The 56132-nt window shown below is 70.7% G+C and carries 54 protein-coding genes, 3 tRNA genes and 1 pseudogene (1 of these 58 running past the window's edge); 24 read left to right on the forward strand and 34 right to left on the reverse strand.

Annotation, left to right across the window (positions count from 1 at the left end):
* The 4 genes in view from BJ981_RS11085 to BJ981_RS11100 are tightly spaced (at most 17 nt apart) and all read right to left on the reverse strand, a layout consistent with a single transcriptional unit that may run on beyond the window.
* Positions 1 to 423, reverse strand: the 5' portion of a protein-coding gene (locus BJ981_RS11085; RefSeq protein WP_372436939.1) for an FtsW/RodA/SpoVE family cell cycle protein. Its footprint begins 954 nt before the window's first position; 423 of the gene's 1377 nt are visible here — the first part of the coding sequence; it begins with the start codon at positions 421 to 423; its stop codon lies off the left edge, out of view.
* Positions 424 to 1713 (reverse strand): Stp1/IreP family PP2C-type Ser/Thr phosphatase, encoded by a 1290-nt coding sequence (locus BJ981_RS11090; protein WP_184610520.1) that lies wholly within the window; start codon positions 1711 to 1713, stop codon positions 424 to 426.
* Positions 1710 to 2177, reverse strand: coding sequence for an FHA domain-containing protein FhaB/FipA (locus BJ981_RS11095; RefSeq protein ID WP_184610522.1), 468 nt, complete (start codon positions 2175 to 2177; stop codon positions 1710 to 1712). Before BJ981_RS11095 ends, BJ981_RS11090 begins: the two co-directional genes overlap by 4 nt.
* 17 nt (positions 2178 to 2194) lie before the next feature.
* Positions 2195 to 2935 carry an FHA domain-containing protein gene (locus BJ981_RS11100; RefSeq protein WP_184610524.1) on the reverse strand — a complete coding sequence of 247 codons (741 nt, stop codon included), beginning with the start codon at positions 2933 to 2935 and terminating at the stop codon, positions 2195 to 2197.
* 92 nt (positions 2936 to 3027) lie between these two features.
* Here BJ981_RS11100 and BJ981_RS11105 point away from each other — a divergent pair.
* Positions 3028 to 3110: transfer RNA gene (locus BJ981_RS11105), tRNA-Leu, on the forward strand.
* A 521-nt stretch (positions 3111 to 3631) separates the two neighbouring features.
* Here the strand turns inward: BJ981_RS11105 and BJ981_RS11110 are convergent.
* Positions 3632 to 4711: a hemolysin family protein gene (locus BJ981_RS11110; protein ID WP_184610526.1), complete on the reverse strand. Its 1080-nt coding sequence runs from the start codon at positions 4709 to 4711 to the stop codon at positions 3632 to 3634.
* Positions 4708 to 6072 (reverse strand): hemolysin family protein, encoded by a 1365-nt coding sequence (locus BJ981_RS11115; protein ID WP_184610527.1) that lies wholly within the window; start codon positions 6070 to 6072, stop codon positions 4708 to 4710. The genes BJ981_RS11110 and BJ981_RS11115 overlap by 4 nt, the downstream gene beginning before the upstream one ends.
* Positions 6073 to 6598: 526 nt before the next feature.
* On the opposite strand from BJ981_RS11115, the gene BJ981_RS11120 reads away from it, so the two are divergent.
* On the forward strand, positions 6599 to 7642 hold the full coding sequence (locus BJ981_RS11120; protein WP_239139365.1) for an LCP family protein: 1044 nt from the start codon (positions 6599 to 6601) through the stop codon (positions 7640 to 7642).
* A 38-nt stretch (positions 7643 to 7680) separates the two neighbouring features.
* On the opposite strand, the gene BJ981_RS11125 is transcribed toward BJ981_RS11120, so the two are convergent.
* Entirely contained in the window at positions 7681 to 8337 is a 657-nt protein-coding gene (locus BJ981_RS11125; RefSeq protein WP_184610530.1) for a GOLPH3/VPS74 family protein, read from the reverse strand.
* A 166-nt stretch (positions 8338 to 8503) separates the two neighbouring features.
* On the opposite strand from BJ981_RS11125, the gene BJ981_RS11130 reads away from it, so the two are divergent.
* The 3 genes from BJ981_RS11130 (at position 8504) to BJ981_RS11140 (ending at position 11357) form a co-directional block, all read left to right on the forward strand.
* Positions 8504 to 9382: an Fpg/Nei family DNA glycosylase gene (locus BJ981_RS11130; protein ID WP_184610532.1), complete on the forward strand. Its 879-nt coding sequence runs from the start codon at positions 8504 to 8506 to the stop codon at positions 9380 to 9382.
* 109 nt (positions 9383 to 9491) lie between these two features.
* Positions 9492 to 9815, forward strand: coding sequence for a rhodanese-like domain-containing protein (locus tag BJ981_RS11135; RefSeq protein ID WP_184610534.1), 324 nt, complete (start codon positions 9492 to 9494; stop codon positions 9813 to 9815).
* Between the two features lie 240 nt (positions 9816 to 10055).
* Entirely contained in the window at positions 10056 to 11357 is a 1302-nt protein-coding gene (locus BJ981_RS11140; protein ID WP_239139366.1) for a purine-cytosine permease family protein, read from the forward strand.
* Here the strand turns inward: BJ981_RS11140 and BJ981_RS39090 are convergent.
* Positions 11317 to 11895, reverse strand: a pseudogene (locus BJ981_RS39090) (methylated-DNA--[protein]-cysteine S-methyltransferase); the annotation flags it as partial. The gene BJ981_RS11140 and the pseudogene BJ981_RS39090 sit on opposite strands and share 41 nt — an antisense overlap.
* A gap of 171 nt (positions 11896 to 12066) precedes the next feature.
* Here BJ981_RS39090 and BJ981_RS11150 point away from each other — a divergent pair.
* Complete coding sequence (locus BJ981_RS11150; protein WP_184610537.1) at positions 12067 to 13953, forward strand: sensor histidine kinase; 1887 nt, start codon at positions 12067 to 12069, stop codon at positions 13951 to 13953.
* 152 nt (positions 13954 to 14105) lie between these two features.
* The gene (locus BJ981_RS11155; RefSeq protein ID WP_307837833.1) at positions 14106 to 14540 is read left to right on the forward strand and encodes an ATP-binding protein; all 435 of its coding nucleotides are present in this window, start codon (positions 14106 to 14108) and stop codon (positions 14538 to 14540) included.
* Here BJ981_RS11155 and BJ981_RS11160 read toward each other — a convergent pair.
* From BJ981_RS11160 to BJ981_RS11175, 4 genes are all read right to left on the reverse strand, one after another.
* A complete protein-coding gene (locus BJ981_RS11160; protein ID WP_184610539.1) occupies positions 14523 to 15722 on the reverse strand; it encodes an arginine deiminase in 1200 nt (399 codons plus the stop codon). The two genes, BJ981_RS11155 and BJ981_RS11160, sit on opposite strands and share 18 nt — an antisense overlap.
* Before the next feature lie 84 nt (positions 15723 to 15806).
* Positions 15807 to 16481, reverse strand: a complete 675-nt coding sequence (locus tag BJ981_RS11165; RefSeq protein WP_184610541.1) for a YidC/Oxa1 family membrane protein insertase — start codon at positions 16479 to 16481, stop codon at positions 15807 to 15809.
* A gap of 87 nt (positions 16482 to 16568) precedes the next feature.
* The gene (locus tag BJ981_RS11170) at positions 16569 to 16838 is read right to left on the reverse strand and encodes a DUF6412 domain-containing protein (protein ID WP_184610543.1); all 270 of its coding nucleotides are present in this window, start codon (positions 16836 to 16838) and stop codon (positions 16569 to 16571) included.
* A gap of 1 nt (position 16839) precedes the next feature.
* On the reverse strand, positions 16840 to 17007 hold the full coding sequence (locus tag BJ981_RS11175; protein ID WP_184610545.1) for a hypothetical protein: 168 nt from the start codon (positions 17005 to 17007) through the stop codon (positions 16840 to 16842).
* Positions 17008 to 17282: 275 nt separating this feature from the next.
* Here BJ981_RS11175 and BJ981_RS11180 point away from each other — a divergent pair, with 275 nt between their 5' ends.
* From BJ981_RS11180 to mptB, 5 genes are all read left to right on the forward strand, one after another.
* Complete coding sequence (locus BJ981_RS11180) at positions 17283 to 17990, forward strand: response regulator transcription factor (RefSeq protein WP_184610547.1); 708 nt, start codon at positions 17283 to 17285, stop codon at positions 17988 to 17990.
* Entirely contained in the window at positions 17987 to 19126 is a 1140-nt protein-coding gene (locus BJ981_RS11185) for a sensor histidine kinase (RefSeq protein ID WP_239139370.1), read from the forward strand. The genes BJ981_RS11180 and BJ981_RS11185 overlap by 4 nt, the downstream gene beginning before the upstream one ends.
* Positions 19127 to 19785: 659 nt before the next feature.
* Complete coding sequence (locus BJ981_RS11190) at positions 19786 to 20136, forward strand: STAS domain-containing protein (RefSeq protein WP_184610549.1); 351 nt, start codon at positions 19786 to 19788, stop codon at positions 20134 to 20136.
* A gap of 41 nt (positions 20137 to 20177) precedes the next feature.
* Positions 20178 to 21131 (forward strand): glycosyltransferase family 2 protein, encoded by a 954-nt coding sequence (locus BJ981_RS37940; protein WP_239139371.1) that lies wholly within the window; start codon positions 20178 to 20180, stop codon positions 21129 to 21131.
* A gap of 107 nt (positions 21132 to 21238) precedes the next feature.
* Positions 21239 to 23824: a polyprenol phosphomannose-dependent alpha 1,6 mannosyltransferase MptB gene (gene mptB, locus BJ981_RS37945; protein ID WP_239139372.1), complete on the forward strand. Its 2586-nt coding sequence runs from the start codon at positions 21239 to 21241 to the stop codon at positions 23822 to 23824.
* On the opposite strand, the gene BJ981_RS11215 is transcribed toward mptB, so the two are convergent.
* A complete protein-coding gene (locus BJ981_RS11215; RefSeq protein ID WP_184610551.1) occupies positions 23810 to 26206 on the reverse strand; it encodes a hypothetical protein in 2397 nt (798 codons plus the stop codon). The two genes, mptB and BJ981_RS11215, sit on opposite strands and share 15 nt — an antisense overlap.
* Before the next feature lie 180 nt (positions 26207 to 26386).
* On the opposite strand from BJ981_RS11215, the gene BJ981_RS11220 reads away from it, so the two are divergent.
* The 3 genes from BJ981_RS11220 to serS are packed head-to-tail and all read left to right on the forward strand — an operon-like array spanning position 26387 to position 30076.
* On the forward strand, positions 26387 to 27829 hold the full coding sequence (locus BJ981_RS11220; protein ID WP_239139373.1) for a glycosyltransferase 87 family protein: 1443 nt from the start codon (positions 26387 to 26389) through the stop codon (positions 27827 to 27829).
* Between the two features lie 9 nt (positions 27830 to 27838).
* Positions 27839 to 28759: a prephenate dehydratase gene (gene pheA, locus BJ981_RS11225; protein ID WP_184610553.1), complete on the forward strand. Its 921-nt coding sequence runs from the start codon at positions 27839 to 27841 to the stop codon at positions 28757 to 28759.
* Between the two features lie 54 nt (positions 28760 to 28813).
* Entirely contained in the window at positions 28814 to 30076 is a 1263-nt protein-coding gene (gene serS, locus BJ981_RS11230) for a serine--tRNA ligase (protein ID WP_184610555.1), read from the forward strand.
* Positions 30077 to 30221: 145 nt separating this feature from the next.
* Here serS and BJ981_RS11235 read toward each other — a convergent pair whose 3' ends face one another.
* Positions 30222 to 30425 (reverse strand): cold-shock protein, encoded by a 204-nt coding sequence (locus BJ981_RS11235; RefSeq protein ID WP_184610557.1) that lies wholly within the window; start codon positions 30423 to 30425, stop codon positions 30222 to 30224.
* A 235-nt stretch (positions 30426 to 30660) separates the two neighbouring features.
* Between BJ981_RS11235 and BJ981_RS11240 the strand changes: the two genes are divergently transcribed.
* The gene (locus BJ981_RS11240; RefSeq protein ID WP_184610559.1) at positions 30661 to 31470 is read left to right on the forward strand and encodes an HAD family hydrolase; all 810 of its coding nucleotides are present in this window, start codon (positions 30661 to 30663) and stop codon (positions 31468 to 31470) included.
* Between the two features lie 127 nt (positions 31471 to 31597).
* Here BJ981_RS11240 and BJ981_RS11245 read toward each other — a convergent pair whose 3' ends face one another.
* Both BJ981_RS11245 and BJ981_RS11250 read right to left on the reverse strand, forming a co-directional pair.
* A complete protein-coding gene (locus BJ981_RS11245) occupies positions 31598 to 32110 on the reverse strand; it encodes a bacterial proteasome activator family protein (protein ID WP_184610561.1) in 513 nt (170 codons plus the stop codon).
* 15 nt (positions 32111 to 32125) lie between these two features.
* A complete protein-coding gene (locus BJ981_RS11250; RefSeq protein ID WP_184610563.1) occupies positions 32126 to 33082 on the reverse strand; it encodes an NAD(P)H-quinone oxidoreductase in 957 nt (318 codons plus the stop codon).
* Between the two features lie 114 nt (positions 33083 to 33196).
* Here BJ981_RS11250 and BJ981_RS39095 point away from each other — a divergent pair, with 114 nt between their 5' ends.
* Complete coding sequence (locus BJ981_RS39095; RefSeq protein WP_275422309.1) at positions 33197 to 35326, forward strand: MinD/ParA family ATP-binding protein; 2130 nt, start codon at positions 33197 to 33199, stop codon at positions 35324 to 35326.
* 13 nt (positions 35327 to 35339) lie between these two features.
* On the opposite strand, the gene BJ981_RS11260 is transcribed toward BJ981_RS39095, so the two are convergent.
* The 4 genes from BJ981_RS11260 to BJ981_RS11275 form a co-directional block, all read right to left on the reverse strand.
* A tRNA-Ser gene (locus tag BJ981_RS11260) sits at positions 35340 to 35429 on the reverse strand.
* A gap of 102 nt (positions 35430 to 35531) precedes the next feature.
* A complete protein-coding gene (locus BJ981_RS11265) occupies positions 35532 to 36239 on the reverse strand; it encodes a TIGR03943 family putative permease subunit (protein ID WP_239139381.1) in 708 nt (235 codons plus the stop codon).
* Positions 36240 to 36244: 5 nt separating this feature from the next.
* Complete coding sequence (locus BJ981_RS11270; protein WP_184610566.1) at positions 36245 to 37273, reverse strand: permease; 1029 nt, start codon at positions 37271 to 37273, stop codon at positions 36245 to 36247.
* A gap of 87 nt (positions 37274 to 37360) precedes the next feature.
* Positions 37361 to 38248, reverse strand: coding sequence for an NUDIX hydrolase (locus BJ981_RS11275; RefSeq protein ID WP_184610568.1), 888 nt, complete (start codon positions 38246 to 38248; stop codon positions 37361 to 37363).
* Between the two features lie 140 nt (positions 38249 to 38388).
* On the opposite strand from BJ981_RS11275, the gene BJ981_RS11280 reads away from it, so the two are divergent.
* Complete coding sequence (locus BJ981_RS11280; RefSeq protein ID WP_184610569.1) at positions 38389 to 38775, forward strand: peptidase inhibitor family I36 protein; 387 nt, start codon at positions 38389 to 38391, stop codon at positions 38773 to 38775.
* 117 nt (positions 38776 to 38892) lie between these two features.
* On the opposite strand, the gene BJ981_RS39100 is transcribed toward BJ981_RS11280, so the two are convergent.
* Positions 38893 to 39441, reverse strand: a complete 549-nt coding sequence (locus tag BJ981_RS39100; RefSeq protein WP_239139374.1) for a M15 family metallopeptidase — start codon at positions 39439 to 39441, stop codon at positions 38893 to 38895.
* On the opposite strand from BJ981_RS39100, the gene BJ981_RS37960 reads away from it, so the two are divergent.
* A complete protein-coding gene (locus tag BJ981_RS37960; protein ID WP_239139375.1) occupies positions 39428 to 39706 on the forward strand; it encodes a hypothetical protein in 279 nt (92 codons plus the stop codon). The genes BJ981_RS39100 and BJ981_RS37960 overlap by 14 nt on opposite strands.
* Before the next feature lie 302 nt (positions 39707 to 40008).
* On the forward strand, positions 40009 to 41190 hold the full coding sequence (locus tag BJ981_RS11290; RefSeq protein ID WP_184610572.1) for an ATP-binding protein: 1182 nt from the start codon (positions 40009 to 40011) through the stop codon (positions 41188 to 41190).
* A gap of 161 nt (positions 41191 to 41351) precedes the next feature.
* Here BJ981_RS11290 and BJ981_RS11295 read toward each other — a convergent pair whose 3' ends face one another.
* Together BJ981_RS11295 and BJ981_RS11300 are read right to left on the reverse strand one after the other, a co-directional pair.
* Positions 41352 to 42182: a MauE/DoxX family redox-associated membrane protein gene (locus BJ981_RS11295; protein ID WP_184610574.1), complete on the reverse strand. Its 831-nt coding sequence runs from the start codon at positions 42180 to 42182 to the stop codon at positions 41352 to 41354.
* A 3-nt stretch (positions 42183 to 42185) separates the two neighbouring features.
* On the reverse strand, positions 42186 to 43124 hold the full coding sequence (locus BJ981_RS11300) for a hypothetical protein (RefSeq protein ID WP_184610576.1): 939 nt from the start codon (positions 43122 to 43124) through the stop codon (positions 42186 to 42188).
* A 295-nt stretch (positions 43125 to 43419) separates the two neighbouring features.
* Between BJ981_RS11300 and BJ981_RS11305 the strand changes: the two genes are divergently transcribed.
* Positions 43420 to 43950, forward strand: a complete 531-nt coding sequence (locus BJ981_RS11305) for a SigE family RNA polymerase sigma factor (protein ID WP_184610577.1) — start codon at positions 43420 to 43422, stop codon at positions 43948 to 43950.
* 58 nt (positions 43951 to 44008) lie between these two features.
* The gene (locus BJ981_RS11310; RefSeq protein WP_184610579.1) at positions 44009 to 45604 is read left to right on the forward strand and encodes a long-chain fatty acid--CoA ligase; all 1596 of its coding nucleotides are present in this window, start codon (positions 44009 to 44011) and stop codon (positions 45602 to 45604) included.
* Here the strand turns inward: BJ981_RS11310 and BJ981_RS11315 are convergent.
* Entirely contained in the window at positions 45585 to 46079 is a 495-nt protein-coding gene (locus BJ981_RS11315) for a MarR family winged helix-turn-helix transcriptional regulator (RefSeq protein ID WP_239139376.1), read from the reverse strand. The genes BJ981_RS11310 and BJ981_RS11315 overlap by 20 nt on opposite strands.
* A gap of 102 nt (positions 46080 to 46181) precedes the next feature.
* Here BJ981_RS11315 and BJ981_RS11320 point away from each other — a divergent pair, with 102 nt between their 5' ends.
* Together BJ981_RS11320 and BJ981_RS11325 are read left to right on the forward strand one after the other, a co-directional pair.
* Entirely contained in the window at positions 46182 to 46745 is a 564-nt protein-coding gene (locus BJ981_RS11320; RefSeq protein ID WP_184610581.1) for a YceI family protein, read from the forward strand.
* Between the two features lie 386 nt (positions 46746 to 47131).
* Positions 47132 to 47221 (forward strand) — tRNA-Ser (locus BJ981_RS11325).
* 96 nt (positions 47222 to 47317) lie between these two features.
* Here the strand turns inward: BJ981_RS11325 and BJ981_RS11330 are convergent.
* The 10 genes from BJ981_RS11330 to BJ981_RS11375 all read right to left on the reverse strand — a co-directional run bounded on the left by BJ981_RS11330 (position 47318) and on the right by BJ981_RS11375 (position 56107).
* Entirely contained in the window at positions 47318 to 48667 is a 1350-nt protein-coding gene (locus tag BJ981_RS11330; RefSeq protein WP_204070377.1) for a tyrosine-type recombinase/integrase, read from the reverse strand.
* The gene (locus tag BJ981_RS11335; protein ID WP_184610583.1) at positions 48667 to 48873 is read right to left on the reverse strand and encodes a helix-turn-helix domain-containing protein; all 207 of its coding nucleotides are present in this window, start codon (positions 48871 to 48873) and stop codon (positions 48667 to 48669) included. The genes BJ981_RS11330 and BJ981_RS11335 overlap by 1 nt, the downstream gene beginning before the upstream one ends.
* On the reverse strand, positions 48870 to 50555 hold the full coding sequence (locus BJ981_RS11340) for a replication initiator (protein WP_184610586.1): 1686 nt from the start codon (positions 50553 to 50555) through the stop codon (positions 48870 to 48872). The genes BJ981_RS11335 and BJ981_RS11340 overlap by 4 nt, the downstream gene beginning before the upstream one ends.
* Positions 50552 to 51976, reverse strand: a complete 1425-nt coding sequence (locus BJ981_RS11345) for an FtsK/SpoIIIE domain-containing protein (RefSeq protein ID WP_184610589.1) — start codon at positions 51974 to 51976, stop codon at positions 50552 to 50554. Before BJ981_RS11345 ends, BJ981_RS11340 begins: the two co-directional genes overlap by 4 nt.
* A gap of 98 nt (positions 51977 to 52074) precedes the next feature.
* A complete protein-coding gene (locus tag BJ981_RS11350) occupies positions 52075 to 52413 on the reverse strand; it encodes a hypothetical protein (RefSeq protein ID WP_184610591.1) in 339 nt (112 codons plus the stop codon).
* Entirely contained in the window at positions 52410 to 52700 is a 291-nt protein-coding gene (locus tag BJ981_RS11355; RefSeq protein ID WP_184610593.1) for a hypothetical protein, read from the reverse strand. The genes BJ981_RS11350 and BJ981_RS11355 overlap by 4 nt, the downstream gene beginning before the upstream one ends.
* Positions 52700 to 53128, reverse strand: a complete 429-nt coding sequence (locus BJ981_RS11360; RefSeq protein ID WP_239139377.1) for a plasmid replication, integration and excision activator — start codon at positions 53126 to 53128, stop codon at positions 52700 to 52702. The genes BJ981_RS11355 and BJ981_RS11360 overlap by 1 nt, the downstream gene beginning before the upstream one ends.
* Positions 53129 to 53288: 160 nt before the next feature.
* Positions 53289 to 54104 (reverse strand): GntR family transcriptional regulator, encoded by an 816-nt coding sequence (locus tag BJ981_RS11365; protein ID WP_239139378.1) that lies wholly within the window; start codon positions 54102 to 54104, stop codon positions 53289 to 53291.
* Positions 54105 to 54720: 616 nt separating this feature from the next.
* The gene (locus tag BJ981_RS11370; RefSeq protein WP_204070378.1) at positions 54721 to 54933 is read right to left on the reverse strand and encodes a hypothetical protein; all 213 of its coding nucleotides are present in this window, start codon (positions 54931 to 54933) and stop codon (positions 54721 to 54723) included.
* 388 nt (positions 54934 to 55321) lie between these two features.
* Positions 55322 to 56107, reverse strand: a complete 786-nt coding sequence (locus BJ981_RS11375; protein ID WP_204070379.1) for a GntR family transcriptional regulator — start codon at positions 56105 to 56107, stop codon at positions 55322 to 55324.
* Between the last annotated feature and the right edge of the window lie 25 nt (positions 56108 to 56132).

Here is a 56132-nt window from a genome sequence, read left to right on the forward strand (position 1 = left end):
GCCGGCCGTGTACGTCAGGCGCTGGAGAACGCGGTGGTCGCGCAGGACGAGCAGCGTCACGGAGAACATGACGATGCCGAGCCCGGTCCAGAAGAGCTGGGTGCTCGCGGAGGCCAGCTTGGGCGCGGACTGCTCGATGCGGTAGATCATCACCAGGCCCAGGCCGTTGACCAGGGTCACCAGTGGAAGCAGAAGGGGATCGGCCCAGGGGGCGAACTTCGCCAGCACGAGATAGGCGGCGAGCATCAGGACGCCCAGGCCGAGGCCGTAGGTGAGCATGCCCGCGGGCACCTGGTCGTTCAGACCCAGCCCGACATTGGCGTAGGCCACCATGACGATCGCCACGGCGAAGGCGAGCATGACAAGCTGTGCCCCCCGCCGTTTGGCGGTCGTGGGGACGGCCGCGACGTCGACGGCACTCACTTAAGAGGACTCCGTGCTGGGGGAGGCGGTCGGCTGGGTGGTCTTCTTGTCACCACCGGAACTGGCCTTCAAGTCGTCGATCTTCGTCCTGCCTGCCTGGAGATCTGTGACCGAGATGCCGGCCCGTACCTGGTCGCGCAGCGGCTGGGGGATGGAGGACACCGAGAGCCCGGTGCGCTGCTCGACATGGTTCAGTTGGATCGGTCCTATCGTGGTGCCCACCCCGCGGAACAACACTAGCTCGTCTCCCTGAGCGCCGACATAAAACTGATCTTGGGTCCACCGGTACCCGAAGTACGCGCCGCCTCCCAGCACGACCACCAGCAGCACCACGACGGTCACCGTGGTCGGCCACATGCGCCGCCGCCTGACACGCCGCGGGGCGGCCACGGCGCTCGCCGCCGGGCCGCCCACGGGTTCGTCGTCCAGGTCGTCGTCCACGATCACGGGTTGCGGAGCGGTGATCGTGGACGCGCGTCCTGCCGGGGTGTCGGGAGGTTGTGATCTCAGCCGGCTCGACCCGGCGGCCCCCACCACGGCGGCATCACCCGCCACGACCTGGCCCTCCTCGATCTCGACGACGTCCGCGACGATGCACGTGATGTTGTCGGGGCCGCCCCCGCGGTTGGCGAGGTCGATGAGCTGGCGCACGACGGCGTCCGGCTCGTCCACGGTGGTCAGGGTGTGATGGAGGGTCTCGGCGCTGACGACGCTGGACAGGCCGTCGGAACAGAGCAGGTAGCGGTCGTTGACCTGCGCCTCGCGCAGCGACAGGTCGGGATCGACCTCGCCGCTGCCGTCCAGGGCGCGCAACAGGATCGAACGCTGGGGATGGCTGGCGGCCTCCTCCTGGGTGATCCTCCCGTCGTCCACCAGCGACTGCACCAAGGTGTGATCATGGGTGATCTGGTACAGCTCGCCGTTCCTGAGCAGGTAGGCGCGGGAGTCGCCGACATGGACGAGGGCCACCCGGGTGCCCGACCACAACATGGCCGTGAGCGTGGTGCCCATGCCCTTGAGACTGGGATCGCGGCCGACCATCTCGTGGAGCCTGCGGTTGGCCTCCCGCACCGCGGCCTCGATGGCGCCGAGCAGGTCGCCCCCGGCCGTGTCCCGGTCGAGGGACGACATGGCGGATATGGCGACCGAACTGGCCACCTCACCGTGAGCGTGGCCGCCCATGCCGTCGGCGACGGCGAGCAGGCGCGGGCTCGCGTACGCCGAGTCCTCGTTCCCTTCGCGGAGGAGGCCGACGTCCGAGCGGGCGGCGTAGCGGAGTGCGATTGTCATTTGCGCAATTCGATGACGGTTTTGCCGATGCGGATCGGAACGCCGAGGTGCACCGGAGTCGGGCGGGTCACTTTAGAGCGGTCAAGATAGGTTCCGTTGGTCGAGCCGAGGTCTTCCACGATCCACTGACCGTCCTGGGGGAACAGCCGGGCGTGCCGGCTGGAAGCGTAATCGTCGCTGAGAACCAGCGTGGCGTCATTCGCCCGACCGATAGTGATTGGCGTCTCCGTGAGGTCGATGATGGTTCCTTGCAGTGGGCCACCGGTCACGATCAACTGCCTCGGCTCTCCCTTCTTCGGCTTGGTCGGCTGACGTGCGGGTTTCGCCGGTTTACGTGCAGGGGCCTGGGCCGTCGCCCGTGATCCGAACAAGTCTGTCCGGATCACTCCCACCGCGGCAATCACAAAGAACCACAGCACCGCGAGGAACGCGAGCCGGATCAGCAGCAGAGTGAGCTCGGACATGGACCGTCTGTCTACCCTTAATCGCGCCGGAACACCAGAGTTGTGCGCCCCAAGGTCACACGGGTGCCGTCGTTGAGTTCGATCCGGCGAACCGGCTGGCCGTTGACGAAAGTGCCGTTCGTGGAACCGAGGTCGACCAAAGCGACGGTCGGGCCCTCGACCCTGAGCTCGGCATGATGCCGGGAGACGCCCGGATCCACCAACCGCAGATCGCAGTCGGTGCCCCTTCCGAGGAGCGTCACAGGAGTCGTCAGCTCGTACGACCGCTGGCCCTGCGGGTCGTCCTGGGTGGAGACCAGCAGACGCGGACGGCCGCCGAACGCGCTCGGCCTTCCCGGAGGAAGGTCGCTCACCGGGTGCCTGATCTCGTCCTGCTCCACCGTCGCGCCGCGGATCACGCCCGAGCGGATGCGGAAGAGGCCGACCGCCAGATCGTCGGCGGTCTCGAAGCGAACCCGGACGGGCCCCACGAACGAGTACCCCTGTTCCTTGGCGTACTCCCTGGCGAGGTTGGCGAGCTCGTGGCTGATGCTGTCGGCGTACACCTCCAGCCGCTCGGCGTCGGTCGTGGACAGCTCGACCACGAAGTCGTTGGGCACGAGAGTGCGGCCCTGCGCCACGATCGCGGCGCGTTCGTCCATCTCTCGCTGCACCGCGCTGGCGACCTCGACCGGCTGAAGGTCAGACTTGAACGCCCGCGCAAAGGCCCCCTCAACCAAGCCTTCGAGCCTGCGCTCGAAGCGCTGAAGGACTCCCACCGGGTACCTCCCTTCCTCCATCGTCTAGGAGGATCGTATCCGGGTTCGGTGGCATGCACGGATCCGTGCTAGCCTTTCCACGCACTCAAAGAGGGCGAGTGGCGGAACGGCAGACGCGCACGGTTCAGGTCCGTGTGTCCGAAAGGATGTGAGGGTTCAAATCCCTCCTCGCCCACGTAGGGCCCCGTGTTTGAAGCTCTTCGAGCTTCTACCCGGGGCCTTTGTGTTTTCCTGGAGGGCGAGCCCCCAGACCCCCACGTCACCGCGCCGGGCTCGAAGCCTGGCGGCTTCGTCGCCTGCGGATACGTCGGCCGCGAGGACCTTGTGGCCTGTCCTGTCAGGCTCGCCGCACTCGCGCGGAGAGCGTCGAACAGGCGCGTCCGGCCTTGGTTCAGCCGTTCGCTCGGGGACCTGTGGGCTTCGCGGCTTTCGATCACGGCGGGGGACTGCCCGGAAAGATTGGGAAGATTCCTCGGCGGCCGGGGGCCCTCGGCGTGGCGCGCCGGGGGCGTGACGGGGCTCAGAGGGGTCTGGGCGGGGCTGTGTGATCGTTCTGAAGGGTTTCCCTCGGGGGGGCGGGCTTTCCCGAGGGAAACGATCTTCAGAGCCTCTCCGGGCCGGACAGCGGCGCCGGCCGTGTTTCGGGGGGTGTGTCGGGGCACTCCGGATGTGTAGCCGAACGCGGTTTCAGATCGCTTACGGGTTGCTTGCACCCGTCGTCTGCCGCGCGGCGGGCCTGCGCGCCGCCGCGTCGGGGTGGGTGCGCGTGTTGAGCAGCTCTCCCACCAGGTCCGTCAGGCTCACGAGACCGACCACGGCGCCGGACGGGTCGGTGACCAGGCCGACGTGCGCGCGGGCCTCCTGCAGGCGCGCCACCGCCTCCGGGAGCGTCGTCGCCGACTCCAGGCGCGGCGGCTGGGTGATCAGCTTCTCCGGCGGGACGCCCGGGTGGATCAGCGTGTCGCGGACGTGCAGCACACCGAGGACCTCCTCGGGGGACCCGTCGTTGACGAGCAGGCGGACGTGGCCGCTCGCCACCGCGACGTCGCGCACCAGGTCGCCAGAGGCGCCCGCGGGCACGGCCGTGGCCTCGCCGATCGGGACCATGAGCCGTTCGATCGGCTGGGACTGCACGCGCAGGGCGCGGGTCAGCAGGTCGTGCTCCTCACGGTCGAGCAGCCCCATCCTGCCCGACTCGCCGACGAGCATCGCGAGCTGCGGAGGGGTCCTGGTGGTGCCGAGCTCGTCGCGCGGGTGGACGCCGAACGCGCGCAGCAGCCCGTTGGCCATGCCGTTGAGCCCCGCGATGATCGGCCTGGCGATCCAGGTGAACGCGCGGAACGGCAGGGCGAGGCCCATGGCGGCGCGCTCGGGGTGGGTGAGGGCCCACGACTTGGGCGCCATCTCGCCCACCACCATGTGCAGGAACGTGATGATCGCGAGCGCGATGACGTAGGACACGGCCACGCGCATGGAGGGCGGAAGGCCGACCAGGCCGAACACCGGCTCCAGCAGGTGCTCGATCGCCGGCTCGGTGACCATGGCGAGGCCCAGCGAGCACAGGGTGATGCCGAGCTGGGCGCCCGCGAGCATCAGCGAGAGCTGGCGGGCGTTGCGCAGCGCGGCGCGCCCGGCCGTCCTGGCGAGGCTTCCCCCGGTGGCGGCCTCCTCCAGGCGGTGGCGCCGCGAGGACACCACGGCGAACTCGGCCGCGACGAACAGGCCGTTGCCGATCAGCAGCAGGACGCCCAGCAGCAGCGCGGTGACGGTGCTCATCGGGCCTCACCGCTCACGGCGGCCGCGTTGCGCAGGCCCGGCGCCAGCCGCACCCGGTCGGGGATCCTGCGCTGCACGCCGAGGACGGTCAGCAGCACGTCCTCGCCGTCCCGCTCCTCGTCGAACAGGTCGCGCTCCGTCACCAGGGGGACGACCACCTCGTCGCCGGGCTCGGCCAGGCGGCCGAGGCGCGCCATGATCAGGCCGGCCACGGTCTCGTAGTCCTCGCTCTCGGGCAGGCGCAGCCCGGTGGCGCGCTCCACCTCGTCGAGCCGCAGCGTGCCCGGCACCTCCCAGGTGCCGTCGCCCTTGGCCACGGCCTCGGCCGCGTCGGCGTCGTTCTCGTCCATGAGCTCGCCGACGAGCTCCTCGGCCAGGTCCTCCATGGTGACGACGCCGGCGAGGCCGCCGTACTCGTCGATCACGCACGCCAGCTCGCCGCCTCCGGCCCGCATGCGGTCCAGCAGGGCGGGCAGCGGCAGCGTCGTCGGGACGAGCAGGGGCGCGGTGGCGATGCGCTCGACCGGCGTCTCGCCCGACTCGGCGCGCAGCAGCTCGCGCAGCCCGGCCACGCCGACCACGTCGCCGTCCTCGGCGCCGAGCACGGGGTAGCGGGAGTGGCCGGAGGACTTCAGGGCGCGCAGCACGTCGGACACGGGACGGCCCGCGCGGACGGACACGACGCGCGGCCGGGGGACCATGACGTCCTCAGCGGTGCGGTCGCCGAACTCCAGCGCGCGCTCCAGCAGGTCCGACAGGCGCTCGGACAGGTCGCCCGCCGCCTCGGACTCGGCGATGATGCGGGAGAGCTCCTCGGGCGTGGCGCCGTGCTCGATCTCCTCGACCGGCTCGATCCCGAACAGGCGCAGCAGGCGGGTGGCCGCGGCGTCGAACAGCCGGATCACGGGCCCGGCGACGGCCATGTAGATCAGCGTGGAACGGGAGAGCCACTTGGCCACCACTTCGGGACGCGCGATCCCGAGGTTCTTGGGCACCAGCTCGCCGAGCACCATCTGCACGACCGTGGCGACCACCAGGCCGAGGGCCACCGCGATGCCGGGCACGACGGCGCCCGGCACGCCCGCGGCCGTCAGTCCGGGCCGGATCAGCGGCGTGAGGGCGGGCTCGGTGACGAAGCCGACAAGCAGCGTGGTGACGGTGATGCCGAGCTGGGCGCCCGACAGCATGAAGGAGAGCCTGCCGGTGACCTCCAGAGCCCGCCGTGCGGGCGCGTCGCCGGACGATGCCTGCTCACGGAGGGTGGCACGGTCGACGGCGACGAACGCGAACTCCTGCGCGACGAAGTAGCCCGTCGCGAGAGTGAGAAGTAGTACGGCCGACAGACCGAGGAACACGCTCACTGGTCTGCCTTCCCCGATTCAATGGGTCCCGTGCCGAGGCACGGGCAGGTACTCCACGGGTCGGGAGTGGACACGACTGTCCTTTCGATAGTGGTCTTCGTTAACGCTAACGGCCCAGGCCCGGCCGATGTTTCCCGGGGATCCCCATTGGTGACCTACTGTGACTCTGCGTACTTTTACATGAGAAAACCTTGGGCCAGGGAACGCGTCGAGGGCTCGCGACGGCGTACTTTCGAAGCAGACCTGGTTCCAGCCTCAGGACGGGGACGACGACGTGGGTGATTGGCCTGGTGAGCGGGCCGGGGGGTCCGACGGAAGCGAGGGGCCTACCCGCGCGATGCGGCGGCCCGGCGAGAACGCGCGGTACGCCCCGCCCGGAGGCGGAGGCGACCATTCGGCGGGCCAGCCCGCCCATCGCCTGCCCCGGGGTTCCGGGGGGAGAGGCGGCGAGGACGACGAGGCGACACGGCTGGAGGCTGCTCCGGCGGGCGCCCCGGCGGAGCCGTCCCAGGGGAGGTCGTCGCGCGTGTACGGGAAGCCCAGGTCCGGGCAGTCGCCGGTCCGGCCCCTGTCGTCGGGCGGCGGGTCCAGGGACGACGGCCCTCCCCGGGAGCGCCGGCCGCGCCGCACCGGCCGCATCGTGCTGCGCGTCGCGGTGATCGTGCTGGCACTGCTGCTCGTGCTGGTGGTGGCCGGATACTTCTGGATCAACTCCCGTATCAACACCATCGAGTCGCTCACCGACTACGACGGCCGCCCGGCGGCCACGCCCGGCGAGGACTGGCTGCTGGTGGGCTCCGACAGCCGGGCCGGGTTGTCGGCGGCGCAGCGCAAGAAGCTCGCCACCGGCCGTGCGGTCGGCAAGCGCACCGACACGATGATGCTGCTGCACATCCCCGAGAGCGGGCGCCCGACGCTCGTCAGCCTTCCCCGCGACTCCTACGTGCCGATCGAGGGCCACGGCAGCGACAAGCTCAACGCGGCGTACGCCTACGGCGGCCCCAAGCTGCTCGCCAAGACGATCGAGAAGGTCACCGACATCCGGATCGACCACTACATGGAGATCGGCTTCAGCGGGTTCGTCGGCATCGTGGACGCGGTCGGCGGCGTGAACATCTGCGTCAAGCAGAACATCGAGGACCACAAGGCCGGGATCAACCTGAAGAAGGGCTGCCAGGACATGGACGGCGGCACCGCGCTCGGGTACGTCCGCACCCGCAAGACCGGCGCGCTGCCCGACTTCGACCGCACCCAGCGCCAGCGCCAGTTCTTCGCGGCGGTGGTCAAGAAGGCGGCGGCGCCGGGCGTGCTGATCAACCCGTTCCGGTCGATCCCGCTGGCGATGAGCGCCACCGACTCGGTGGCCGTGGACCCGGGGACGGGGGCCTTCGACCTGCTGTCGCTGGGCCTGGCGATGAGCGGCGACCCGATCGCCACGGCCGTCCCGGTCGGCTCACTGCCGACGATCAACGGAGCCTCCGTCGTCAAGTGGGACACCGAGAAGGCGCTGCGCCTCTTCAAGGCCCTCGCCGAGGACAAGCCGGTGCCCAAGGACGTCCTCGCCAAGTAGCCGCGCCCAGCGCCCTCATCGACCGGGTCAGGGCCCGGTCAGGTCGCGGCGATGCTGCTGGAGGCGATGGTGGCCGCGGTCACGCCCGCCATCACGGCGGCGTTGACCGCGGCGATCGCCTTGGCGACCGCGGGGCCGGCCCAGTCGCCCTCGATGATCTCTTTGACGCGCGCCCTGTCCGCGTCCGGGAAGATCTTGGGGAGGAGCCGGCAGGCGTGCAGGAGGCCGATGAGGACGGCGGAACGCTCGTCGGGCTCGGCGCCCGCCAGCACCTCGCCGAGCCGGCCGCGACTGGCGAGCTCCACGCTGGGGTCGGCCTCGGGGTAGCTGCGCGTGGTGAACAGGCCCAGCACCTTCGTGGTGCGCTCGCTCAGCACCCCGCGCCCGGCCAGACGGCGCAGCACGCGGTCGCGCAGGTCGGCCGAGCGCAGCCTGGTGACCCACGCGTCCGGCTTGCGCTCCCTGGCGTCGCCGGCGATGCGGGCGAGCGCGGCGTCCAGCTCCTCGTCGCCGAGCGGCGTGGGGTCGAGGACGACGAGCCTCTTCGCTTCGAGTCCGATGCGCCCGGCGACGAACAGGTCGGCCAGCAGCGCGCCCGCGAGCCCGGCGTCCAGCGCGGTCGTGGGCACCAGAGGCTTGCCCGTGTCCTCACGGTAGGCGAGCAGCAGGAGCTCCTCGGCGATCGTCACGTCCACGCTGACCTCCCGGCGGTATTGGCAGTCCCTGACACCGTAACCACGCCCGGACGGGCCTGCGTGCCGGTAACGGCGTTGTCCACAAGGGGAGATGGATATCCACAGGAGGACGGCCACGGGGCGCCGCTGCCGGTTTCGTGGTCCGGTGGCCGGTTAGTGTGAGGGCATGCCCGAGCTACCCGAGGTGGAGTCGCTGGTGGAGTTCCTCCGCGAGCGGGCCGTCGGCCGCCCGATCGCGGCCGTCGACGTCGTCGCCTTCCAGGCGCTGAAGACCGTCGACCCGCCCGTCACCTCGCTGCCCGGCCTGACCGTGACCGGCGTGGGTCGGCACGGCAAGTTCCTCGACCTCGACTGCGACGGCGTCCACCTCGTCGTCCACCTGTCCCGGGCGGGCTGGCTGCGCTGGCGCGACGATCTCTCGGGCGCCAGGCCGGTGCGCCGCGGCAAGGGGCCGCTCGCCGTGCGGGTGCGGTTCGCCCCCGAGGACGACGGCGCGCAGCCGGGCTTCGAGCTGACCGAGGCCGGCACCCAGAAACGCCTGGCGGTGTACGTCGTGCGCGACCCGGCCGAGGTGCCCGGCATCGCGGCGCTCGGCCCCGACCCGCTGGCCACGGAGTTCACCCGCGAGACCCTGAAGGGGATCGTCAACGGCAGCCGCGCGCAGATCAAGGGGCTGCTGCGCGACCAGAAGGTGATCGCGGGCATCGGCAACGCCTACTCCGACGAGGTCCTGCACGCGGCCAGGATGTCGCCCTTCAAGATCGCGGGCACGCTCACGGACGAGGCCGTCTCCGACCTGTACGACGCCATCGTGGACACGCTGCGCGCGGCCGTGGAGCGCGCGCACGGCATCGCCGCCAAAGATCTCAAGAGCGAGAAGAAGTCCGGTCTGCGGGTGCACGGCCGTACCGGTGAGCCGTGCCAGGTGTGCGGGGACACCATCAGGGAGGTCTCCTTCGCCGACTCCTCCCTGCAGTACTGCCCGACCTGCCAGACGGGCGGCAAGCCCCTCGCGGACCGTCGATTGTCTCGCCTGCTCAAGTAGGGTGCGATCCGCCGCGGATCCCGCCTTCCAGGGACAAGGCATGGCTCCGTCACCGACGGCAACTGACCGTTAGCAGGCGGAACGGTCGCGTAACGGGGAGAATGGACGCATGAACGTCCCAGAGATCGAAGCCAAGGCCGTGCCGGACGGCGTCTTCCTGCTCGACGTGCGCGAGCCCGACGAATGGCAGGCGGGCCACGCCCCCACCGCCGTGCACATCCCGCTCGGCGCGTTGCAGCAGCGCCTCGACGAGGTCCCCGCCGACGTCCCCGTCTATGTCGTCTGCCGCGTCGGCGGCAGGTCCGCCCAGGCCACCGCCTGGCTGAACCACGTCGGCCGCGAGGCCGTGAACGTCGGGGGCGGCATGCAGTCCTGGGCCGCCGCGGGCCGCCCGATGGTGGCCGAGAACGGGTCCCAGCCCTACGTCGCGTGACCCATCAGTGTAATAATCCAGTAAAACTGCACACCGCGGGAGCTCGGACGCAACCGGGCTGAGAGGGCGGCTCCCACCGACACGGGGCGCGCCGCCGACCGCATGAACCTGTCCGGGTAATGCCGGCGTAGGGAGCGCGCGATGTCGTCCGCCGTCGATGAAGCACCTCTGACTCTCGACCAGGCGCCGCCGAAGACGTTGGGAGCCCTCGATCAGGGGGCGTTCTGGGCGAATCTGGGGGTGAGCCTTCTCGGGTTCTCCGGGGCGCTGTATCTGATCAAGCCGTCGGGCGACAGGCCGCTGAGCCTGGTGGCGGCGGTGCTCGCCGCCGTGGTCGGGAGCCTCATCGGCACGGTGATGGTGGGGCTCGCGGCCGTGCCGGGGGCGCGCACCGGCGCTCCGGCCATGGTGCTGCTGCGCGGGCTGTTCGGGGTGCGCCTGTCGTACGTCCCCACGGTGCTGAACATCGTCCAGATGCTCGGCTGGGGCGCCTTCGAGCTGTGGGTGATCGCCACCGGCGCCCAGGCCATCTTCGGGGACGCGGTCCCGTACCAGGTCTGGGTGCTGGGGGCGGGCGTGCTCACCATCGCGCTGACCATACGCCCGCTCGGGGCGATCCGGCTGCTGCGTCGCTTCGTGACGGCGGGCGTGATCGTCGCGATGGCGTGGCTGGCCGTGGCGCTGCTGCGTGAGGGGCCCGAGCTGGGGCCCGGCGACTGGCACGCGTTCGCGCCCGCGGTCGACTATGTGATCGCTCTGTCGGTGTCGTGGGTGCCGGTGGCCGCCGACTACGCGCGGCACTCCCGATCCGGCCGGGCGGCGTTCGCCGGCGTGGTCGGCGGTTACACGGTCGCGCAGGTCGCGTGCCTGGCGATGGGCGTGCTCGCGCTGGCGCTGGTGGGCAACGACGCCGGCCGGGTGTGGGATCCGTTCGTCGCCGTCCCTCTGGGCGGCCTGTTCTTCGGCATCCTGGTGCTGCGCGAGGCCGACCAGTCGTTCGCGAACGTGTACTCCACGGCGATGTCCCTGCAGAACCTGCTGCCCCGGGTGGACCGCCGCGCCTTCTCCGTGGGCGTGGGAGTGCTCACCACGGTGGTCGCGCTGTTCGTCAACGTCGAGTCCTATGGGGCGTTCCTCGGGGTGATCGGCGCGGTGTTCGTCCCGATGTTCGCCGTCCTGGCCGTCGACTACTTCCTGCTCGGCGGGGCCGGCCGCTGGAACACCTCGCAGGACGCCCCGTCCCGCGGGCTCATGATCGTGCCGTGGATGCTGGGGTTCGCGGCCTACTGGCTCGTCACCGCCACGCCGACGGTGGCCTGGTGGGACGACGTCTGGGGGTGGGCGCGCGAGGCGGTCGGCTTCGAGCGGCAGCCGTGGATGAACGCGGCGCTGGCCTCGGCGATCGTCGCCGCGCTGGTCACGCTGGCGCTGGGCCGGGTGACGCGCCCTCGAGGCGGAGCAGGTGTTCCTTGGCGGCGGGGCCCCCGGCGTAGCCCCCGAGAAGCCCTGGCGCCTCGATCGCTCGATGACACGGCACGATGACGCAGACCGGGTCGGCGGTGAGCGCGTTGCCGATGGCGCGCAGCGCGTGCGGCCGCCCGATCCGCTCGGCGATCTCCTGATATGTCGTGACACTGCCGTAGGGGACGGCCATCGTCATCTGCAGCACCGTGCGGGCGAACGGCGTCGCCAGCCGCAGGTCCACCGGCACCGTGAACGCCCGCAGCCGGCCTGAGAAGTAGGCGTCCAGCTCGCGGCGGATGGGGTCCAGGCGCCGGGGGTCGTTGCCGATGAACGTGCCGATCTCGCGTGAGACGCGCGCGAAGACGACGTGTTCGTCCTCGAAGCTGCACGCGGCCACCCCGCGCGCGGTGACGGCGAGCGCGAGGCGCCCCACCGGGGTGTCGGTGATGCCGAAGGCGATGTCGGGCGGGGTCTCGCCCACGTAGTCGGGGGAGGTCACCCGCACCAGGGCGTCGAGATCGCCTGCCGTCATCGCCCGCACCCCTCCCGGTCCCGCTATCCGCAGCGTAGCGGAGTGCGGCCTCCTACCGGCCACGACGCAGTCGCCGAAGTCCATGTCGCCCCGATTAGGGATGCTTTACCCGGGCCGGGAGCGGGGAAGAATCCCCCCTCGTCGGGTCCTCCGGGTCCTCCGGTGGCGCATGGGACGGTACGGGGCTGGCGAATGCGACTATTCGCACATCGAAAGTGCCAAGACGCGGCGGAGAAAACAGGCACGATGGGGGGCATGAGTGACGACAGGGTAGAGATCGCCGATGAAGGCTTTGCTCACGCTGTCCTCGCGAGCGCGGCGAACGCCGTCGTGGCCCTCGACCGTGATCTCAACGTCCTGATGTGGAACCCCGCCGCGGAGCGCCTGTTCGGCTTCGCCGCGGCCGACGTCACCGGGCGCAGGGTGCCGCTGGTGCCGGACGAGCTGACGGCCGAGCACCACGCCGTCCTGGAGCGCGTCCGCACCGGCGGCCCGGTGTCGCTGCGCACCAAGCGCCGCCACCGCGACGGCTCGCTGGTGGACGTCGGCGTCGACATGAGCGCGCTCCGCTCCGAGAGCGGCGCGCTGCTGGGATACGTCAGCGTCTACCACCTGATCGCCGACGACGCGGACGCGCGCGATCGGGGAGCGCGCCGGGCGCGGCTGGTCCGCAGGCTCACCGACGTCGTCGCCGACATCAACGCCGAGCTGGAGCTGCCGGCCGTCCTGGACCGCATCGCTGCGAGCCTCACCGAGCTCACCGGGGCGGACGCCGGCGGCTTCGTGCTGATCGAGGACGAGCGCCTGCGCCTGGTCAGCGCGCACGGGCTGCCGGGCAGGCTCAAGGGCGCCACCGCCGACCTGCGCAGCAGCCTGGTCGGCAAGCTGCTGCGCACGGGCAAGACCGTCCTGCTGGAGACCAACGACCGCACCGCCCTCGACGAGCTGATCTGGTCGGAGCTGCCCGGCCTGCACACCATCGCGCTCGGTGTCGCCGCCGTGGGCGGACGGCCGTACGGGGCGTTGTACGCGCTGTTCGCCGAGGGGACGGCCGGGCACATCGAGCTGGAACTGCTCGAACTGCTCGCCGGGCACGCCGGCATCGCCCTCGGCAACGCGATGGCCTACCAGGACGCCGTACGGCAGCGCGCCCACGAGCGCGCCGTCGTGGACGCGAGCGCCGACGGCATCGCGGTGCTCGACGACCTCGGCCTCGTCCGGCAGTGGAACCCGGCCGCCGAGGAGCTGACCGGCGTGCGCGCCCGCGACGTGATCGGCGGGCGCCCGCCGTTCCCGCTGCCCGCGCCGGGGCAGAAGCTGACCACCCAGCTCGCCACCGGACGCTGGCTGGACGTGGTCAGCGCGGAGATCGTCGAGACCGGCGAGATCGTCGTGGACTTCCGCGACGTCACCCGCGCCAAGGAGCTGGAGGAGGCCAAGGATCTCTTCCTGGCCACCACCAGCCACGAGCTGCGCACGCCGATCACCGTGGTGCAGGGGTTCGCCCACACCCTGGACGCCCGCTGGGACAAGTTGTCGGACGCCGAACGCCGCTCGGCCGTGCGGACGATCGCCGAACGGTCGCGGGCGCTCGGCCAGCTCATGGACCACCTGCTGCTCGGCGCCCGCGCCGGTGCCGAGGAGCTGAAGGTGCGTGTGGAGAGCTTCGACCTCGGCGAACGGGCGCGGGCGGCCACGCTGGGGCTGCCGGTGCTCTCCGACCGGCACCGCGTGGAGGTCGAGATCCCCGCCGACCTGCCGTGGGTGGACGGCGACGCGCTGGCCACCGACATCCTGCTCGGGCAGTTGCTGGAGAACGCGTTCAAGTACTCGCCGGACGGCGGGCTGATCCGGGTGGTCGCCTGGCGGGAGACCGACCTCGTCGTCCTGGTCGTGGACGACGAGGGGGTGGGCATCCCGCCGGACGACCGCGAGCGGGTGTTCGAGCGGTTCGTCCAGGCCGACAGCGGGGACCGGCGCCGGTTCGGCGGCGTCGGCCTCGGGCTCTACATCGCCAGGAGCCTGGCGCGGGCCCAGGGCGGCGAACTGACCGCGCATTCCCGCCTTGGTGGAGGGACCCGAATGAGATTCGTCCTACGTACCGCTCCCGCCTATATCGGATCCGACACACCGAACCGGTAACGGGCCGGTCACGGATGAACGTGTGTAATGCCGTTTCTGCACAAGCAATGATCGCCATGCGGTTTCCCCAAGCTTCGATCGGGGCATTTCGGTCGTACTGGGATGTGTTTTCCTCAGGGGGAAATGCAGGAGAACGGGGAAGTGAGGGCGTCGTGCTGTTGCCGTATGCGCCGACCAGCGTCGCCGTCGCACGCCAGTGTCTCAGCGCCGATCTCGAGGAGTGCGGGGTGTTCGCCACCGCCATAGAGGACGCCGTCCTCGTGGTGAGCGAACTGCTGAGCAATGCGCTCCGTCACGCCCATCCCCTCCCGTCCGGCCAGATCAAGGCCACATGGGACTGGGCGGACGACCACCTCGAGGTCACGGTGAGTGACGGAGGGGCGACCACGGAGCCGCGCGCGGCGCGGCCGGCGCTCTCCTCGCTCGGCGGGCGCGGGCTCGGCATCGTCGAGTTCCTCGCGGAGCGCTGGGGCGTGCGCCACGACGAAGAGATGACCACTGTTTGGGCGGTTCTCCACGCTCCAGTGGGAGTCCTTAATTCACAAGTGAGAACGCCCGAAATAGGGGCACTACACGAGTGCGGCTAGCCGTTCTCTGCTGATAGGGCAGGACATACAGCGCGGACCGCCCCGGCCGCTGCCGAGTTCGCTCCCGGCAATTCGGATCACTCGCACACCGGCGGCCTCAAGACGGGCGTTCGTCTCCACATTGCGCTCGTAGGCGACCGCCACGCGCGGCGCGAGGGCGAGCGTGTTGTTCCCGTCGTCCCACTGCTCCCGCTCCGCCGTCACCGGGTCCAGCCCGGTGTCGATCACCTTGACCCGCTCGACCCCCATCGCCTGCGCCGCCGCCTCCAGGAACGGGCGCGGCTCGAAGACCCGGAGCTCCCCGTCCCCCATCGACGTGATCGTGTACGCCTGCAGCGAGTACGCGACCGGCGGGTACATGACCACCGTGTCCACGTCCACCATCGTGCAGATCGTGTCGAGGTGCATCGTGGCCCGCTGCTGGGCGATCGGCACGGCCAGCACGGTGTGCGCGAGACCCGCCGCGAAGACCCTGCGGCACAGCCGCTCCACCCCGGCCGGCGTCGTGCGCTCCCCGGTGCCCACCGCGATCACGCCCGGCCCCATCAGCAGCACGTCGCCGCCCTCCACGTGTTCGAGCCACGGCTCGTACAGGTGCTCGGTGCCGGCGAAGCGCGGGTGGTGGGTGTAGATCAGGCGGGTGAGGTTGCTCTCACGCGCACGGGCGGGCATGGCGAGGCTGGTCACGGCCACCTTGTCGCCGATCCACACGCTGGAGTCGCGGGTGAACAGCAGGTTGGGCAGCGGGTCGATCACGAAGTCGTGCCGGTCGAGCAGGCCGTACACCAGGCCCCTGCCGGTCTTCAGCTCCTCGTGGGCGATGCCGGCGATCAGAGCGTGGGCGAGCCTCTCGGGGTCCAGGTCGGCGAGGTACTGCCGGGTCAGGGCGGCGAGGGTGTCCCCGAGCTGCCGCTCCTGGAGCACGGCGGGAATGATCTCCTCCCGCGCGGACTCGTACTCCAGGGTGTCCTGCAGCAGCTCGGCGACGTAGAGCACTTCGACGCCGTGCGTGCGCAGCGCCTCGGCGAACGCGTCGTGCTCCTCCTGGGCCCGGCCCACCCAGGGGATGGAGTCGAAGAGCAGCTTGTCGTTGTTGCGAGGGGTCAGCCGCTTGAGCTCGGCGCCGGGGCGGTGCAGGAGCACCGTCGCCAGGCGTCCGACCTCGCTGTCGGCACCGTTCATCGCCCTGCCCCCGTTCCTCGGCTCGCCGGAGCGCTCACGCCATCCAACCGTAACGGCGGACAAGACCGGCGAACGCGCGGGGCGTCAGGCCGGTTTCGGGTACAGGATCGCGCGCTCCGCCGCGGTCCACGCCGTGCTCACCACCAGGTACAGACCCGCCGCCAAGGGCAGGAAGGCGGCGAACAGCACGGTGCCGAACGGCATGAACCGCAGGGCCCGCGGCCGTACGTCGCCCATGCGCCGCGACGTCACGTAGGCGAGCACCGTGAGCAGGGCGAACAGCCCCAGGAAGACCAGCGCGGGCGGGCCGAAGAGGCCGCCGCCCGCGACCGCCGCGGCGAAGTGGTCGCCCAGCGGCACGCCGAGGGCGCTCTGGGCGAGCAGCAGGTTCGGGTGCCCGGCGATCGTGGCGGACACGAACACGCGGTAGATCACCATGACGAACGGGGTCTGCGCCAGCGCCGGGCCGATTCCCGCGAACATGGACGTGCCCTCGGCCGCGTACAGCTTCCTGGTCTCAAGGATCATGCGCTCGGGGTCGCGCGCGTACCGCTGCCGCAGCGCCTCGACCTTCGGCGCCACCCGCAGGCGGGCCTTGTGCGCCTTCGCCTGCCGGATGCTCAGCGGCAGCAGGAGCAGGCGGACGGCGAGGGTGACCAGGATGATCGCGAACGCCGCTCCGGTGAGGGAGCCGAGGGCGTCGATGAGGCGGTAGGCGGCGTCGAGGACGGCATCGAAAAGTGTGGATATACCGGACATGAGGTGGCGAAGCCCTTCGTCTGTGTGGTCATGAAGACGACGAAAGCGCACGTCGTCGCCCCGTACGGCGTGAGGCGTACGGGGAGATCAGACGAGCGCGGGACCTGCCGATGGTGCTCTGGGCCTCGGACGGCCGGGAGCGGCCGGATGGCGCAGCCGGACGAACACGGCGTGCGCGGCGCGGGGGCGGCCACGGCCGCCGATCGTGACGGCCGGGACGTGGGCCGGCCGCCCGAGGGCCCAGGCGAGGACGAGAAGCGTGACTCCCACGAGACCGACGGCCGTGAGCGCCGCCGGGCCTGTCTGCCCGGCGAGAAGCTGCGCGACCAGCGCGACGGTGGTGTGGAAGGCGCTCATGTCACCTGGAGAGCTTGCTCACCAGAGTGATGACCACGAAGACCGCGACGCCGATGAGGCCGACGACCAGAAGGATCTTGAAAATCCCGAAGATGGTCGGGATGAGGAGCCCGAACACTACGTAGAGTGCGAGCAGGACTCCGAGAATGGTAAGCACGATGCGGGCCATATCCAGAAGGTACGTCCCACGGGGCGCGGCTGCGAGCGAATACCCGATCATTGCCGGAAGTCGTGACCTTTCCCCCTGATCTCCCCCGGCGTCCCCTCCGCGACGCCGCGAGTCCTGGTGGAGGCGACCTTACGAAGTGGTGACGCCTCGCGTGGACGGAGCCGGTCCGGCCCTACCGTGGGAGCCGGGCCGCCGCGGCCGACCGGTCGCCGTAAACCCCGATAAAGGCGATAAGTTCTGACAAATCGGGTGGCAGGGAGAAGGGAACGAGGCGCATGGCACACCGTTCCCGCATCCTCGTGGTCGACGACGACCCGACCGTCGCCGAGGTCGTCGTCAAGTACCTCGAACGCGACGGCCACGCCGTCGAGAGCGTCGGCGACGGCGCCGAGGCGCTGCGCAGGGCCCTGGCCAACCCGCCCGACCTGCTGGTCCTCGACCTGATGCTCCCCGGCATGGACGGCCTGCAGGTCTGCAAGAAGCTCAGGGAACGCTGGCCGGTCCCGGTGATCATGCTCACCGCGCTCGGCGAGGAGATCGACCGCGTCGTCGGCCTGGAGACCGGGGCCGACGACTACGTCACCAAGCCCTTCAGCCCGCGCGAGCTGGCGCTGCGCGTCCAGTCCGTCCTGCGCCGCGCCCGCGGCACCCTGGTCGCCGGCGGCACCGGCGTCCTGCGCGACCTCGACCTGACCGTGGACGTGGGCGCCCACGAGGTGCGGCTGCGCGGCGAGGAGATCACGCTCACCGCCCGCGAGTTCGACCTGCTCGCCCACCTCATGCGCAACCCCCGGCAGGCGTTCAGCCGGGCCGCCCTGCTCGACCAGGTGTGGGGATGGTCCTTCGGCGACACCTCCACCGTCACCGTCCACGTCCGCCGGCTCCGCGAGAAGATCGAGGCCGACCCGACCACGCCACGCAGGATCGTCACGGTCTGGGGGGTCGGATACCGCTACGAGCCCCTCGACGGCACACCCCGGTGATCCTCCAGATCGTCGCCGTCACCGGCGGCCTCGGGCTGGTCATCGCCGCGCTCGGCCTGGCGCTGCTGTGGGTCCTGCGCGGGCGCTCCATCGGCATCACCCTCGCCGTCGTCGCGGTCGTGACCGTCGCCGCCACGCTCGCCGGGGTCGTCGCCATCACCATCGAGATGGTCATCGACGGCCACCCCAAGGACGTCGTCCTCACCGTCGTCGCCATCGCCGGGCTCGTCGGGCTCGGCGTCGCGCTGGTCGTGGCCCGGCGGCTGGTCGCCGTCAGCCGCGGGCTCGTCGCCGCCGTGGAGGCCGTCTCCCCGTCCCGGGACTTCGTCCCGCCCCCCGGCAGGCTCCCCGCGGAGCTCCAGACCATCTCCGAGGCCCTGGACCAGGCCTACCGGCGCCTGCGCGAGGGCCGTGAGCGGGAAAGGGCCCTGGAGGGCGCACGGCGCGAGCTCGTCGCCTGGGTCAGCCACGACCTGCGCACCCCGCTCGCCGGCATGCGCGCCATGGTCGAGGCCCTGGAGGACGGCGTCGTGCGCGACCCGCGCACCGTCAGCCGCTACCACGAGCAGATCCGGCTGGAGGTCGACCGCCTGTCCCACATGGTGGACGATCTGTTCGAGCTCTCCCGCATCCACGCCGGCGCCCTGCGGCTCGCCCCGCGGCGCGTCGGCCTCGGCGACCTCGTGGCCGACGTGCTCGCCGGCGTGGAGGCCCTGGCCGGCGCCAGGAAGGTGCGCCTGGCCGCGGAGGCGGGCCCGGCGCTCCCGATCCGCGCCGACGCCGAGGAACTCGGCCGCGCGCTGCGCAACCTGGTCGTCAACGCGATCCGGCACACCCCCGAGGACGGCACCGTGGTCGTCCGTGCCGTGGCCGACGACGAGGTGGTACGCCTGTCGGTCGCCGACTGCTGCGGCGGGATCCCCGAGGCCGACCTACCACGCGTCTTCGACGTGGCCTTCCGAGGGGAGACCGCGAGGTCCCCTGGCCGCGATCGGGGTGCGGGGCTCGGCCTGGCCATCGCGCGCGGCATCGTCGAGGCGCACGAAGGCGCCATCGCGGTCGTCAACGAGGGGCCGGGATGCCGCTTCGAGATCAGCCTGCCCCTCTCCGGCGGCCCGCTCGCCGGGCCCGTCTGACGGCGGCGCGGGGCACGCCCGCTCCCGGGCCGTCCCGCCGGAGGGCTCGTGCGCGGGAAGCGCCGCCAGGGCCTCCGACATCGCGCGGAACGTCGGGCAGGGCCAGCGCCACATGCAACTCCTGCACCGCAGGATCGGATGGGCGGCGTCGCTGGTGATGCCGCCCGCGTCGCGCGGCTGGTGCAGGTCGAGCAGCCGCAGGCCGAGCTCGGAGAAGCACAGCAACTCGGTGCGCGCCTCGGTGAGCATGTCCAGGTCGTGGACGGAGAGGCGTGTCTTGATGGGGACGTAGCCGTCCTTGTTGACCAGCGGCCGGAGCGGCAGCGCCGCGTCCCCCCAGGCCCGTGCCCGCTCGGTGCGGGAGAGGATGCCTTCCAGGCGTACGCGCATGCTCTGGCGTTGCGGATCCTCGGAGATCTCACTGTTCATTGGCGATGTCGGGCCCGTCGAACTCTCCGCCCGCCCCTCCTCCGTGACGTGACGACCGGACGCGGAGGTTCCGGGCCTCCCCCTCTTCCGGCCGAGCCGGTGTCGCATAGCGTCAAGCTTTGCGTACTCAGCGTTTCCGTGCGGCGGAAACGGGGAACAAAGGGCGGACGACTCTTCGGGTATGGCGGTAGAACGTGACCCGGAGCCGATGCGGCGCTAGTGTGCCCGCTGTGGAGCTCAAGGTCTCGACTCGATCACATGCCGGACACGCCATCCTGACGGTTGTCGGCGAAATCGACCTATATACGGCGCCGCGCCTGCAGGCGGAGTTCACCCGCCTGCTGGAGACCGGCCCCGATCTGGTCGTCATAGACATGTCCGGCGTGGAGTTCTGCGACTCGACGGGCATGAACGTCCTGCTGTCCGCGCTCAAGCGCATGCGCGAGCGCGGCGGCGCCCTGGAGGTCGCCTCGCCGCGCCCCGCGGTCCGGAAGATCCTCCAGGTCACGGGGCTCGACTCGGTGTTCACCGTGCACGACACGATTCCCGCCGAGTTGCTGCCCGCCGAGCATCCCGGCTAGCGTCGTCCGGTCGCCACAGGCAGCGAACCGGACGAGGAACGATGAGCGACCCATCCGTACGGCCCGACACCGCGGTCATCATCCCCGCCAAGGATGAGGCCGACCGCATCGCCGCGACGGTCACCGCCGCGCTCGCCATACCCGGGGTCGATCTCGTCGTGGTCGTGGACGACGGCTCGTTCGACGCCACCGGCAGGGTCGCCAAGGCCGCCGGCGCCCGCGTCGTGCGCCACAGCCGCAACCGCGGCAAGGCCGCCGCCATGGAAACCGGCGCCGAGGCCGTCCGTCTCCTGGACAACGACCCTCCCCGCCCCGCCCGGAGAGCCGCCTCCGGCGAGAGCGACCAGTCGGGTCCCGCCCCGGAGTCCGTCCTCCGCGGCGGCGACCAGACCACCCCTGGCTCAGGGGCCGTACCCGGTGAGGCCGTCGTCGCGGGCGGCGAGCCGGACGCCGTCGTGGGGTCTGCCTCCGGCGAGGCCGCCACCTCCTCGGACGCTCGGAAGGCCGCGGGACGACCGCCCCGGCACCTGCTCTTCCTCGACGCCGATCTCGGTGACACGGCCCGTGCCGCGGCCCCGCTGATCGAACCCGTCCGTGCCGGCGTCGCGGACATGACCATCGCCACGTTCGTCACCCGCGTCAAGCTCGGCGGCCACGGCATGGTCGTCCGCCTCGCCCGCGAGGGGATCCGGCGCGCCTGCGGCTGGGAGGCCACCCAGCCGCTCAACGGCCAGCGCTGCCTCACCAGGGCCGCCTTCGAGGCCGCGCGCCCGCTGGCGTACGGCTTCGGCGTCGAGACCGGGCTCACCATCGACCTCATCCGCAAGGGTTTCCGCGTCCAGGAGGTCGGGGTCGACATGGCCCACCGCGCCACCGGCACCGACTGGCGCGCCCAGTTCCACCGAGCCCGCCAACTCCGCGACGTGGCCCTGGCCCTGACGACCCGCGACCCCCTCATAACCCCCCTGAAACCCCCACGCCGTCACGCCGGCTGATCTCACCTTGTCGCTGCGGCCGTGACCCGGGGGTTCGCGCTGCCTCATGTCCCTTCCGGTGTGTGGGGGTGGCGTGGGTGGGGGTCGGGGTGTGCTGGAATCGAGCCGTGAACGGGGACGTGAGGCGGGGGGGCGGCCGGTGGCCGTGGGCCGCCGTCGGGGGCATCGCGCTGAGCGTCGTCGCCACCATGGTGATCGGCCTGCTCGGGCCGTCCGTTGTGGTGCCGCCGCTGCCGGGACCCGCGTGGCAGCCGCCGTATTCGCTGGACGCGCATCCCAGCGGCCATTTCGTCGTCGCTCTCGAAGCGGTGGCCGTCGTCCTCGGGGCCCTCGGCCTGACGGCCGGGCTGATCGCCCTCCGGCGCGGCTGGCGGCCCGATCCGCGGATCCTGCTCCTCGCCGGGTGCGCCGCCGCTGTCGTCCTCGCCTTCCTGCCTCCCTCGGGTTCGGCCGACCACCTCAACTACGCCGCGTACGGCCGCATGGTGACGCTGGGCCACGATCCCTACGCCACGGGCGCCGTGGCACTGCCGGGTGATCCGATCGCGGACTCGGTGGAGATCCCCTGGCGCGAGGAGCCGAGCGTCTACGGACCGGTCGCGACCGCGTCGCAGGCGCTGGCGAGCCTGGTCGGCGGCGAGTCGGTACGGCTGACGGTCTTCGTGCTGGCCGTACTCAACGCGATCGCGTTCGCCGTGACCGGGCTGCTGCTCCACCGCTTCACTCGCAAGGACCCCGCGTGGCAGGCGCGCGCGGCCCTGCTGTGGACGGCGAACCCCTTGGTGATCTACCAGCTGCTCGCCGGCCTGCATGTCGACACGCTGGCCGTCGTCTTCGTGGTCGGAGCCTTGGCCGCCGGTGCCCGTACGAGCAGGAACGCTCTGGCGGCCCTGACCCGCAGAAGGACGGACACGCCGGCAACCGAGCCCCCTACGGGAACGGACACCTCGGCGGCCGAGCCTCCCACGGGAACAACCGGCACGGCGGCCGGCGGTCGCGGGGACACGGACGGCACGGCGGTCGGTGGTCGTGCGGAAACGGTCGGCCCGGCGGTCGGCGGTCGGACGGAAACGGCTGACACAGTGGTTGGTGGTCGTGCGGAAACGGATGGCACGGCGGTCGGCGGTCGGACGGATATGGACGGCGGGGTGGCCGGGTCTCCTACGGGAACGGATGGCACGGCGGCCGGCGGTCGGACGGATACGGATGGCGGGGTGGCCGGGTCTCCTACGGGAACGGATGGCACGGCGGTCGGCGGTCGGACGGGGGCGGGCGGCTTGATGGGCCGGGGCCGTGTGGGATGGGTCTCCGGGGTGCTGCTGGGGCTCGGCATCGCGGTCAAGGTCAACGCCGGGCTCGTGTCCCTCGGGCCCGCCTGGGCTCTGCGGCGGTCGCCGAAGAAGCTCGCCGTGGTGGCGGGCACGGCCACGGTCACCGTGCTGGTGGCCTACTTCCTCGCGGGGCCGCACGCCCTCGACCAGGTGCTGAACGCCAGCAAGTCGCTCTCGTTGGCCACCCCCTGGCGGCTGGTACAGCACGGCCTCCAGGGCCTCGTCGGCGAGGGATCCGCCTACCGGGGATGGATCCAGGCCGGGTCCCTCCTGGTGCTGCTCCTCCTCGCCCTGGCCTTCACCCGCGCCCTGTCGTCCCTCTCGCTGCGCCCCCGCAGACTCCCGCACAGGCGTCGCTCCCACAGAGCCCAGACCCCGGACGCCCTCGACACCCCCACGGCACCGGAAACCCCCTCGTCTGCCCCCACGGCCGATTCCTTCAACCCTCCGTGGAAAACGCCCCCCGCCGAAGACCTCGCCGCCCCCGCAGGCGAACCCGCCCTGGAGCACACCGCCCTTCCGTCCGGCGAACCCGCCCCCGAGCGCACCGCTGTTCCTCCTGGCAGATCGCTCTCCAAGCAGATCCTCCCTCCCTCTGACGAGACCCGTCCTGAGCACACCGGCCCCCTCTCCAGCGACCGCCTGAGTGGCCACGTCACCCTTCCTCTCGGCGAGCCGGTCGCCGGGCAGACCGGATCTCCCGGTGAAGCCGGTCCGAGGGATCACGATGCGTCGTTCGCCGAGGAGGTTCTACGCAGGAATGCCGCTCTTCCTTCCGGTGAGTCGCTCTTCGGGCGAGTTGGGGCTCCCACTGGGGAGGTCCGGGTTCGGGAGTCTGCGGCGCCTTCCGGTGAGAGCCTTCCCACGGAGTCCGTGGCTCCCTCCAGGGAGACCTCGCCCGGGCACACCACGGGGTCCTCTGGTGACGGCCTTCCCGGGCGCGCGGCTACCCCGGTCCGTGAGACCCGCACTGGGCGCGCCACGGTCTCGGCTCGCGTCGCCACGTCCGGAGCGGATGGGGTGCTCGAAGGTCGGGATGAGGCGGCGCGGGTCGCGGTGGCGGTGGTGGTGGCGTGGCTGTTCGCCACCCCGTACGCGCTGCCCTGGTACGACGGGCTCGGATTCGCCCTGCTCGCGATGGTCATGGCCACCCCGCTGGACGGTTTCATGACCGCTCGCCTCGCCATCCTCTCCCTGGCCTACGTCCCCGCGCGCCAGAAGGAGATGCCCGACGACCTCCAGTGGCTGGTCACCACCTGGCGCGGCCAGATCGTTCCCTGGCTCCTGCTGGCCCTGACGATCACGGTCGGCTGGTGGGCGCTTCGCGCGGGCCGGCGCAGGGCCGGGTCACGCCGAAGGTGAGGGCTTCGGGCCGTCCGGCGCGGGGCGGGACTCCAGGTGGGCCGCGGCGCTCGCGGGTGTCGAGGGCTGTGGCGCGGGAGTGGCGGTGGAGAGCAGGACCGCGCGCATCGCGGCGGCCAGGGTCAGCGGGACCGCGACGGTGAGGGCCATGGCCGGGATGGCGATGCCGGAGTCGTTGAGCAGGAACCCGGCCAACGCGGTGGTGAGCGAGCCGAACAGCCCCGCGCGCAGCGTGAAGGCCCGCTCGTAGGCCAGGCTCAGCGCGGAGGCGCCCCACCGGGACGGACGCGCGAGGACGAAGTACAGGAACGCCAGCGCCACCAGCGACAGCAGGCTGAGCTGCCAGTTCCCGATCGTGATCCCGAGCATCGCGCCGAGCTTCCGCCCGACCACGGGCAGCGCCTCGCCGTCGATCACCTGCTGGGCGAACGCGCCGAGATGAGTGCGCTGCTCGGCCGGTCGCATACGGTCGGCGAACGCGATCGCCCCGATCAGGAGCAGCCCGGCGCCGCCGACCACCGCCAGCCTGCCGACGGTGATCCTTCGGCCGGCGAGCAGCATCATGAAGACCGCGAAGCCGAGGACGAACCCGGGCACGCCGCCGAAGTCGGCGCCCCAGCCCGGCCACCCGTCCGCGAAGATCGCCAGCAGCCCGTACGCCAGGCAGACGACGAGCGCGAGCCCGCGCCGCCCTCGGGCGATCAGCGCCTGCGCCACCCCTGCCAGCGCGAGGATCGTGCCCGTCGCGTACACGGCGAACGCGATGTTGCTGAAGCCGTAGAACCGGCCACCGGTCACCGGCTCGTACCCGGTGACGGCGTTGACCTGGAGGCGTGAACCGGTCATCACGTCGGCCAGCAGGGCGAGCGAGGTGACGCCCGCGACGACGGTGAGGGGGCCGAGGACGTGCCCACGCCACGGCCCGGCGAACGCCAGGGCCGTGAGCAGCGCGGCGACGCACATGATCGTGCCGATGAGCGCCGCCATCGGGTGGGAGAAGCTCCACCAGGGGACGAGCTGGGCCAGGAACGTCGACACGGCGACGGCGCCGCCGGCCACGCCCATGACCTGGGTGGCCACGAGCACGCGCGGCCCGCCCTTGCGTCGGCGGACCGCGAAGGCGGCCACACCGTAGAAGAGCACCTGGACGGCGACGAACACGGCGAAGAACGGCCCGCGCACCTCGACCAGCACGCGGCTGGCCAGGTCGGCGTCGGCGAGATCGCGCACGGTGTCGGAGACGGTGTCCGGGGCGTCGCCGCCGGGCCGCCAGGGACGCCCCACGGTGCCGGGGGGCGCGCTCACCTTCAGGGTGTCCAGGACGGTCGTGGTCACGTCGGTGACGGTGACCAAGGCGTCCTGGCGGGTCGAGTTCGCGGTGAGGTGCCCTTTCCCGTACGGGCGCTCACCGGGAGAGGGCCCGGCCGCGACGGCGACGTGCAGATGCGCGGAGGACGAGGCGTCGGACAGCCCCGCCACCAGCACCGTCGCCCCGGACGGGACCTTACCGAGGACCTCTCCGACCCGCCGGTCGGCCTCTTCGACGCCCGCCCGCCACGCTTCATCGCCGGGAGCGCCCGGCGTCGCCGCGGGCTGCGGGTGAGGGGTCGAGCTGGGCGGTGCCGCTGTGGTGGAGCCGGTGGCGGTGTCCGTGATCGACGCCCGGGCGAGGGAGTCGATGTCGGCGATGACGAGGGTGTACGGCGTGAGGTCGCCGAGGGCGGTGATGCTGTCCGCGTATCGGTCGACTTTTCCTGACTTGTCGGCGGCGGCGAGGGCGGCGCCGGGACCGGCCGCCGCGACCGTGCCTCCGGCGTCGCGCACGGCCTGCCCGAGCGTGCCGATCGCGGCGCCGTAGGACGTGGCGGTGTTGAAGGACGCCAGCTCGGCCCACCCGGGCACGGTGGCCGTCCGGCCGTCACCCCCCGCGACCGGAGCGGGCGGAAGCACGCATTCGGCCTCGGCCGAACCGGCCCGCTGCCCCGCGGAGACCGTCAGCCAGCCCGCGACAGGGCAGGTGCTGGCATGGTCCGGCCGGGGATAGGCCCGGGTCGACATGGACGCCGACGAGCCCTTGCCGACCAGCGCCCACAGATTGGGAGTGCCACTCGCACTGAGATCGGCCCACCGCAGCCCCGGCACACCGATGAGAACGACCTGCCCCGACGGACCGGACGACATCATCGGGCCGCCGGGCGCCACTTGGCCGGACGAGAGCATGGGCCCGGAGGAGATGGAGGGCACCACGGGCCCGGACGCGCCGAGCGCCTGCGCGTGGGCCGGCGCGGGTCCGAGCATGGCGGTTCCGAGGACGTACCCCAGCGCGCCGATCACTCCCAGCACGAGGGCCAGGACACCCCGCGCGACGCCTCGCAGCCCCACCGGAACCCCCCTTCCAGCTCTGACGCTTCGCTCCTGGCAACCCTAGCCACACCCCGGAGAGCCCGATCCATCTCGCGACGCTTCTGTGGACGACCGCCGGCCGTCCACCCGTGGTCCTGATGGGCACAAGCCGGTCGGAGGGAAGCCGGTGGCACGGGGCAGGCGGTAGCCTGCCAGGTCGTGAGCACTGGTGAGATGCCCGAGGACGGCGTGCCCCGCCGTGCCCGCCCTGCCGCCGGACGCGGCTCCGCGCCCGCCGCCGGATCCGAGGGTGTCGCCGGCGCGGACCGTGAGGCGTCCGGCGCGCGCCGGCCGTGGTGGGCCTGGGTGGTGGCGGCGGTGGTCGTCGGGGTGGCGGCCGTGCCGTTGGTGCGTTATTGGATGACGAATCCGGCGGATCAGCGGCTGGTGGATCTGGACGTCTACCGCAGCGGGGGCGAGAGCGTCCTGCGTGGGCTTCCCGTCTACGACATGATCACCCCGGCGCCGCAGTTGCTGCCGTTCACCTACCCGCCGATCGCCGCGCTCCTGGCGGCGCCGCTGGCCGCGATGTCCTGGCCGGTGGCGCAGTGGGTGTGGACGGCGGGCGTGCTCGTGTGCCTGGCCGTGACGGTCTGGTTCTGCTTCCGCGAGCCGCTCGCGCGGGCGGCGCGGCCGGCCTGGGCGTCGCCGCTGCTGTTCGGCCTGGTGACGGTGGCCTGCCTGTACATGATGCCGATCAGGGACCAGTTCCGGTTCGGCCAGGTGGACGTCCTGCTGGTGATGCTGTGCGCCGTCGACTGCCTGGCCCGCAGGCCCTGGTGGCCGCGCGGCATGCTGATCGGCCTGGCCACGGCGGTCAAGCTCACCCCCGGCGTCTTCCTCATCTACCTGCTGATCACCGGCTTCGGCAAGGACGCCGCCCCCGAGCAGCGGCGCGCGTTCTTCATGGCCGCCTTCACCGCGGCGATGCTCACGTTGGTCCCCTTCCTGGTGATTCCGCAGGACGCCGCGAGCTTCTGGTTCTCCGCCCTGCTCGACTCCGAGCGGCTCGGCGCCAACGCGGCCACCACCAACCAGTCGATCCGCGGCATGCTTCTGCGCCTCTACCTGCCGGGGTGGCTGACCGCGCTGCTGTGGCTGGCCGCCGCCGGTCTGGTCGCCTGGTACGGCTTCCGTCACGCCCGCGGGGCGCTCCTGCGCGGGGACCGGATGACCGCGGTGGCGCTGACCGGCCTGATGGCCGTCCTGATCTCCCCGGTCGCCTGGATCCACCACCTCGCCTGGCTGGTCATCACGCTGGCGGCCCTCGCCCTGAGGTACGAGACGGGACGTCCGAAACCCGGCCGGGCGCGGTGGGCGCCGTTGGCCGTCGCGGTGGCCGTCTGGCTCTACTACGTGGTGCCCATCCCGTGGTGGGGGGTCTCGCTGCGGGCGGCGGAGATCCCTGTCCTCAGCCCCGTGGTCGGCCGGATCGTCCAGGACGCCTTCGGGCTGGGGGCGATCGCGCTGGTGTGGCTTCTGACCCGGCGTCCGGCTCGGGGCGACGCCGGACGTCTCGCCGCGCCCGTGCCGGTGACGCCGGAGACACGGCACGGGGCGAACCGCATATATGAAGGGCGGCAGGTCGCGGAGGGCCGGTAGCCTTTTGGTATGCCGAAACTCGCCTACCTGGGGCCGGAGGGCACCTTCTGCGAGGCCGCCCTGCGTATTCTCGCGCCCGACGCCGAGCGCCTGCCCTGCGCCAGCGTGACGGCCGCGCTCGACGCCGCGCGGTCCGGTGAGGCCGACGGGGCGGTCGTCCCGCTGGAGAACTCCGTCGAGGGCGCGATCACCGTCACGCTGGACGAGCTGGCCTGGGGCCGGCCGTTGCTGATCAGCGCCGAGCTCCTGCTGCCCGTCGAGTTCTCCCTGCTCGTACGGCCCGGCACCGAGATCCCGCACATCAAGCGCGTCTACACCCACCCGGCGGCGATCACCCAGTGCCGCAACTATCTGGCGCGCGAGCTGCCCGACGCCGTGGTCGTCGCCGCGCCGTCCACGGCCGCCGCCGCCCAGGAGGTCTCCACGCCGGGCTCGCCGTACGACGCGGCGATCGCCCCGGCCATCGCGGGCGAGCACTACAACCTGACCGAGCTGGCCTCCGGCATCGGCGACCGGGACGACACGGTGACGCGCTTCATCCGCGTCTCGCCCCCCGGCCCGCTGCCCGAGCCCACCGGCGCCGACCGCACCTCGCTGGTGGCCTTCCTCCGGGACGATCACCCGGGTGCGCTCCTGGAGATGCTGAACGAGTTCGCCGTCCGCGGGGTCAACCTGACCCGCATCGAGTCGCGCCCCACGGGCGACGGCATCGGGCGCTATTTCTTCCACTTCGACGCCGAGGGTCACGTGGCCGAGGCCCGGGTGGGGGACGCCCTTTCCGGCCTGCACCGCCTCTCGGACGAGGTGCGTTTCCTGGGCAGCTACCCGCGCGCCGACCGGGTCTCGCCCGAGCTCAAGCGGGGCACCACCGGCGCCGACTTCGCCGAGGCCGCCGAATGGCTCGCCCGCGTCCGCGCCGGTCGCGCCTGATCGGTACCGGATTGGACGCGCGAGCCGCGGCCGGACATCGGTAGCCTTTGTTACGTGATTGACCTGCGTACCCTTCGTGAGGACCCCGACCGGCTACGGGCGTCGCAGCGTGCCCGCGGTGAGGACGACTCTGTCGTCGACACGCTGCTCGACCTGGACGAGCGCCGCCGCAGTGCGCTGAGCGGCTTCGAGGCGCTGCGCGCCGAGCAGAAGAGCGTCGGCAAGTCGGTCTCCGTGTCCTCCGGCGACGAGCGCGCGGCGCTCCTCGCGCGGGCCAAAGAGCTGGCCGCGGAGGTCAAGGGCGCCGAGGCCGAGGCGGAGAAGCTCGCCAAGCGGCTGGACGAGCTGATGATGTCGGTGCCCAACTTCGTCGAGGAGGGCGCCCCGATCGGCGGCGAGGACGATTACGTCGTCCTCGAAGAGGTCGGCGAGAAGCCCGCCTTCGACTTCACCCCGCGCGACCACCTGGAGCTCGGCGAGATGCTCGGGGCGATCGACACCGAGCGGGGCGCCAAGGTGTCCGGCGCGCGGTTCTACTTCCTGAAGGGCGTCGGCGCCCGGCTGCAGCTCGGCCTGCTGAACATGGCGATGCAGCACGCGATCGAGGCCGGGTTCACGCCCATGATCACGCCGGTGCTGCTCAAGCCGGAGGCCATGGCGGGCACGGGCTTCCTCGGCTCGCACGCCTCGGAGGTGTACCGGCTGGAGGCCGACGATCTCTACCTGGTGGGCACCTCGGAGGCCCCCATGGCGGCCTACCACTGGGACGAGATCCTGGACGGCAGGTCGCTCCCGCTGCGGTACGCGGGGTGGTCGTCCTGCTTCCGGCGGGAGGCCGGCTCGTACGGCAAGGACACCCGGGGCATCATCCGGGTCCACCAGTTCGACAAGGTGGAGATGTTCTCCTACTGCCGCCCCGAGGACTCCCGCGAGGAGCACGCGCGGCTGCTGGCCTGGGAGAAGGAGATGCTGGGCAAGGCCGAGCTGCCGTACCGCGTCATCGACACGGCGGCGGGCGACCTCGGCAGCAGCGCGGCCAGGAAGTTCGACTGCGAGGCGTGGCTGCCGACGCAGAACCGCTATCTGGAGCTGACCTCGACCTCGAACTGCACCGAGTTCCAGGCCCGGCGGCTGGCCGTGCGGTACAGGGACACCGACGAGAAGCCCCGGCACGTCGCCACCCTCAACGGCACCCTGGCGACCACACGATGGATCGTGGCGATCCTGGAGAACCACCAGCAGGCGGACGGTTCGGTCGTGGTGCCGAAGGCTCTGCGGCCGTTTGTGGGCCTCGACGTGCTCGAACCCGTGAAGTAAAGCTGCACAAAGTAAGCCCCTTATCACCATGCGGAGTAAGGGGCTTACTTATGCGCTATCTGTCACCTATGTCCGCTTTGTCAGGACCCCTATATGACACGAAGGCGGGATTCCCCTGGGAATCCCGCCTTCTGTGTGTCAGTGGTCAGAGAGCGCGGACCTGCGACGCCTGCGGGCCCTTCTGGCCCTGCGTCACCTCGAACTCGACCCGCTGTCCGTCCTCAAGGCTGCGGTAGCCGCTGCCGACGATCTCGGAGAAGTGCACGAAGACATCCGGCGCCTCGCCGTCCGGGGCGATGAAACCGTACCCCTTCTCCGCGTTGAACCACTTGACCGTTCCCTGAGCCATTAAAGCTCTCCCTGCAATTGATCTTGGGGTTCACACCGCGCGAACCCCGGGTTGTGTCGCACAGCTTCCCGGGGCCGCTCAGACAGTCAAGCTGGTTCTGCACATCGGGTTCAGCTAATACAACGCCACCACATCTAACACCATCGGAGCGCCTTTGTTCCCACTCACGGCCAGATTCTTTTACTCCCAGGGCTGACGGCGGCGCACCCCGGCACAGGGCAAACTAGAGCTTGTTATGGTCAGCCCCCGACTCGTCGCCACCGACCTGGACGGCACCGCCCTCCGGTCGGACGGCACCGTCTCCCCACGCACGGCCGCCGCGTTCGCCCGCGTCGAGCAGGCCGGCGCGATCCTCGTGTTCGTCACCGGCAGGCCCCCGAGGTGGATCGGCGAGGTGGCGGAGGCCGTCCGGTACCAGGGGCTCGCCATCTGCGCCAACGGCGCGCTCGTCTACGACCTGCACACCGAGCGCGTCGTCGAGTCCCACCTCATCGGCCCGGAGGTCCTCTCCGAGACGGTGACCCGCCTGCGCCGCCGCCTCCCCGACCTGACCTTCTCGGTGGAGTACGAGCGCGGCTTCGCCCACGAGGCCGGGTTCGGCCTGCGCCGGTGGGACGCGCCCGAGGGGGCGGCGCCGCGCGTGGGCCCCTCCACGCTGATCTCGGAACCCTGCGCCAAGCTGCTGGCCTTCCACCAGAGCATGGACCCCGACGCCCTGCATGTGCTCGTCAACGACCTCGTCGGCGATCTCGTGACGGCCACCCGCTCCAGCGGCAGGGCGTTGATCGAGATGAGCGCGCGGGGGGTGACCAAGGCGTCGGCGCTGGCCGCGCTCGCCCGGCACCATCTGCTCGGGCCCCGCGAGGTCGTGGCGTTCGGGGACATGCCCAACGACCTGCCCATGCTCGCCTGGGCCGGCACCTCGTACGCGGTGGCCAACGCCCACCCGGACGTCCTCGCCGCCGTCACCCACGTGACGGCGGCCAACGACGAGGACGGGGTGGCCGTGGTCCTGGAGGAGCTGTTCGACCGGCGGCCGGCCTGATCCGGGCGGGCGTGACCGGGGACGGCTCACGGGGCCGCTGAGATCGTCCACGACGGCCTCACGGGCCCAGGGTGAACACGTAAGCCCCGCGAATATCTTCACGCGCCCCTGGGGCGCGCAGAGACGCCTACAGGTAAGGCCCGGGGGCGCGATGGACCTGATCTTCCTTGGTGCCGCCGGGGAGGGCGCGCCGCATCTGCTCGAGCTGGGCCCTGGCGGCCATCTGCTGGGCGAACAGCGTGGTCTGGATGCCATGGAACAGGCCCTCCAGCCAGCCGACGAGCTGGGCGTGGGCCACCCTCAGCTCCGCCTCGCTGGGCGTGTGGCCGTCGTCGCCGTCGGTGAACGGCAAGGACAGGCGTTCGAGCTCGTCGACCAGCTCCGGCGCCAGGCCGTCCTCCAGCTCCTTGATGGAACTCTGGTGGATCTCCTTGAGGCGCTTGCGGCTGGCCTCGTCCAGGGGAGCCGCGCGGACCTCCTCCAGGAGCTGGCGGATCATGCTCCCGATGCGCATGACCTTCGCCGGCTGCTCCACCAACTCGGCGACCGAGCGTTCCTCCGGCTTCCCGTCGTCCCCCTCGACCGTGAGGCCGTTCGGCCCCACCACGACGATCTGCGGGGTGCTCTCCTCAGCATTCATGACATTCAACCTAGCTCACCTGGTCAACAGGACTTTCCCGATGTGCTCCCCGGATTCGAGCATCCGATGGGCTTCCCCCGCCTGCGCCATGGGAACCGTGGCGTGGATCACAGGGCGGATCGCGCCGGCCGCGACGAGCGGCCACACGTTCTGCTCCACCCCGCGGACGATCGCGCCCTTCTCCGGAACGGGACGGCTGCGCAGCGCCGCCGCGTGGATCGCCGCCCGCTTGGCCAGCAGCGCGCCGAGATCGAGCTCGCCCTTGGCGCCGCCCTGGAGGCCGATCACCACCAGCCGCCCTCCGGTGTTCAGCACCGAGACGTTCTTACGGAGATACTTCGCCCCGATGATGTCGAGGACGACGTCGGCGCGCGCCTTTTCGGCGAAGTCCTCCTCGCGGTAGTTGATCGCCTCGTCTGCGCCGAGCTCGCGGCAGCGCGCGACCTTCGCGGCCGTGCCGGCGGTCGCGATCACATGGGCGCCGAACGCCTTGGCCAGCTGAATGGCGAACGTGCCGATCCCGCTGGCGCCGCCGTGCACGAGAAGCGTCTCGCCGCGCCGCAGACGCGCCGTCATGAAGACGTTCGACCACACCGTGCACGCCACCTCGGGCAGCGAGGCGGCCTCGACGGTGGTGACGCCCTCGGGAACGCGCGTGACCTGCTCCCACGGCACCGCGACCTTCTCCGCGTACCCTCCCCCGGCCAGCAGGGCGCACACCTCGTCCCCCGGGGAGAACCCCTCGACGTCCGCCCCGACCTCGGAGACCACGCCGGAGCACTCCATGCCGGGGATCTCGGACGCCCCGCGGGGAGGCGCGTAGTTCCCCTGGCGCTGCAGCAGGTCGGCGCGGTTGACGCCCGCGGCGGTCACGTCGATGACCACCTCGCCCGGCTCGGGACGGGGATCGGGCACCTCACGCCACTCCAGCACCTCGGGGCCGCCGGGCTCGGAAATAAGGATCGCGTGCATGCGACCAAACTATCCGGGTAGCCAACTCGGCGGTTGACCGCGTTCGGCGCGATGGCCAGCGGTAATCTTCAATCAATTTGCTGCCCCTTTAGTCCAGTCCCGAGGGGGAACACGGTGGCAAGACACGATCGTGAGGATCCTCATTCCCTTGAGGAGCAACTCGCCTGGCTGGACGCCATCAAGGAGAACGAGGAGGCGGCCCCCGCCCCGGTGACGGTCACCGTGGAGGAGTCCGTCGCGTCGTCGCCGTACCCCAAGGACCCGTGGTCACACGTTCCCGCGGAGGTCGCGCCCGCGTCCTCTCCGTTGTTCCGCGCCGCCGGGGACCCCGCGCACGGCGCGGCGCGGCCCGAGGAGCCGGCGGAGCGGAGTCAGGCGGACACGACCGAGATCCGCCCGTCCGTCCTGAACGCGCTCGACCGCTGGGCTCCGGCCACCTCCCCGGGGCCCGCGCCCGCCGCGTCCGGGCACGTTGCCGTCTCGCCCCCCTCGCCCCCCTCGCCGCCCCCACCGGCCTCTTCGGCTCCGCCGGCCGCGTCCGCCGCGCCCGCCGAGACGTCCACGGGTGACGACACCGACCACTTCTCGTTCGGCTCCCTCGCCGATCCGCCCAAGACGGGCGCCTCGGGGTGGCTCTCCCTGCCGCCGGTCACGGGCGGCGACAAGACGGTCCCGCAGCCGGAACCGGAGCCCGATCCCGAGCCCGTACGCGGCTGGCTGGAAGCCGCGCTGCCCGCCACGGAGCCCGGCGAGCCCGACCCCGAGCAGGAGCGCTTCAACGCGTTCGCCGCGGGCACGGGCGTGGCCGGAGGCGGCGCCGACACCGAGGACATCGTGGTCTCCCGCGTGGAGCACCCGCTGTACGAGCGGGCGGCGGAGCCGGTGACCGGGCCGGTGAGCGGGCCGGTGACGGGGCCGCAACAGCCGCCCCAAGCCGCGCCGACGCCCCGCCCCGAGCCCGTCCAGGCCCGTACGTCGCCCCCCGCCGAGACCGCCCCTCCGCGCATCACGCCCCCGGCGGAGACCAATCCGCCTCACATCTCCCCTCCCGCGGAGACCGCCCCGCCTCGTGCGGCGCCGGTGACCGAGGCTCCCCAGCCGGCCGCCGAGCCCGCCCCGGCCCGTACGGCGGCGGCCTCGTCCCCCGCCGCCGAGCCCGCGGCCGAGGAGAAGCCGGCCGAGGAGCGCGAGCCCTACCGGCCGCGCCGCCGCCAGACGCAGAACCCCGACGAGTTCAAGCCCGCCTTCGCCGCCCCCGCGCGCCAGCCCCGGGGCGCGAAGGGCGCGGCGGCCGCGGCGACGGGCGCCCGGCCGACCGCCGACAGCCTGGACCCGGTGTCCCTGCTGCGCGGCCGCAGGAACTCGCCGGCCAGCGGCTGGCGCAAGGTCGTCTACAAGGCGTCCGCCGGCCTGATCAAGCCGGGGGAGTCCCCGGAGGTGCGGCGGCGGCGCGAGCTGGTCACGCGGGCCCGCACGCCCGTCGTCACCGGGCACCACCGGGTCGCCGTCCTCAGCCTGAAGGGCGGCGTGGGCAAGACCACGACGACCGTGGGGCTCGGCGCCACGCTCGCCTCGATACGGGGCGACCGGGTGATCGCCGTCGACGCCAACCCCGACCGGGGCACGCTGTCGGACAAGGTCGAGCTGGAGACGTCCGCCACCGTGCGCGACCTGCTCAACGAGCGTCAGCAGATCAAGAGGTACGTGGACATCCGCGCCTTCACCTCGCAGGCGCCCTCGCGTCTGGAGATCCTGGCCTCCGACCGCGACCCGTCGGTGTCGGAGGCGTTCAGCTCCGGCGACTACCAGGCCGTCGCGCAGGTGCTGGAGAACTTCTACTCGATCTGCATCACCGACTGCGGCACCGGCCTGCTCCACTCGGCGATGTCGGGGGTGCTGGGCCTGGCCGACCAGCTCGTGCTGGTCAGCTCGCCGTCGGTGGACGGCGCGAGGGCGGCGTCGGCGACGCTCGACTGGCTGGAGGCCCACCACTACGCCGGCCTGGTGAAGGCCGCGACCGTCGTGCTCTGCAGCGTGCGGCCGCGTTCGAAGTCGACGGTGGACCTGGACAAGCTGGAGTCGCACTTCGCGGCCCGGTGCCGCGCGGTGGTCCGCGTGCCCTACGATCCCCACCTGGAGGAGGGCGCGGAGATCGACCTCGACCGCCTGCAGCCGGCCACGCGTCAGGCGTACCTGTCGCTGGCGGCGTCCGTGGGCGACGGGTTCGGCGGCGCGCACGGGTGACGCCGCCGTGAGGTGGCGGAGGGTGTGGGATTCGAACCCACGAGGCCGTCGCCGACCTGGCCGCTTTCAAGGCGGCTGCACTCGTCCACTATGCGAACCCTCCCGGTGCGACATCAACCATAGCGGTGCCGGATGGACGATCGCGCGCGACCACCGGACCATAAGATCGAAAAGACCCCTGCGTCCGGGCGCGGCGTTCCGCCGATCACTCGTACGGCTCGCCGGGCTGGCTCACCTTGGCGACGCGGGTGGCCTTCATCTCGGGGGCGACGGTGCCCTTGGGAAGCCGGTCGTACGGGGTGGGCACCCACGTTCCCGTCACCTCGACCCAGGTGTCCGCGCGCGGCGCCGCCGCGCCGAGGACGGCGACCTTCAACGGGAAGGCGTCGGCCGCGCAGCACCGTAGCTGCATGCGCGTGAGGTACCACTGGCCCTTCTTCTTGGACGGCACCACGAAGCCGACCAGCTTCACCGGCCGGTCTCTGAGCGACTGACGCGGGTCGCCCCACGCCCGGCCGATGAACTCCCCGAGCGGCATCGCGGTCGCCGTGCCCGGCGTGAGCGCGGCGTACTCACCGGCGGGCGTGGGGCGCGGCGGGGGAGTCTGCTCGCGCTCGGCGGCGTAGGAGCCGAGCGGGGGCGGCGATATCAGGAAGATCGCGATGACCGGCAGACACAGCAGCCATGCCACCCACGGGCCGTGACCGTGGCCGTCCTGGCCGGCGTCCTTGGCGGGGTACGGCCTGCGCCACTCCTTGGCGACGCCGAGCACGCCGAGCAGCAGGATCACCAGACCGGCGGCCACGAGGAGCGGCCGGAAGCCCGGCTTGACGTAGTTCACGTAGATGTCCGAGAGGGCGGACACGCGCAGGACCGCCCCGCCGAGCAGCGTCAGGACCAGGCCCTGGGCCATGCGGTTCACAGCAGCACCCATCCCACGAGCAGGCTCACCCCGATGGCCAGGACGAAGGTCAGCGGCACGAACCGCGCGGCGAACGCACGCCCGAACGTGCCCGCCTGGAGCGCGATCAGCTTCAGGTCCACCATAGGGCCGACGACCAGGAACGCCAGCTTGGCCGTGGGGGAGAACGTCGACAGGGACGCCGCCACGAACGCGTCCGCCTCCGAGCAGATCGACAGGAGCACCGCCAGCGACGCGAGCACGAGGACCGACAGCACCGGGACGTCGCCCACCGCGGCGAGCCACGAGCGGGGGACCACCACGTTCAGCGTGGCCGCGGTCAGCGCCCCGACGACCAGGAAGCCCCCGGCGTGCAGGATGTCGTGCCGCATCGCCGACAGGAAGGCCGACGCCCGCGACTCTCCGGGCACGGGCGCGCGGTCCGGGATCCGCAGCCAGCCGGGACGGCCGAGCCACTGCCACGCCCATCCGGCGAGGACCGCGACGGCGAGGGAGGCGGCGAACCTGGCCAGGACCATGACCGGCTGTCCCGGGAAGGCCACGGCCGTGGCGACCAGCACGACGGGGTTGATGGCGGGGGACGCCAGCAGGAAGGCGAGGGCGGCGGACGGGGTGACCCCGCGGGCCATCAGGCCGGAGGCCACCGGCACCGAGGCGCACTCGCATCCGGGCAGCACGAGACCCGCCGCGCCCGCCACGGGGACCGCGGCGTACGGGCGCCGCGGCAGCGCGCGGGTCCAGAAGGACGGCGGCACGAACACCGTGATCGCCGCGGACAGCGCGACGCCGAGGACCAGGAACGGGACGGCCTGCACGCAGATGGCCACGAAGATCGTGGACCAGGTGCGCAGGGCGGGCGCGGTGAGGTGCGGGGCGAGGATCAGGTTGCCGATCAACAGGAACCCCACCAGGGCCGCGAACACCCAAGGGATGACCTGTGCCTCGGGGGCTCGCCGTCCCCATGACGGCGGGGGAACCGGACTGTCGGGATCGGCGGTCCAGTCAAGTGTGGTTCGGTCGCTCATATAGGTTTCGGGAGCTATTTCCTGATATTTGAGGTTACGAGGCCGAGAGATCCACCGTGGGGTTCGACTTTCTGAACGCTACACCCGTCACCTTGGTCGCACTTGCCCAAGTAGCCAACGGGGACCCGTGACCTCCGCGCCCAGGTCCGTGACCCGGCGGCGTAGCTCACGGTCGGCGGTGACCACCAGCACCCGCTCCCACGGCCGCGAGCCGCGTATCTCACGCACCGTGTCCACGATCGTGTCGTCGCCGCTGCCCGGGGCGGAGACGGTCGTCACCGGCCCGTCGGAGCGGACGTCCCTTGCCTGCCCCTCGACCACCATGATCATCCGGGGGTGCCAGCGCGCCGGCGCGGGGAAGCCGTCCGGAGGGCTCAGGCCCCGCCTCGCCAGCTCCTCGATCCGCAGGAGCAGCCGCCGCGTCGCCCCGGCCCTGTCACGCCACCACCCGTGCTCGCCCCCGGCGCCCAGGATGTTCGCGGCGTCCAGGACCACCGTGGACGGCGGCAGCGTGCGCCTGATCACCGGCCACGTCTCGGCGAACCCCGGATGCAGCGTCCCGCCCTCGTCGCCCCCGACCTCGTCGGCGGGCAGCCACCGCAGGTCGGTGCTCTCGTCGTTGGCCGGAGAGGCCGGGAACAGCGCGTCCGCCTCCGCGATCACGGTCTGGAACGCCCAGCCGCCGTGGTCGTCGGTGTGGACGCCGAGGACGCGCAGGACGTCCGCCTGGAGCGCCGCCTCCTCAAGAGCCTCGCGCATCGCGCCCGTGACGGCGTCCTCGTGGCTGTCGAGCGCGCCGCCGGGCAGCCCCCACGTGCCGCCGTGGTGGCTCCAGAGCGCGCGCTTCTGCATGAGGACGTGCGGGATGCCGACCGCGTCGAAATGAACCGCCAGCAGGCCCGAGGCCCCGTGCACGCCCCAGTGCCGGTGCCCGCGCCGGCACAGCGCCCAGCCGTCCCCGTCCTTCGCCGCCATCCCTCCATCCTGCCTCAACGGCCCGGACAGGCCCTCCCTGCCTTCCCCGCGGTCACGGTGACCTCAAGAGGCCATTCACTCTCGGTAATCACTCTGTAACAATGAGTCGCGAACGGCCCTCCGAGAGAAAGGCATCTCCCTTGAAGGCACACCTCGCCGCCCTCGCCCTCGCCGCTACCGCTCTCCTCCCCGTCGGCGCCGCGACCGCGCACGCCGACGCGACCGGCCCCCGGATCATCAGCATCCCCGCGGGCCAGACGCACTGCCCGTCCGGGTACGTCTGCCTGTTCCGCGACTACGACTACCAGGGCGGCGGCTACGGCTTCGCCTCCGGCTCCTCGATCGGCTTCCTCGGCGACATCGGCTTCAACGACGTCATGTCCTCGTGGGCCAACGACTCCGGCATCCGCTACTGCTGGTACGTGGACGCCAACTTCGAGGGCGACGGCCACGAAATGAAGCCCGGCTACCGAGTGAACGTCCTCCCCCAGGAGAACGACCAGGCATCCTCCCTGCGCCCCTGCTGACCTCCCTCGGCCGGCGGACCTGACCCGCACCGGAACGCCTCCGCGACCCCATCGCGGAGGCGTTCTCCGCCTCACCACCACCGGCGAGGCGCTCGGTCACCGCCACGTCGAGGTGTCTCAGCCGCCGCCCTTGGCGAAGTGCTGGTAGTCCTTGGCGCCGTTGAAGTAGCCGCCCCATTGCCAGCCGTACTTCTCGAACAGGCGGACCACGCGGTCGTCCGGGTTGATGACGCCGGGCTTGTGCAGGGGCCGGCGGGCGAAGGGCTTGGCGTTGGCGTGGGAGACCGAGCCGTCCGGCTCCACCCACGGGTTCTCGCGTGGGTCGATGTCGATGGCCTTGCCGTAGGAGTGCTTGGACCAGCTGCTGGAGCCGGCGACCCTGCGGCAGTTGAACGCGGACGTGTTGTCGGCCTCGATGGAGTCGAAGTCGCTGCCCTTGTACTTGTCGATCGGCTCCATGCGGGCGATCGGGAAGCGCCAGTCGTAGAGCTTTCCGAAGATGGCGGTCACGTCGTCGGTGACGGCCTTGTTGACGATCAGCTCGCCGGTGTGGGCCTTGTCGTCGAAACCCCAGTAGGTCATCGTGACCTTGCGCAGGTCGTCGGGCCCGACCGGGCATCCTTCGCGCCATGACCCCTTGAGCATGGCGGCCGTGACCTCGGACACCTTGGACGAGAACGCGGGCGGGCCGGGGCTCGGCGTCTCCTCCGGCGGGGCCGGGGAGGACGGCGGTGCGGACGGCGAGGAGGGAGTCGCGCTGACCGGCGCGGCGGTGGCGCTCGATGGCGCGGGGGTCGCGCCGGTGTCGGCGGCCCCGCACGCCGCGGCGGAGGCGCACGCCAATATGAGAACGCCCAGGTGGCGAAGCTTTGGTTTCTCGGGCATGCACAACAGTAAGGCCTTCGTGACCCCGGCCGTGACGGAATCGTGATGTCGCTGGTCGAGTGCCGTGCGGGGCGGCGATGCCGGATCTCTGTCGCAGGTTTTACTCGAACCGGCTCGCGCACGTGTTCGACTCCGCGCTACAGTCTTGGGCACTGGATCGAACGAGCGTTCGGGCCGAGGGTTTCCTGGTGAGGGGTGGTGCGCCCGATGGCAGTGCTGGCGGTGCCTCCCGCGCCCCCGCGACCGGCGTCCCTCGCCGCCCGCGCGACGCGTCGCGGCGCGACACGCCGTAGCCCTATCTACGGAAATCTAGGACGCCCTCTATATCCGGTCATAAAGTCCGAGAGCGTGGACCCCGTGCGCAATCCCTACGCCCCCGGTGCGGGGCAGCGCCCTCCAGAGCTCGCCGGGCGCGATCGTGAGCTGCAGCAGTTCGAGGTCGTGCTTGAGCGCGTGGCCCGTGGCCGGCCCGAGCGCAGCATGGTCCTCACCGGGCTGCGCGGTGTCGGCAAGACCGTGCTGCTCAACACCTTCAAGTCCATGGCGATGCAGCGTCTGTGGGGTACGGGCAAGATCGAGGCCCGTCCCGAGCAGTCGATCCGCCGTCCCGTCGCCGCCGCGATGCACATGGCGATCCGCGAGCTGGCCCCGCGCCACCGCGCGCCCGAGCGCATCGAAGAGTTCCTCGGCGTCCTGAAGGCCTTCGCGATGCGCGATCCCGCGGCGGCCAAGGGCACGTCCCACTGGTCGCCGGCCATCGACGTCCCCGCGACCCGCGGCAGGGCCGACTCCGGCGATCTCGAGATCGATCTCACCGAGCTGTTCGTCGACGCCGCCTCGGTGGCGACCGACCTCGGCGTCGGCGTCGCCCTCTTCATCGACGAGATGCAGGACGTCCAGCCGCCCGACATCTCGGCCCTGTGCGCCGCGTGTCACGAGCTGTCCCAGAGCGGCGGCCCGCTGATCGTCGTCGGCGCGGGCCTGCCGCATCTGCCGAGCGTGCTGAGCGCGAGCAAGAGCTACTCCGAGCGCCTCTTCCGGTACGCCCGCATCGACCGCCTCGACCGCGACGCGGCCGATCTGGCGCTGATCGCGCCGGCCGAGCGCGAAGAGGTCGAGTTCACGCCCGAGGCGCTCGACGCGCTGTACGAGGCCGCCGACGGTTACCCGTACTTCGTCCAGGCGTACGGCAAGGTCGCCTGGGACGTCGCACCCAGGTCGCCGATCACCGTGGAAGACGTCAAGGTCGCCTCGCCCGAGGCCGAGGAGGAGCTCGCGGTCGGCTTCTTCGGCAGCCGGTACGAGCGCGCCACTCCCGCCGAGCGCGAGTACATGCACGCCATGGCCTCCGTCGGGGACGAGCCCGTGCCGACCTCCGAGGTGGCCGAGCGGCTCGGCCGCAAGCCGTCCAGCTTGTCTCCCGCCCGCGACAGCCTCATCAAGAAAGGGTTGATCTTCAGCGCCGAGCGCGGCCTGATCGCCTTCACGGTGCCGCACTTCGGGAGGTTCCTCCGGGCGCAGCCCTTGTAGGGGGCGTCCGGCCGGCACGGCTCCGTCCGTGCCGCCATCGACCTCTCTACGGCTTTCTAGAGGGGAAGCTAGAGAGCCGTAGAGAGTTGAATGCACGGTGCCGGGTGGCCGCCCCCGCCGCCCGGCACCGTGCTCTGACCTCTTCGGAAATCTAGGGCTTTCTAGTGTCCGGCCGATACTCCGATAGATTCGCGAATAGGTCCTGTCCCTTCCTGCTCGACCACCGCGACGCGTATCGGCGGCCGCCGTCCGGTCAGGTACACCGCGAACACCACGTCCGCCCCGGCCCCCGAGGCCGCGCGCGCCGGGTAGACGAAGAACCGCCAGCACAGCTCCCGCCAGCTGTCCGACGGCTCCTCCGCGACGAGCATGCCCTGGTGGGACCGCCATTCGCCGCTGGACCTCAGGCGGGCCAGCGCCTTCGGGGCCGCGATGGACCGCTGCTCGCACGGCGCCCTGTACCGCACGCGCGCGAGGCCCTCCTCCATCTCGGGGGACAGGATCGCGAGGAGCACGAGACCGGCGCCGAAGGCCGTCACCGTGTCCCACGAGGGCGACAGCAGGTCGCTCCCGGTCACGGGCACGAGCGCGACGAGCACGGCCGCGCCGGTGAGCACCGCCGCCCTGCCGATCGACCGCAGGCCCACGGGACTGCCGCTGGCCTCGCCGAAGCAGCCGCACCCGACGTCCGGCCTGCGGCGGCGCAGCTCCCACAGCACGTAGGTCGCCACCGAGAAGAACGTGACCGTCCCCCAGCGGGGCAGCGGGCTGGACGTGAGGAGCAGGCTGGCCGCGAGCACCCCTTCGACCACGGCGCAGAAGATCATCATGGGCGTGCGCCATCGTTCGGGGACGAGGACTCCCGGGCCGAGCCGGGCGAGCGCCCCGGGCTCGGCGTCGGAGCCGGCGGTCGCGGCCTTGGCGACACCTCCGAGGATCAGGAGCGGCACGACCAGCGCGAGCGCGGCGGTGGCGAGGGATTCAAGCTCCATGGGTCACCCCAATCCGACACGGGCGTTGAAGCATCCGTTGGTGAGATCTCCCCCGAGCTCGACGAAGGACACCGGCGACAGTTCGACGATCCGCCCCCGCGGTGACGTGCCACATTCCACGCATCGGTCGCAGAACCGGCCCGCGACGCACCCGCAGGCCACGATCGGCAGCACCGCCGCCCGGCTTTCACAGACATTGCCGACATAAAGCATTGAGCCAAGCGACAGGAATGGCAATCCCGTACAGGACACCCCCGCGTCGTCGCACGCGGAATCGGCACGTTCCAACATCGGGTACGCGGCCCCGGCCTCCCCCTCGTCGAAGGCGTCCGACCACGCCGCGGCGCCCGAGATCTTCGACTGCACGCCGCTGTACGCGGGCGGGGGAGCAGGGACGGCCGTCGCCCGGTACGGGGGCTGCGAGGTCGCCGGAAGGTAGGCGACGGTGACGCCCTCCACGCGGGTGCCGATGGCGTCGAAAAGGTAGCCCGGCTCCAGTTGCGGATGGCGGACGGCGATGCGGCCGGACGCGCCGTAGGGGATCACGACCTCCCGCTTGCCCCGATGGGGCCCGCAGTCCAGCTCGATCGTCCGATCTCTGCCCGCCTTGCCCACCGAGACGATCACGCCCGTGACCCGGGTGACGTCACCCCACAGCCGGTCGGCGACGCGTCCGGACTGCCGGGCGCGGATGACCACGCGGCTGCCCACGGGCAGATCGGCCGGCGCCACGGTGCCGCCGCGCCAAGCCGTCGCCCACGGCGCGATCACCAGGCGCTCCCGCGCGCCCTCGGGGTTCTCGATGACGACGAGATGCGGGCTGATGTCGAGGATCTCACCGGTGACCGCGGTGAGCACGGGGATCTCCTGGTCGGCCTGCGGCGGCACCAGGCTGCGGCCGAGTGCCGCGGATGCCAGCGCGTGGCGACGCTCCACTCCCATGGGGCCCTCCCCAGATGCGGCGGCGAGTCACCTAGATGCCCGCTAGCGTCACATGCTTTGCCGGGGGCAGCGCTGCCGGCGGGGCGAATATTTCCTCCCCGGTGGGCGCGCGTAGCAAATTACCCACCCTCGGAGGAACGACTCGCCGTCCCGGCCTGCCGTACGACTGTAACGATCTTTGCATTCGGTGGGGCGAAACCTGGATGAAGGTTCAGCCGCATTATGGCCTCCGGCTGCGATTCTGACCACGAGAACCGAACAAATCATGCCCCTTCGTCACGGCACCGGTGATCGCATGAGCGGTAAGGACGAGGAGTTCCGCGAGTTCGTGGTCGCGCGCGGCCCGGCACTGCTGCGCGCCGCCTACCACCTGACCGGCCAGCCCGCCGACGCCGAGGACCTGCTCCAGGCCGCCCTCGCCAAGACCTACCTCGCCTGGGACCGCATCAACGACCGGGCCTCGCTGGACGGGTACGTCCGCCGTGCGATGGTCAACATCAACATCTCCTGGTGGCGGCGCAGGAAGCTGGAGGAGTACCCCTCCGAGGACCTGCCCGAGGCCCCGGCGCGCGAGGGCCCGACCCCCGGCGAGATCCACGAGCTGCTGGAACAGGCGATCGACCGTCTTCCGGCGCGGCAGCGCACCGCGATCCTGCTCCGTTACTACGAGGACATGAGCGAGACCGAGATCGCCAGCACGCTCGGCATCAGCATCGGCACCGTCAAGAGCACGGTCTCGCGCGCGATGGCGAAGCTGCGCGGCGACCTCGTCGTGGTCCGTCCCTGCGCACCCGAGAAGCGACCCCAGTTGGGTTCCGCACGCTGAGCGAGCGCTTGTCGCCGTCGCGGGCCGCGCTCACACTCAAGAGGCGGAGGTGGCGCCCATGCGCAGCACGATGCCCGACCACCCGCTGACGATCACGTCGATCATGCGGCACGGCACCGGCCTGTACGCCGATCACGAGGTGGCCACATGCACCGGGAACGGCTACCGCCGCCTGCCGTACGGCGAGCTGGCGCGGGAGGCCGCGCGCCTGGCCGGCGCCCTGCGCGCGCTCGGCGTGGACGGCGACCGCCGGGTGGCGACGTTCGCCTGGAACAACACCGAGCACCTCACCGCCTACCTCGCCGTGCCGGGCATGGGCGCGGTGCTGCACACGCTGAACATCCGCCTGTTCCCCGACCAGATCGCCTACATCGCCAACCACGCCGAGGACGACGTGCTGCTCGTCGACGCCTCGCTGATCCCCTTGCTCGCGCCGATCCTCCCCGAGATGAAGACGGTGCGGCACGTCATCGTCGCCGGCGAGGGGGACGCCGAGCCGCTGCGCGCGGCCGGCAAGCCCGTGCACGGCTACCGCGAGCTCCTGGACGCCGCCCCGGACTCCTTCCCCTGGCCCGAGCTGGACGAGCGCGCCGCCGCGTCCATGTGCTACACCAGCGGCACCACCGGCAACCCCAAGGGCGTCGTCTACAGCCACCGGTCCTCGTACCTGCACGCCATGGCGATCTGCACCGGCAACGCCATGGGCGTGACGTCCGCCGACAAGGTCCTGCCGATCGTCCCGATGTTCCACGCCAACGCCTGGGGCATGCCGTACGCCGCGCTCATGTCCGGCGCCTCGCAGGTCATGCCGGACCGCTACATGCGGGCCGACCTCCTCGTGAAGATCATCGAAGAGGAGCGGCCGACGATCTCCGGCGGCATTCCCATGATCTTCGCCGACCTGTTGCGCCACGCGCGGGAGCACCGCTCCGACCTGTCCTCGCTCCGGCTGGTGCCGTGCGGCGGGTCCGCCGTGCCCGAGTCGCTGATGCGGGGGCTGCAGGACGAGTTCGGCGTCCGCCTGGTGCAGGCGTGGGGCATGACCGAGACCTCGCCCCTCGCCACCGTGGCGCACGGGGACGACTGGAGCCAGCGGGTCAGCCAGGGCAGGCTGCTCGCCGGCGTGGAGGGACGGATCGTCGGCGCGGGCGACGTCGTCCTCGACTCCGACGGGGTCGCGGTCGGCGAGCTGGAGGTGCGCGGCCCGTGGGTCACCGCGTCCTACCACAAGGATGACGACGGCTCCCGGTTCCACGACGGCTGGCTGCGCACCGGCGACGTCGGACGCCTGGACGCCCGCGGCTACGTGACGCTGACCGACCGGGCCAAGGACGTCATCAAGTCCGGCGGCGAGTGGATCTCGTCGGTCGAACTGGAGAACGCCCTCATGGCGCACCCCGCGGTCGTCGAGGCGGCCGTGATCGGCGTGCCGGACGAACGCTGGGGCGAGCGCCCGCTCGCGTGCGTGGTGCTCGACGGCCCGGCCGGGGTGGCGGAGCTGAAGGAGTTCCTGGCGGGCAAGGTGGCACGCTGGCAGGTCCCGGAACGCTGGGCCTTCGTCGCGTCGGTGCCGAAGACCAGCGTGGGGAAGTTCGCCAAGCGGGCCCTGCGCGAGATGCACGCGCGGGGCGAGCTCACGATCTCGGCCGGGTGACCTCTCCCGGCACCTCAGCGCCCGCCGTGGCGCAGGGCCGTACGACGTCGCGGAGGATCCGCAGGGTGTCGAGCAGCGTTTCGAGCTGCGCGGGGCTCAGGAGCCCGGTGAACCACGTCTCGATGTCCTCCAGGTGCCGGGGCACGACGACCTCCAGCCGCTCCACTCCGGCGTCCGTGAGCGTCGCGTAGGACGCCCTGCGGTCGCTCGCGCAGGCCACGCGGCGCACCAGGCCCTCGCGTTCGAGCCGGTCCACGACGCGCGTCACCCCGCTGGTCGACAGCGACGTCTGCGCCGCCAGGTCGCTCATGCGGAGCTGGCGCTCGGGAGACCGGGCGAGACGGATCAAGGTCTCGAAGTCGACCCCGGACAGCCCGGCGGCGGTGAAGGCGGGGGTCATCTTGCCCACGAGGCCGGCGTGGACCTCCATGAGGAGACCGAACGCGGTGAGTTTGGCGTCGTCTGATGGGATCACGGGACCAGTCTAGACGACGATAGTTGACGCACGGAATATTCCTCATGTAGAAATCTGTTGCCGCAGACATCCGCTCGTCAACTACCAACGGAGATGGACACCATGAGCACTCGCGCCTGGGAAGGCATCGCGATCCCCGAGTCCGGCACCTTCGACCTCGACGCCGCGCACAGCATCGTGGGCTTCACGGCGAAGCACATGATGGTGACCAAGGTCCGCGGGCGGTTCCAGGACTTCACCGGCAGCGTCACGATCGCGGAGAACCCGCTCGAATCGTCGGCCGAGCTCACGATCCGCACCGCCAGCATCGACACCGGCAGCACCGACCGCGACAACCACCTCCGCAGCGAGGACTTCCTGGCGGTCGACAAGTTCCCCGAGCTGACCTTCCGCAGCGCCCGGGTCGTCGAGCACTCCGGCGACGACTTCACCGTCGTGGGCGACCTCACCATCCGCGACGTCACCAAGCAGGTCACGCTCAAGGTGGAGTACGGCGGCGCCGGCACCAACCCGTGGGGCGCCGAGGTCTTCGGCTTCTCCATCGAGACCGAGATCGACCGCGAGGACTTCGGCCTGACCTGGAACGTCGCCCTGGAGACCGGCGGCGTCCTCGTCAGCAAGAAGGTCAAGATCGAGGTAGAAGGCCAGGCCACCCGCCGCGCCTGACCGGCTCCTCGGCCGCCCGCGCCTCACCGGCCCTGCGGCACGTACCGGGCACCCCGTGTCCCGCGGCGCGCACCCCGGGCCGCCAGGCACCCCCGTGTCCCGGCGGGCCGCCGGGCTCCCTGCCCCCGGCGGCCCGCCGCCGTCCACAACCCTCCTCGGCCAGCCGGATCACCACCCGATCTCCGCTCGTTCCCGGACGTACACAGCGTGTCCACAGCCTGTGGACACAGGGTGTGGAAACCCGGACGACCCCGCCCCACGGCACCCACACGCGCCCGCCGGCGGACATGATTGACCACAACGGCGGATCCACTTTGCCGCCCGGCATCAAGGCCGGTACTCTGTGCTGAGCCAGTCGGCGGTACAGACACCCGCCCGGCTGACGAGGAGGCTTCGCCTAGTCAGGTCTATGGCGCCGCACTGCTAATGCGGTTTGGGTCTACAGCCCATCCGGGGTTCAAATCCCCGAGCCTCCGCAGTTCAGAGGCCCTCTCTCGAATATCGAGCGAGGGCCTTTTTGATCTCTGTTTCGGGTCATAGTTGCAGTTCTAGTTGCATTTGCCTGCCAGGGCTCATCCATCACCCCAGAGAGCAGACCCCATGCGCTCACTCGCGTCCCGCATCAGCGAGCCCGCAACGTGGGTGTACCGCTGTGTCGTGGTCACCCGCGCGTGCCCAAGGATCTCCTGAACGACACGGATGTGTACGCCCTGCTCTACCAGGAGCGTACCCGCGGTATGCCGCGCGTCATGGAGCCGAGCGTCTCGAACACCGGCCTGCTTGAGAATGGCCTTCCACATCTTGTAGTCCTCGCTCCGCTCCATCGGCCTGCCCCGTTGCGTTGCGAAGACCAGGTCATGATCCTCCCAGAGGTCGCCGGCCTTCTCCCTTTCCGCCGCCTGCCACTCGCGATGGGCTTGCAGGATGGGCAGCAACTCAGGCGGACATTGCAGGGTGAGCCGATGCTTACCCTTGCGTTGCCGAAAGACCAGGCCGCCCCCGCGCCGCTTCGGACAGCGCTCCGCATGACCGGTGCACTCTTTCGGACATGTACGGGTCGGGCACACATGACCCCGCTCCTTACATCCCTCAGGGCAATCCTTCTTGTGCTTGTGCTCACCACACCGCTTCTTGCACGGCCAGCGGTGCCACTCCCCGCCGCAGGCATGGGAATCGTCACAGCCATGCTCCCAGGGGCGGCGCTGAACCTGATACCACGCCTTGATCACGCCCGAATCGAGATCGACGAAGGACCAGCGAAGCCCGAGCGCTTCCCCCTGCCGGATACCGAGCGACAGGGCGACCGACCACCGAGCCCCGTTACGTCTCGTCTTCGCGACCTCCAGAATCCTCCGCGCCTCCTCACGGGTCAGCGCATCAATATCTGGATCGTTCGCCACTGGCGCGTCGACCATCGTCGCGACGTTCGTGGTGATCTTCCTTCGTCGTACAGCGATCTTCAACGCTCGCGACAGAATCCGATGGATCTTCAGCACAGTGCTTGAGGAGAGCCCACGCTCCAGCATGGTCGCGTACGCCTGGTCCAGGTGTTCAGGCCCCAGCTTGTCGAGTCGGTGACGACCGAGCAGGGGGATGATCCAGTGTCGCGTCTTAGACCGGTAGTCCTCCAATGTGCGCGGTGCCATCTTGTCCGACGCGACGAGCCGCTTACAGATGACGTCGAGATACTCGGTCATCCACTCCGTGACCGTGGGTACACGGCCGGGTTTGCCGACATGGCCGGTCTCGCGCTTGCCTTCCAGTTCCTGGACCTTGCGCGTAACCTCCGTTTCCGTCTTCGCCATGCGGTGCCGGCGATCGGGCGAGCCGTCCGGCTTAGTGCCGACCACGACCCACCCATGCCAATATCCATCGTTGCCGAAATAGATGGACGAGCGACCGTTGGGCTTCCGAGCACCCATCAGGCCACCTCGCGATGCGCGAGACCGGCCGCGGCCTCCAGAGCGCGCGCGAACTCGACAAGCGCCCAGGCAGGGACGAGCCGGTATCCCTCACGCTTGATCGACTGGAGTTCGCCGGTCTTGATGAGTCGGAATACGGCTGTGCGGCTCATGCCCAGCGAATCAGCCGCCTCCTTGGGACGGTAGAACAGTTTGTCCACGTTCACGCCGCCTCTCTGGTTGCCGAAAGATCTTCGAGGGGTTGCCCGCTCGCTCTGGCTTGGGCTTGTTTGAGTGCCGCGCGCCATTGGTGGCGTTTGGCGAGTTCGTCGAGGAGTCGTTTGGCGCGGGGAGGTACGCCGCGATCGGTGGAGGTGACCGGGTGCCAGGTGTAGCGGTACGGGTCGAGGGGGTCGGTCTGGTCGTGGGTTGCCGGTAGGCCGAGTTCGGCGAGTTGTTCCAGGACCCAGGCGCGGCGGTCTTGTTTGTGTTCGGCGAGGGTCTTGCCGGACCACTTGCGGGAGACCAGGACGCGGCGTCCGGCGTAGCCGAGGTGTTCGGGCTTGTGGGCCTTGCCCCGGCAGGCCCCGGGCCGCATCCCCGCTTTGGCGTTCTTGGGCTGGATGCCGTAGCGGAGCCAGTTGGGGCAGGTCGGTGCGCACGGTTCGTATCGCAGGACCGCCATGAGCCGTTCCACGTGCGCCCGCTGAGCGTCGGTGGTGGGCTCGTGGCACTCGGTGAGTGACTTGGTGAGGTACTTGGTCAGGTAGTGCAGGCCCAGGTCCGCGCCGGGGGATCCGGCCATGACGCCCTTGACGTCGACCTGTGGCCCCAGTCGCACGACGTGCAAGGGTTGGGCATCTTCGTCGGCGTCGAGTTGGTCGAGAGCCTGTTCCCAAGTGGGCAGCACTTCGCCTGTGGCGGGGTCGAGGTAGTCGCCGGCCTGCCCGTCGTTGCGCTCGGTGGCGTGCTGGTCGTCGCCCCAGACCGGGAGGTGTTCGCCCTCGAAACGCACCGTGTCGCAGGACGGCCACCAGACTTGGTGGTAGGTGGCCGCGGCTACGGCCTTGACCTCAGTACGTGGCATGGTGCCTCGCACGGCCATGTGCAGGTGCGGCGCGAGACGCTTATGCGGTTCGACGGTGGCGAAGTACTGCACCTCATACCCGGCCACCCGGCGTAGGTTCTGCACGAACCGATCCACCAGCTTGGGGAAGTGGATCGCATCCCGCGCGGCCCGCACGTAGTCGTACGTCGAGGGATCGACCGGGGTGCCGTCCGGGCGGACCTTGCCGTAGCTGTCGCAGGTCAGGGTGATGAACAGCGACGGCCGGTAGACGCGCCCGTCCGGTGCGGTGAAGGTGCTTCCCACGGTGCGGTTCTCGCGCTGCCGCTTGGGCAGATCCGGAGCGTCCTGCCGGCGACGAGTCGAGCGCGACCGGCGAGGCTTACCCTCACCCGGCAGGATGTGGCCCCGCACGCCGGACTCGGCGAGCTGGTCATCCAGGGTGGTGATGGCCTCGTCCCAGGCGGCCAGGTCGGCGCCGTCCTGTTCGGCCATCTCGCGTTGTGCTTCGGCGTCGGCGCGTTCTTCGACGAGCCGGAGTTGTCGGTCGGTGGGTGGGTTGGGTTCGGCGACCGGTTCGGCCTCCAGGTGCCAGCCCTCCCGGCATTGGGCCTTGCGGAGTTGCACGACCCGGGTGGCGCACGGTTCGCACTTGGTCGCCAGCGTGGCGCCGCAGGGGATGTTGACGTACTCGACCCTGCCCGTGAGGGTGTCGGTGCGCTTGAGCACGACCGGGCGGATGCAGACCCCGTTGACCTTGCACGCCTCTTCGATCACGTCCAGGGCCAGGGGCATGGCCGCGCGCACGGCCCGGGGAAGGGAACGATCGTCCGGGTGGGTCACCGGGCCTCACCCGTCCCGGCGTACTCGGCGACCATGGCGCGGATGTCGGAGTCGGAGACGTAGGCGGCGCGGACCCGAACCGGTTCGGGGGAGGCTTCCAGCCGCACGTATCCGATGCCGGCCCCGGTGGCCGGGTTGGGGGAGATCTGGTCGGCCAGCGCGCCACGGTCGCGCGCCCCGTCGCCGAGGACGAGGTCAACTTGTGCGGGTTCGTCGAGCCGTAGCGCGATCTTGTCGGGGAACAGGTTCCGGATCGACAGGATCTCTTTGCGTGGGTCCTGCAACGCGGCCAGCACCCCGACGCCCACAGCACGGCCTTGGGTGGTGAGGGTGGCCAGCGCGGCCGTGATGCGTTCACGGCATTTGCGGTCGGTCTGGTAGGCGGTTAGGAATGCCACCTCATCCACCACGACCAGGATGAACGGGTCATCGACGGTGGGTGTGTGGTTTCGCTGGACTCCGGCGAAGCGGCCCGCACGTTCTTGCATGACCTTGACCGCCGCTTCGAGCAGGTCGGCACAGGCACCGGGGTCGGCGGCATACCGGTCCCCGAACAAGGCCCGCCCGTACGACAGTTCCATGAGCTTGGGATCAAGCGCCCAGATCTCGACCAGTCCGGCGTGCTGCGCGGGGAGTAGGCCGCGGATTGCCGACCAGAGCCATGAGCCCTTGCCTGCACCGGTCGCGCCGGCCACCAGGACGTGAGTTCCGTGCAGCTTGAGCAGGTAGGCCGAGCCGTCTTCCCGCACGCCGACCGGGACCGCCGACACCTGCACGTCCCCCGTGATGGGCAGCGCGGGAATCGGCGAGGCTAGTACGTCACGCCGAGGGAAGACCAGGGTCACACGGCCGGGCTTGGCCGAGACGACTCGGCATTCGTAACCGGTGAAGCCGTGCGCGAGATTGTCGGTTCGGTCCTGCCAGTCGGTAACCGATTGCCCCGACAGCATCTTGACCGCGACCACATCGGCGGTCGGTGTGCAGGTGACCTTGAGCAGGCGGGGCAGGTACTCGCGTCCGCCGATGTGCTTGGCCAGGCCGGAGACGGCCATGACCGGTTGCCAGTGCCGCCGGTAGTTCCACATCCACCGCCACCACGCCCGAAGCCGGAGCCCGATCCAGGCGGTGAAGGACACCGGTTCGGCCAGCCGCCATCCGGCAGGCGCCGAGACGGTCGCGACGACGGCCACCAAGGCGACGCGCCAGCCGCATAACGCTCCCAGCGCGATGGGAGCGAGGACGGCCAGGCAGGCGAGGGGGTGCCGCCACACCATACGGAACAGGCCCACGGTCGCGCGGAAGGAGATCACGGCGATGGTGAAGACGGCCGGGGTCTTGACCACCGTGGGGCGGAACACCAGGGAGTCGGGGGCGGTGGAGACGATGTCGCGGGTGTAGTCGCCGGGGAGTTTGCGCAGCATAAACTGATCGCCTCTTCTCGGGATCTGGACTGTCGTGGGGAGAGGTAGTGCGGGGGCCGCCGGAAGTTGCCGCTTCCAGCGGCCCCACCCGAAACCGGTCAGGCCGCCTTGCCGGGTGCCGCCGTGTCGTCGTGCGCGGTCTCGTCGATGACCTGCCGGGCGTGCTGGTCGCGCCAGCGCTCGCAGTCGGTCAGGAACCGCGCCGCAGCGTCGAACAGCGCCCGCGCAAAGGTCACGTGCGCGTCGGTGACCTTGGTGGCCTGCGTGGTGCCGATGTTGATCTGCGCGTCGCCGTAGTCGATGCCGATGAAGGCGTGCGGGTCGTCCCCGGCCGGGTAGTAGCGGACGCTCGCGCGCTCGTCGGGGTAGATGCTGACCCCAACGCGAGCGGTCTCCCCGGGGTGCATGCTGATCGTGGTGTAGCTGTAGCCGCTCACGCGGTACCTCCCTGTGCCTGGTGAAGTCGTATCTGGCGCATGGTGAGGCCCTGGTGTAGGCGCTCGACCTCTTCGGCGAAGGTGCGCGCCTGGTTAGCCAGCTCACGGGCGAAGGTCACCGAGGCGTCGTCGATCCGGTTGGCGTGCAGGGTCACCTTCATGACCGTGTTCCCGGCCGCGACCTCGAAGACCGGCGTGCGGTGCGGGTAGGTGAAGCACGCCGACCGGCCGCGTCCGTCCACATGCAGGGTCGTGGTCTGCCAGGGCCCGTTGACCGGTCTGCCCATCAGGCGGCATCCCTCGCGACGTCCTTACCGGCCGCGGCAGATCGGGCCGGGGCGCTACCCGAGGCACGGGGCGCGCGCATCTCGCGGGCCTTGATCGAGTAGGCGATGCGCTGCCCGTTCTGCCAGGGGGTGACGGTCATACCGTCGAACTCCACGGGGATGAACGGCAGCCCCTGAAGCGGTGCCGGCGGGACCGGTTGAACCGGGGAGGTGACCTTGACCTTGAGCGTCTTGTCCCGCGCGTCGGGGGCGCAGTCCAGGACGGTGATCTGCCAGAGGAAGTCACCGGTGTCCTTGTCGCGCGCCCACACCGGCTTGCCGGGGGTAGAGGCTTCGAAGTCCTTGACCTGCTCGACCTCGCCCACCATGTAACAGCCGGAGGGGAACACCTCGGCGAACTCGACGCGGAACGTTCGGGGGATAGCCACGTGCTTCTCCTGTTGTGTTGTCGGTAACTCGTACTGTCGACTATACGTCAGTCTCACCTACTCGTCTATACGAGTTAGATCGTGCTCCGAGAGGTTTGGTGCTAAGTGTTATTGCGTAGAGTATCGATAACGCTGTTATCGCCATGTAAACGGCGCAGCATCAAAGTGAGTAGCTGTCTTCGAGCTCGTGCATCGTGCCCGGAAGCGCTATGTCCACTACTAGGGCCAACCGGCCAGTGCCATCGAACGTCCGAGCTAGGACCCCCAGTACGGCGGCTGACTTGCCGAGCGCGAACACCTCGATCTCATGCGGCAGCGGATGACGTGCGGCCAGCCGCTGCACCACGTGGTCAAAGCGCAGCCCCTTGATGCTCTGGAAGTGCTGACGTACGTTCACCGTCAACGGCTGCTTGCGGCCTAGGTCGGTACCTTCGGCCAGCTCGATGGGGCACCAGAAGGTGACCAGCTCGCATGGCTCGTCAGCCTCGCTGAGCAGGACGCGGCGCATGACGGCCGGGGTGCCTTCCGGTAGTTCGAACAACGCCGCCACGTTCGCCGGCGCCGGATGGGTTCCGGCAGCGATGACCACCGCACCCTCGACGGCCTCGACCCGATCCAGCACCGCCCGACCCGGCCGGGAGGAATCCCCCTCGCTGACTGGAGGCACAGCCTTCACAAACGATCCCCTGCCATGCTCGCGATCGATGAACCCGCGAAGCTGCAAGGTCTGAAGCGCCCGCACCACCGTAGGGCGGCTGACGGCGAACTCACGAACCAGCGCGGTTTCCGAAGGCAACTGCGAGCCGGGGGGATAGGTCCCGTCCGCGATCCTCTGCCGGATGGCCGTCACGATCTGCGCGTACTTCGGCGGCGCGTACTGCTCATCGGAAACCGACATCACAAGAACCCCACTACTCGACTTGTCGTCAGCATAGGGGGGTGACCAGGCTGTATAGCTGATCACCCCCTTGATCATCTTCTTTATTGGGGAGGACGGGCCGGCCGCACATCCATGACCAAGGACCGCTGTTCCAGGTCGGTTTCCGCGGCCAGGTGGTCGGCCAGCTCCGTAAGCGTGCTCCCACACCGCACATTGGACAGTCCGCGACCAAGCGCGCGGGCCGAGACGTTGTGACGACGTACGGCGATCCAGCCACCCCCGGACGAGTCCAGCAGTTCCCAGCGCCGACCGTATTTGGCGATCAACGCTGTCAGCAGTGCCGACTCAGCGCCGCTCGCTGTCATCGTCCGAGGGGATGCCGACGAGGTCTCGCATCGAGTGGATTCGCTCAGCCGCCGAGTCCGAGTCCTCCATGTCCCCGACACCGACATGGCCAGGTGGAGTGAATAAGAAGTGCGGCGGTCGTCCGATGCGCTGGCCAACCGTGATCGTGGCCACCAGGCGCGCGCCGACCCGAACTTCCATGTACGGCGCGCCGTGTAGATCCGTGCCCCGTACTTGACCCTCATCAACAGCCGTACCCGCTCGACGATCAAGAAGCGCGCGTGGGGCAGGTACATGCTGTCTCGTAGTCCGATCAGGGCGTCACGCTGAGCAGTGGCCCGACGCTGGCCGATCTCGTCCGGCTCTGTCATGACGCCCGGCCCATCTCCGTCGTGGTCTCCGCCTCACGCATCAGCTCGCGCAATCCGTCCGGGGTACGCGCCGCGACGCAGGGCGGGTTGGCCGTGCCGGTGAGGGTGCTCGCGTAGAACAGCCGCTCATAAACGGCGTACCAGATCAGCCACCCCGGTTCGTGTTGGTCGAGCTGAGCCGCCTGCGCTCTGGCCGCAGGGTCGAACACCCGCCGGGTAACGGTTCTGGGCCGGTAGCCCTCACCGTGCCGTCCCGATACCCGCCGGGCCGACCGGTCGCCGTTGTGTCGTTCCGGAAGCCGCCACGCCTTCACGACGTCGGCCCTTCAGCGGCCGAGGACCCACCGCGCCAGCAGGTGGAGCACGGCTCACGAACCCGGCGAGCCGAAGCGTTGCCACCTGGTACGGCGAGCAGGCCGCGCCGATGGCTCACGTACTTCCAGCCGCGTCCCTCGCACGACTCGCAATCATCAGTTGCCATAAGACAGGACTCCGCCCGATCAGATGCGTTGACCATCCAGTCACTTAGGCGTCTACTCGCCTAGAGGAGTGCTTGGCACAGTCATTTATGACTCCTCTAGAGGAGTTCGTCAAGCCCTACCGAGCAGGCAGTTCGTACGACAGCACGTAGGCGTCACTCGACATCACCGTGTCGCACACCTCTACAGCCTTACCGCCCGTCGTATACGCCGTCCTGACCAGGTGAAACACCGGAACACCGGGCGCGAGCTTGAGCGCCCGCATCTCATCACGCAGCGGCATACGCGACCGGATCTCCTCCACGAAGTGATCGAGTCGGTGCCCCAACTCCTCTAGCCGGGCGTAGATCCCGCCCGGCCCACTGTCGGTCTCAGCGATCCGCGTACCGCGAGCGATCTCAGCCGGAATGTAGGACACCGCCGTCTCAACCGGCTGACCGTTGATCAGATAACGGCGAGAGCGACGGATCACCAAGTCCGCGGCGGTGAGCCCGAGCAACTCGGCCACGCTCGCGGAAGGCGCCTCCTCCGTGATCTTTATCGAGTCCACGGTCGGCCTGCCGCCAGCCCCCTCGGTCTCCGCGATGAACGCGGCCTTGCCCTGCTCGCGATGACGACGCGCAAACCGATCCGAAGCCAGCCGCCGCACCGGAGGATGCGAACGGACGAAGACACCACGCCCATGCTCCGCGACCGTCAGCCCCTCACCCTGGAGGACCTGGAGAGCGTTGCGGATGGTCATCCTCGCGACGCCGTAGTGTTGCATGAGCTGAGCTTCCGAGGGCACTTTCTCACCCTCGGCCAAGACGCCTTGCTCGATCGCGTCCCGGATGTGATCGGCGATCTGCCGGAACACGGCCCGATCGCTGGTCGGGTCCAGATCCGGCAACGGCAGCTCGGCCACGACCCGACTCCTCAACTCGTACATA

It is taken from the genome of Sphaerisporangium krabiense (genome assembly GCF_014200435.1).
Classification (GTDB): domain Bacteria; phylum Actinomycetota; class Actinomycetes; order Streptosporangiales; family Streptosporangiaceae; genus Sphaerisporangium; species Sphaerisporangium krabiense.

Excerpts from the sequence above, each read along its gene's own strand:
- BJ981_RS11310 (WP_184610579.1), top strand. The coding sequence starts at position 44,009 with ATGCGCAGCACGATGCCCGACCACCCGCTGACGATCACGTCGATCATG.
- BJ981_RS11175 (WP_184610545.1), bottom strand. The coding sequence starts at position 17,007 with ATGGCCCGCATCGTGCTTACCATTCTCGGAGTCCTGCTCGCACTCTAC.
- BJ981_RS11180 (WP_184610547.1), top strand. The coding sequence starts at position 17,283 with ATGGCACACCGTTCCCGCATCCTCGTGGTCGACGACGACCCGACCGTC.
- BJ981_RS11240 (WP_184610559.1), top strand. The coding sequence starts at position 30,661 with ATGGTCAGCCCCCGACTCGTCGCCACCGACCTGGACGGCACCGCCCTC.
- BJ981_RS11320 (WP_184610581.1), top strand. The coding sequence starts at position 46,182 with ATGAGCACTCGCGCCTGGGAAGGCATCGCGATCCCCGAGTCCGGCACC.
- BJ981_RS37940 (WP_239139371.1), top strand. The coding sequence starts at position 20,178 with ATGAGCGACCCATCCGTACGGCCCGACACCGCGGTCATCATCCCCGCC.
- BJ981_RS11150 (WP_184610537.1), top strand. The coding sequence starts at position 12,067 with ATGAGTGACGACAGGGTAGAGATCGCCGATGAAGGCTTTGCTCACGCT.
- BJ981_RS11170 (WP_184610543.1), bottom strand. The coding sequence starts at position 16,838 with ATGAGCGCCTTCCACACCACCGTCGCGCTGGTCGCGCAGCTTCTCGCC.
- BJ981_RS11130 (WP_184610532.1), top strand. The coding sequence starts at position 8,504 with ATGCCCGAGCTACCCGAGGTGGAGTCGCTGGTGGAGTTCCTCCGCGAG.
- BJ981_RS11330 (WP_204070377.1), bottom strand. The coding sequence starts at position 48,667 with ATGGGTGCTCGGAAGCCCAACGGTCGCTCGTCCATCTATTTCGGCAAC.
- BJ981_RS11275 (WP_184610568.1), bottom strand. The coding sequence starts at position 38,248 with ATGGCGGCGAAGGACGGGGACGGCTGGGCGCTGTGCCGGCGCGGGCAC.
- BJ981_RS11165 (WP_184610541.1), bottom strand. The coding sequence starts at position 16,481 with ATGTCCGGTATATCCACACTTTTCGATGCCGTCCTCGACGCCGCCTAC.
- BJ981_RS11305 (WP_184610577.1), top strand. The coding sequence starts at position 43,420 with ATGAGCGGTAAGGACGAGGAGTTCCGCGAGTTCGTGGTCGCGCGCGGC.
- BJ981_RS11345 (WP_184610589.1), bottom strand. The coding sequence starts at position 51,976 with ATGCTGCGCAAACTCCCCGGCGACTACACCCGCGACATCGTCTCCACC.
- BJ981_RS11365 (WP_239139378.1), bottom strand. The coding sequence starts at position 54,104 with ATGATCAAGGGGGTGATCAGCTATACAGCCTGGTCACCCCCCTATGCT.
- BJ981_RS11135 (WP_184610534.1), top strand. The coding sequence starts at position 9,492 with ATGAACGTCCCAGAGATCGAAGCCAAGGCCGTGCCGGACGGCGTCTTC.
- BJ981_RS11270 (WP_184610566.1), bottom strand. The coding sequence starts at position 37,273 with ATGAGCGACCGAACCACACTTGACTGGACCGCCGATCCCGACAGTCCG.
- BJ981_RS11300 (WP_184610576.1), bottom strand. The coding sequence starts at position 43,124 with ATGGGAGTGGAGCGTCGCCACGCGCTGGCATCCGCGGCACTCGGCCGC.
- BJ981_RS11245 (WP_184610561.1), bottom strand. The coding sequence starts at position 32,110 with ATGAATGCTGAGGAGAGCACCCCGCAGATCGTCGTGGTGGGGCCGAAC.
- BJ981_RS11235 (WP_184610557.1), bottom strand. The coding sequence starts at position 30,425 with ATGGCTCAGGGAACGGTCAAGTGGTTCAACGCGGAGAAGGGGTACGGT.
- BJ981_RS11160 (WP_184610539.1), bottom strand. The coding sequence starts at position 15,722 with ATGAACGGTGCCGACAGCGAGGTCGGACGCCTGGCGACGGTGCTCCTG.
- BJ981_RS11090 (WP_184610520.1), bottom strand. The coding sequence starts at position 1,713 with ATGACAATCGCACTCCGCTACGCCGCCCGCTCGGACGTCGGCCTCCTC.
- BJ981_RS11095 (WP_184610522.1), bottom strand. The coding sequence starts at position 2,177 with ATGTCCGAGCTCACTCTGCTGCTGATCCGGCTCGCGTTCCTCGCGGTG.
- BJ981_RS11250 (WP_184610563.1), bottom strand. The coding sequence starts at position 33,082 with ATGCACGCGATCCTTATTTCCGAGCCCGGCGGCCCCGAGGTGCTGGAG.
- BJ981_RS11110 (WP_184610526.1), bottom strand. The coding sequence starts at position 4,711 with ATGAGCACCGTCACCGCGCTGCTGCTGGGCGTCCTGCTGCTGATCGGC.
- pheA (WP_184610553.1), top strand. The coding sequence starts at position 27,839 with ATGCCGAAACTCGCCTACCTGGGGCCGGAGGGCACCTTCTGCGAGGCC.
- BJ981_RS11265 (WP_239139381.1), bottom strand. The coding sequence starts at position 36,239 with ATGGCCCAGGGCCTGGTCCTGACGCTGCTCGGCGGGGCGGTCCTGCGC.
- BJ981_RS11295 (WP_184610574.1), bottom strand. The coding sequence starts at position 42,182 with ATGGAGCTTGAATCCCTCGCCACCGCCGCGCTCGCGCTGGTCGTGCCG.
- BJ981_RS11355 (WP_184610593.1), bottom strand. The coding sequence starts at position 52,700 with ATGGGCAGACCGGTCAACGGGCCCTGGCAGACCACGACCCTGCATGTG.